General features: G+C 70.9%; 64 protein-coding genes and 1 pseudogene (1 of these 65 running past the window's edge). 39 read left to right on the top strand and 26 right to left on the bottom strand.

Annotated features, from left to right (window positions below; translation table 11 throughout):
- The 5 genes from Sdi02f_RS33505 to Sdi02f_RS33485 form a co-directional block, all read left to right on the top strand.
- Positions 1–453, top strand: partial view of an IPT/TIG domain-containing protein gene (locus Sdi02f_RS33505; RefSeq protein ID WP_108934637.1) — the 3' portion only. 12 nt of this gene lie to the left of the window's left edge; only the last 453 of its 465 coding nucleotides appear in the window; its start codon lies beyond the left edge, outside the window; it ends in the stop codon at positions 451–453.
- A gap of 146 nt (positions 454–599) precedes the next feature.
- Positions 600–1118 carry a hypothetical protein gene (locus tag Sdi02f_RS33500; protein WP_108934636.1) on the top strand — a complete coding sequence of 173 codons (519 nt, stop codon included), beginning with the start codon at positions 600–602 and terminating at the stop codon, positions 1116–1118.
- Between the two features lie 11 nt (positions 1119–1129).
- On the top strand, positions 1130–1987 hold the full coding sequence (locus Sdi02f_RS33495) for a hypothetical protein (protein WP_108934635.1): 858 nt from the start codon (positions 1130–1132) through the stop codon (positions 1985–1987).
- A gap of 18 nt (positions 1988–2005) precedes the next feature.
- On the top strand, positions 2006–2338 hold the full coding sequence (locus Sdi02f_RS33490) for a hypothetical protein (protein WP_108934634.1): 333 nt from the start codon (positions 2006–2008) through the stop codon (positions 2336–2338).
- The gene (locus Sdi02f_RS33485) at positions 2338–2868 is read left to right on the top strand and encodes a hypothetical protein (protein ID WP_108934633.1); all 531 of its coding nucleotides are present in this window, start codon (positions 2338–2340) and stop codon (positions 2866–2868) included. Before Sdi02f_RS33490 ends, Sdi02f_RS33485 begins: the two co-directional genes overlap by 1 nt.
- A 6-nt stretch (positions 2869–2874) precedes the next feature.
- Here Sdi02f_RS33485 and Sdi02f_RS33480 read toward each other — a convergent pair whose 3' ends face one another.
- Positions 2875–3177: a hypothetical protein gene (locus Sdi02f_RS33480; RefSeq protein WP_159107690.1), complete on the bottom strand. Its 303-nt coding sequence runs from the start codon at positions 3175–3177 to the stop codon at positions 2875–2877.
- A gap of 97 nt (positions 3178–3274) precedes the next feature.
- Between Sdi02f_RS33480 and Sdi02f_RS33475 the strand changes: the two genes are divergently transcribed.
- From Sdi02f_RS33475 to Sdi02f_RS33410, 14 genes are all read left to right on the top strand, one after another.
- Positions 3275–3550 (top strand): hypothetical protein, encoded by a 276-nt coding sequence (locus Sdi02f_RS33475; protein WP_159107689.1) that lies wholly within the window; start codon positions 3275–3277, stop codon positions 3548–3550.
- Positions 3550–3975, top strand: coding sequence for a hypothetical protein (locus tag Sdi02f_RS33470; RefSeq protein ID WP_108934630.1), 426 nt, complete (start codon positions 3550–3552; stop codon positions 3973–3975). Before Sdi02f_RS33475 ends, Sdi02f_RS33470 begins: the two co-directional genes overlap by 1 nt.
- A 72-nt stretch (positions 3976–4047) precedes the next feature.
- Positions 4048–4638: a phage tail tube protein gene (locus Sdi02f_RS33465; protein ID WP_108934629.1), complete on the top strand. Its 591-nt coding sequence runs from the start codon at positions 4048–4050 to the stop codon at positions 4636–4638.
- A 101-nt stretch (positions 4639–4739) separates the two neighbouring features.
- On the top strand, positions 4740–5267 hold the full coding sequence (locus Sdi02f_RS33460) for a hypothetical protein (RefSeq protein ID WP_108934628.1): 528 nt from the start codon (positions 4740–4742) through the stop codon (positions 5265–5267).
- Positions 5268–5344: 77 nt separating this feature from the next.
- Positions 5345–5572: a hypothetical protein gene (locus Sdi02f_RS33455; RefSeq protein WP_108934627.1), complete on the top strand. Its 228-nt coding sequence runs from the start codon at positions 5345–5347 to the stop codon at positions 5570–5572.
- Positions 5565–9584 (top strand): hypothetical protein, encoded by a 4020-nt coding sequence (locus Sdi02f_RS33450; RefSeq protein WP_108934626.1) that lies wholly within the window; start codon positions 5565–5567, stop codon positions 9582–9584. The genes Sdi02f_RS33455 and Sdi02f_RS33450 overlap by 8 nt, the downstream gene beginning before the upstream one ends.
- Complete coding sequence (locus Sdi02f_RS33445; protein WP_159107688.1) at positions 9577–10650, top strand: hypothetical protein; 1074 nt, start codon at positions 9577–9579, stop codon at positions 10648–10650. Before Sdi02f_RS33450 ends, Sdi02f_RS33445 begins: the two co-directional genes overlap by 8 nt.
- A gap of 66 nt (positions 10651–10716) precedes the next feature.
- Positions 10717–11682, top strand: coding sequence for a hypothetical protein (locus Sdi02f_RS33440; RefSeq protein ID WP_108934624.1), 966 nt, complete (start codon positions 10717–10719; stop codon positions 11680–11682).
- Positions 11682–12881: a hypothetical protein gene (locus tag Sdi02f_RS33435; protein ID WP_108934623.1), complete on the top strand. Its 1200-nt coding sequence runs from the start codon at positions 11682–11684 to the stop codon at positions 12879–12881. The genes Sdi02f_RS33440 and Sdi02f_RS33435 overlap by 1 nt, the downstream gene beginning before the upstream one ends.
- A gap of 73 nt (positions 12882–12954) precedes the next feature.
- Positions 12955–15507 (top strand): hypothetical protein, encoded by a 2553-nt coding sequence (locus Sdi02f_RS33430; RefSeq protein ID WP_108934622.1) that lies wholly within the window; start codon positions 12955–12957, stop codon positions 15505–15507.
- Between the two features lie 13 nt (positions 15508–15520).
- Positions 15521–15898 carry a hypothetical protein gene (locus Sdi02f_RS33425; protein ID WP_108934621.1) on the top strand — a complete coding sequence of 126 codons (378 nt, stop codon included), beginning with the start codon at positions 15521–15523 and terminating at the stop codon, positions 15896–15898.
- A gap of 98 nt (positions 15899–15996) precedes the next feature.
- Complete coding sequence (locus Sdi02f_RS33420) at positions 15997–16428, top strand: hypothetical protein (RefSeq protein ID WP_108934620.1); 432 nt, start codon at positions 15997–15999, stop codon at positions 16426–16428.
- A 76-nt stretch (positions 16429–16504) separates the two neighbouring features.
- Entirely contained in the window at positions 16505–16825 is a 321-nt protein-coding gene (locus Sdi02f_RS33415) for a hypothetical protein (protein ID WP_108934619.1), read from the top strand.
- A 333-nt stretch (positions 16826–17158) separates the two neighbouring features.
- A complete protein-coding gene (locus tag Sdi02f_RS33410; protein WP_108934618.1) occupies positions 17159–17503 on the top strand; it encodes a hypothetical protein in 345 nt (114 codons plus the stop codon).
- A gap of 87 nt (positions 17504–17590) precedes the next feature.
- On the opposite strand, the gene Sdi02f_RS33405 is transcribed toward Sdi02f_RS33410, so the two are convergent.
- The 7 genes from Sdi02f_RS33405 to Sdi02f_RS33375 all read right to left on the bottom strand — a co-directional run bounded on the left by Sdi02f_RS33405 (position 17591) and on the right by Sdi02f_RS33375 (position 24070).
- The gene (locus tag Sdi02f_RS33405; RefSeq protein WP_108934617.1) at positions 17591–19303 is read right to left on the bottom strand and encodes a hypothetical protein; all 1713 of its coding nucleotides are present in this window, start codon (positions 19301–19303) and stop codon (positions 17591–17593) included.
- Positions 19304–19419: 116 nt separating this feature from the next.
- Positions 19420–19833 carry a hypothetical protein gene (locus tag Sdi02f_RS33400; RefSeq protein ID WP_218030790.1) on the bottom strand — a complete coding sequence of 138 codons (414 nt, stop codon included), beginning with the start codon at positions 19831–19833 and terminating at the stop codon, positions 19420–19422.
- Positions 19834–19909: 76 nt separating this feature from the next.
- A complete protein-coding gene (locus Sdi02f_RS33395) occupies positions 19910–21115 on the bottom strand; it encodes a DUF2637 domain-containing protein (protein ID WP_245962266.1) in 1206 nt (401 codons plus the stop codon).
- A gap of 149 nt (positions 21116–21264) precedes the next feature.
- Entirely contained in the window at positions 21265–22086 is an 822-nt protein-coding gene (locus tag Sdi02f_RS33390; protein WP_108934614.1) for an ATP-binding protein, read from the bottom strand.
- A 14-nt stretch (positions 22087–22100) separates the two neighbouring features.
- Entirely contained in the window at positions 22101–23111 is a 1011-nt protein-coding gene (locus tag Sdi02f_RS33385; RefSeq protein ID WP_108934613.1) for a hypothetical protein, read from the bottom strand.
- Entirely contained in the window at positions 23108–23401 is a 294-nt protein-coding gene (locus Sdi02f_RS33380) for a helix-turn-helix domain-containing protein (protein WP_108934612.1), read from the bottom strand. Before Sdi02f_RS33380 ends, Sdi02f_RS33385 begins: the two co-directional genes overlap by 4 nt.
- 51 nt (positions 23402–23452) lie before the next feature.
- A complete protein-coding gene (locus Sdi02f_RS33375; RefSeq protein WP_108934611.1) occupies positions 23453–24070 on the bottom strand; it encodes a hypothetical protein in 618 nt (205 codons plus the stop codon).
- Positions 24071–24503: 433 nt separating this feature from the next.
- Here Sdi02f_RS33375 and Sdi02f_RS33370 point away from each other — a divergent pair, with 433 nt between their 5' ends.
- From Sdi02f_RS33370 to Sdi02f_RS33350, 5 genes and pseudogenes are all read left to right on the top strand, one after another.
- Positions 24504–25139: a ParB N-terminal domain-containing protein gene (locus tag Sdi02f_RS33370; RefSeq protein WP_108934610.1), complete on the top strand. Its 636-nt coding sequence runs from the start codon at positions 24504–24506 to the stop codon at positions 25137–25139.
- A 20-nt stretch (positions 25140–25159) separates the two neighbouring features.
- The gene (locus tag Sdi02f_RS33365) at positions 25160–25804 is read left to right on the top strand and encodes a hypothetical protein (protein ID WP_108934609.1); all 645 of its coding nucleotides are present in this window, start codon (positions 25160–25162) and stop codon (positions 25802–25804) included.
- 31 nt (positions 25805–25835) lie between these two features.
- The gene (locus Sdi02f_RS33360) at positions 25836–26447 is read left to right on the top strand and encodes a hypothetical protein (RefSeq protein ID WP_108934608.1); all 612 of its coding nucleotides are present in this window, start codon (positions 25836–25838) and stop codon (positions 26445–26447) included.
- Between the two features lie 74 nt (positions 26448–26521).
- On the top strand, positions 26522–27571 hold the full coding sequence (locus Sdi02f_RS33355; protein ID WP_108934607.1) for a peptidoglycan-binding protein: 1050 nt from the start codon (positions 26522–26524) through the stop codon (positions 27569–27571).
- Between the two features lie 53 nt (positions 27572–27624).
- A pseudogene (locus tag Sdi02f_RS33350) lies at positions 27625–28059 on the top strand (single-stranded DNA-binding protein); the annotation flags it as partial.
- Between the two features lie 59 nt (positions 28060–28118).
- On the opposite strand, the gene Sdi02f_RS33345 reads toward Sdi02f_RS33350, so the two are convergent.
- The 3 genes from Sdi02f_RS33345 to Sdi02f_RS33335 are packed head-to-tail and all read right to left on the bottom strand — an operon-like array spanning position 28119 to position 30737.
- The gene (locus Sdi02f_RS33345; protein ID WP_108934606.1) at positions 28119–29705 is read right to left on the bottom strand and encodes a hypothetical protein; all 1587 of its coding nucleotides are present in this window, start codon (positions 29703–29705) and stop codon (positions 28119–28121) included.
- Entirely contained in the window at positions 29702–30088 is a 387-nt protein-coding gene (locus Sdi02f_RS33340) for a hypothetical protein (RefSeq protein WP_108934605.1), read from the bottom strand. Before Sdi02f_RS33340 ends, Sdi02f_RS33345 begins: the two co-directional genes overlap by 4 nt.
- A complete protein-coding gene (locus tag Sdi02f_RS33335; RefSeq protein WP_108934604.1) occupies positions 30072–30737 on the bottom strand; it encodes an RNA polymerase sigma factor in 666 nt (221 codons plus the stop codon). Before Sdi02f_RS33335 ends, Sdi02f_RS33340 begins: the two co-directional genes overlap by 17 nt.
- A 238-nt stretch (positions 30738–30975) precedes the next feature.
- Between Sdi02f_RS33335 and Sdi02f_RS33330 the strand changes: the two genes are divergently transcribed.
- Positions 30976–31245 carry a hypothetical protein gene (locus tag Sdi02f_RS33330; protein ID WP_108934603.1) on the top strand — a complete coding sequence of 90 codons (270 nt, stop codon included), beginning with the start codon at positions 30976–30978 and terminating at the stop codon, positions 31243–31245.
- Between the two features lie 179 nt (positions 31246–31424).
- A complete protein-coding gene (locus Sdi02f_RS33325) occupies positions 31425–31955 on the top strand; it encodes a hypothetical protein (protein ID WP_108934602.1) in 531 nt (176 codons plus the stop codon).
- A gap of 38 nt (positions 31956–31993) precedes the next feature.
- Here Sdi02f_RS33325 and Sdi02f_RS33320 read toward each other — a convergent pair whose 3' ends face one another.
- The gene (locus Sdi02f_RS33320) at positions 31994–33358 is read right to left on the bottom strand and encodes a helix-turn-helix domain-containing protein (RefSeq protein ID WP_108934601.1); all 1365 of its coding nucleotides are present in this window, start codon (positions 33356–33358) and stop codon (positions 31994–31996) included.
- A 292-nt stretch (positions 33359–33650) separates the two neighbouring features.
- Here Sdi02f_RS33320 and Sdi02f_RS33315 point away from each other — a divergent pair, with 292 nt between their 5' ends.
- On the top strand, positions 33651–33872 hold the full coding sequence (locus Sdi02f_RS33315; RefSeq protein ID WP_159107687.1) for a hypothetical protein: 222 nt from the start codon (positions 33651–33653) through the stop codon (positions 33870–33872).
- Positions 33869–34186 carry a type II toxin-antitoxin system PemK/MazF family toxin gene (locus Sdi02f_RS33310; protein WP_108934599.1) on the top strand — a complete coding sequence of 106 codons (318 nt, stop codon included), beginning with the start codon at positions 33869–33871 and terminating at the stop codon, positions 34184–34186. The genes Sdi02f_RS33315 and Sdi02f_RS33310 overlap by 4 nt, the downstream gene beginning before the upstream one ends.
- Before the next feature lie 47 nt (positions 34187–34233).
- On the opposite strand, the gene Sdi02f_RS33305 is transcribed toward Sdi02f_RS33310, so the two are convergent.
- Positions 34234–34713, bottom strand: coding sequence for a hypothetical protein (locus tag Sdi02f_RS33305; protein WP_108934598.1), 480 nt, complete (start codon positions 34711–34713; stop codon positions 34234–34236).
- A gap of 204 nt (positions 34714–34917) precedes the next feature.
- Between Sdi02f_RS33305 and Sdi02f_RS33300 the strand changes: the two genes are divergently transcribed.
- The 6 genes from Sdi02f_RS33300 (at position 34918) to Sdi02f_RS33275 (ending at position 40727) form a co-directional block, all read left to right on the top strand.
- Entirely contained in the window at positions 34918–35568 is a 651-nt protein-coding gene (locus Sdi02f_RS33300; protein ID WP_108934597.1) for a hypothetical protein, read from the top strand.
- On the top strand, positions 35565–36170 hold the full coding sequence (locus tag Sdi02f_RS33295) for a toxin (RefSeq protein ID WP_108934596.1): 606 nt from the start codon (positions 35565–35567) through the stop codon (positions 36168–36170). The genes Sdi02f_RS33300 and Sdi02f_RS33295 overlap by 4 nt, the downstream gene beginning before the upstream one ends.
- Positions 36167–37357: an MAB_1171c family putative transporter gene (locus Sdi02f_RS33290; RefSeq protein ID WP_108934595.1), complete on the top strand. Its 1191-nt coding sequence runs from the start codon at positions 36167–36169 to the stop codon at positions 37355–37357. Before Sdi02f_RS33295 ends, Sdi02f_RS33290 begins: the two co-directional genes overlap by 4 nt.
- Positions 37350–38750, top strand: a complete 1401-nt coding sequence (locus Sdi02f_RS33285; protein ID WP_108934594.1) for an NAD(P)/FAD-dependent oxidoreductase — start codon at positions 37350–37352, stop codon at positions 38748–38750. Before Sdi02f_RS33290 ends, Sdi02f_RS33285 begins: the two co-directional genes overlap by 8 nt.
- Before the next feature lie 139 nt (positions 38751–38889).
- Positions 38890–39801, top strand: coding sequence for a ParA family protein (locus tag Sdi02f_RS33280; protein WP_108934593.1), 912 nt, complete (start codon positions 38890–38892; stop codon positions 39799–39801).
- Complete coding sequence (locus tag Sdi02f_RS33275; RefSeq protein WP_108934592.1) at positions 39798–40727, top strand: hypothetical protein; 930 nt, start codon at positions 39798–39800, stop codon at positions 40725–40727. The genes Sdi02f_RS33280 and Sdi02f_RS33275 overlap by 4 nt, the downstream gene beginning before the upstream one ends.
- A gap of 84 nt (positions 40728–40811) precedes the next feature.
- Here Sdi02f_RS33275 and Sdi02f_RS33270 read toward each other — a convergent pair whose 3' ends face one another.
- The 13 genes from Sdi02f_RS33270 to Sdi02f_RS35750 all read right to left on the bottom strand — a co-directional run bounded on the left by Sdi02f_RS33270 (position 40812) and on the right by Sdi02f_RS35750 (position 51653).
- Positions 40812–41822, bottom strand: coding sequence for a hypothetical protein (locus tag Sdi02f_RS33270; protein ID WP_218030789.1), 1011 nt, complete (start codon positions 41820–41822; stop codon positions 40812–40814).
- A gap of 80 nt (positions 41823–41902) precedes the next feature.
- Complete coding sequence (locus Sdi02f_RS33265; protein WP_108934590.1) at positions 41903–42331, bottom strand: hypothetical protein; 429 nt, start codon at positions 42329–42331, stop codon at positions 41903–41905.
- Between the two features lie 120 nt (positions 42332–42451).
- Positions 42452–42877 (bottom strand): hypothetical protein, encoded by a 426-nt coding sequence (locus Sdi02f_RS33260; RefSeq protein WP_108934589.1) that lies wholly within the window; start codon positions 42875–42877, stop codon positions 42452–42454.
- A gap of 91 nt (positions 42878–42968) precedes the next feature.
- Positions 42969–43802, bottom strand: a complete 834-nt coding sequence (locus Sdi02f_RS33255; RefSeq protein ID WP_218030788.1) for a deazapurine DNA modification protein DpdA family protein — start codon at positions 43800–43802, stop codon at positions 42969–42971.
- Positions 43803–43997: 195 nt separating this feature from the next.
- The gene (locus tag Sdi02f_RS33250) at positions 43998–45272 is read right to left on the bottom strand and encodes a hypothetical protein (protein WP_108934588.1); all 1275 of its coding nucleotides are present in this window, start codon (positions 45270–45272) and stop codon (positions 43998–44000) included.
- 37 nt (positions 45273–45309) lie between these two features.
- Complete coding sequence (locus Sdi02f_RS33245; protein WP_108934587.1) at positions 45310–46410, bottom strand: phosphoadenosine phosphosulfate reductase domain-containing protein; 1101 nt, start codon at positions 46408–46410, stop codon at positions 45310–45312.
- An 89-nt stretch (positions 46411–46499) separates the two neighbouring features.
- The gene (locus tag Sdi02f_RS33240) at positions 46500–47267 is read right to left on the bottom strand and encodes a hypothetical protein (RefSeq protein WP_108934586.1); all 768 of its coding nucleotides are present in this window, start codon (positions 47265–47267) and stop codon (positions 46500–46502) included.
- 97 nt (positions 47268–47364) lie between these two features.
- A complete protein-coding gene (locus Sdi02f_RS33235) occupies positions 47365–47709 on the bottom strand; it encodes a hypothetical protein (protein WP_108934585.1) in 345 nt (114 codons plus the stop codon).
- Between the two features lie 88 nt (positions 47710–47797).
- The gene (locus Sdi02f_RS33230; RefSeq protein WP_108934584.1) at positions 47798–48220 is read right to left on the bottom strand and encodes a hypothetical protein; all 423 of its coding nucleotides are present in this window, start codon (positions 48218–48220) and stop codon (positions 47798–47800) included.
- 171 nt (positions 48221–48391) lie between these two features.
- Complete coding sequence (locus Sdi02f_RS33225) at positions 48392–49180, bottom strand: hypothetical protein (protein WP_108934583.1); 789 nt, start codon at positions 49178–49180, stop codon at positions 48392–48394.
- A gap of 86 nt (positions 49181–49266) precedes the next feature.
- Complete coding sequence (locus Sdi02f_RS33220) at positions 49267–49629, bottom strand: hypothetical protein (RefSeq protein WP_108934582.1); 363 nt, start codon at positions 49627–49629, stop codon at positions 49267–49269.
- 171 nt (positions 49630–49800) lie between these two features.
- Entirely contained in the window at positions 49801–51135 is a 1335-nt protein-coding gene (locus tag Sdi02f_RS33215) for a hypothetical protein (protein ID WP_108934581.1), read from the bottom strand.
- Positions 51136–51278: 143 nt separating this feature from the next.
- Complete coding sequence (locus Sdi02f_RS35750; protein ID WP_159107686.1) at positions 51279–51653, bottom strand: hypothetical protein; 375 nt, start codon at positions 51651–51653, stop codon at positions 51279–51281.
- 260 nt (positions 51654–51913) lie between these two features.
- Between Sdi02f_RS35750 and Sdi02f_RS33205 the strand changes: the two genes are divergently transcribed.
- The 5 genes from Sdi02f_RS33205 to Sdi02f_RS33185 form a co-directional block, all read left to right on the top strand.
- Complete coding sequence (locus Sdi02f_RS33205; RefSeq protein WP_108934579.1) at positions 51914–52390, top strand: hypothetical protein; 477 nt, start codon at positions 51914–51916, stop codon at positions 52388–52390.
- 71 nt (positions 52391–52461) lie between these two features.
- Complete coding sequence (locus tag Sdi02f_RS36615; protein ID WP_245962265.1) at positions 52462–53169, top strand: hypothetical protein; 708 nt, start codon at positions 52462–52464, stop codon at positions 53167–53169.
- Positions 53170–53349: 180 nt separating this feature from the next.
- Complete coding sequence (locus Sdi02f_RS33195) at positions 53350–53724, top strand: hypothetical protein (protein ID WP_108934578.1); 375 nt, start codon at positions 53350–53352, stop codon at positions 53722–53724.
- Positions 53725–53815: 91 nt separating this feature from the next.
- A complete protein-coding gene (locus Sdi02f_RS33190) occupies positions 53816–54625 on the top strand; it encodes a hypothetical protein (protein WP_108934577.1) in 810 nt (269 codons plus the stop codon).
- Positions 54626–54818: 193 nt separating this feature from the next.
- Positions 54819–55052, top strand: a 234-nt coding sequence (locus Sdi02f_RS33185; RefSeq protein ID WP_159107685.1) for a hypothetical protein, incomplete at its 3' end; no start/stop codon positions are given.

Here is a 55052-nt window from a genome sequence, read left to right as displayed (position 1 = left end):
CGAGAGAACGGCGAGCGGATCACGAGGGCCGCGTTCCCCGCGGCCGCCGTCACCGACCCGCCTCAGCGCATCACCGAGAACGTCTACCAGACCGAGCCGTACGGCCGCGGTGACGGCCGCCCGGAGGGGTCCCGCCGCCACCTGCTCTACGAGGCCGGCGACGTCGTCCCGAAGTCCGTGATCGACCGCCTGTTCACCCCGGCGACCATCACTGCCATCACGCCGGCCGCCGGCCCGGCGGCAGGCGGCACCATCGTCGCCATCACGGGCACCCACCTCGACGGCGTCTCCGCGGTGACCTTCGGCGCCACCGCCGGGACCGACCTCAAGGTCATCTCCGCGACCGAGCTGCGCGTCAAGACGCCCGTGGGTGAGGCCGGAGCGGTCGACGTCGTCCTCGCCGACGACACCGGCAACGTCACCACCGCCGACGGCTTCACCTACACCGCCTGACCCGAAACGGCGGAACGGCCCCGGCTCGGGGGATTCGGGGCCGCCCCGCCGTCACCGTCCGTACGTGCCACGGCAGGACGCGACACAAGCGCAGCCCCTTGTGCAGGGTGCGCGCCGACCGGACCACCAGCGCAGAGGGAGCCACCATGGCCACCACCACCCGAACCCGTAAGACCGCCGCGAAGACCGCGGCCGCCGCCGACGTCCCCGTCGTCGAGACCGAGGACAGCACCACCGCGGCGACCGAGGGCGACCCGGGCCCCGAGGACAGCACCGAGGCGGCCGACGCCGACGCGGGCCCGAAGGCGCCCGACGCCGCGCCGCTGGAGCCGCCGACGAACACCGTCCACGCGGCTCCCGACGGTCCAGCCGAGCCCGGCTACGTCTCCCCGACCGAGGTCATCCCCGACAACATCGCCGAGGTCATCCTCGACGACGCGACCAAGAAGCCCCCGGCGGACGTGGCCGCGGTCTTCCAGCCTGTCACCCCGTATGGCTCCTCCCTCGTGTGCACCGTGCGCCTGGTCGAGCGGACCTTCATCGGGCCGCATGCCAGCCCGGTCGAGCGACTGCTGCAGCCCAAGGGCGCCCACGTCTCCGAGAGTGTCGCCGCCCGCATCCGCGAGCGCCTGGAAGCCCAGGCCGCCGCGACCGACGAGAAGTAAGGAGGCCCGGGGTGTCGGTCTACGACTACGAGCCCATGTACGGCGGGGCGCAGTACGACCCCGAACCGGCCGGCGGACAGGTGACCAGTCTCGTCCTCTACGACGGCCCGGAGCGCACCACCGAAGTTGCCGCGGCAGGGCCGGGCACTCGGCTGCGCGCCGGGACGTACCGATTTGCGCTGCCGGACGTGCCGCCCGGCCGCTACTGGGCCACCGTCACCTTCACCCCGAGCAACGGCGCCCAGCCCGTCAAGGATCAGTCCGTGAGGCTGGACCTGCCCCTCGGGCTGGGCCTCGTCACGTCCCCGGAAGCCGTCGCCGATGACCTCGGCGTCCCTCTCCCCCTCACCCCCGCCCAGCGCGACGACCTCAGCACCGCGATCCGCAGGGCGCAATCCGACGTCGAGGGCTACCTTGGGCAGTCCCTCGTGCCGAAGGTCGTCACCCACACCGCGGTCAGGCCCTACGGGACCGACCTGAACAACCCCGAGTCCTGGCCTGTTGCCAGCGACGACTGGGTCGAGGTCTCCGCCTACCGGGACCGCGGGGACGGCACGTACGACGTTGACTTCCTTGTCGGCCTGAACGGCGCCGCCGAACAGCCCGTCGTCCGCTATGTCACTGCCCACGCGGCCGAGTCCGAGCGCAACCGGCCGGGCGGCGTCGGCGCGGAGGGCCGCCGAGTCTCCTCCGTCAGCGCCGAGGGCCAGTCCATCTCGTACGAGTCGGCTCCCGCCGCCGGACAGGCAGGCGCTCTGCCGACCATCGACACCCTGTCCCGGCTGAAACGCCGGCTGTGGCAACCGGTCGGCCCTCCCCCGCGCCCCCCGTGGCCGTACTCCTCGACCCGCTACCGCAGCGGCCGCTGATGAAGGGAGCTGTCAGCCGTGGCCGTCGTACTGCCGAACGCGATGCTGACCGTGTATGTGCTCGAGCACCCTTGGACGCGCGACGCCAACGGCGTGCCCGTGCCGCCGAACCCGAACCAGAAGCCGGCCCCGCGCGGCACCTGGCCCGGGTCGGTGCTCGAGCAGCCCGACGGGCCATGGTCTGTGCGGCTCGACCCCCGCGCGTGGCCAGTCAGGGAGGGAGACACCGTCTCCGACGAGACCGGCCGCTCGTGGACGCTGACGAGCGCCCGCAATCACGCGGTGCCCGGCTGCGCGGCCGCCGACTACGTTCAGGCCACTGCCACCCTCAACCCGCCCGAGGTTCCCTGATGGCCAAGTTCACGCCCGCCCCGGGCCTCGAGGAGCAGCTCGCCGCCCTGCTGGCCCCCGCCGTGCACCGCATCGCCCAGCGGGTCGAGATCGAGGCCAAGCGCCTGGCCCCGCCCACGAAACGGTGGGTGACGGTGGGCGACGACAAGGTCCGCCCCACACACGTGACCGCGCAGGGCCAGGTAGTGCCGGGGAACCTGCGCTTCGAGCTGAACTCGATGCGGTGGGACATGGAACACCGCGGCGTCGGCCCGCACACCTACATGACGGAGCCCCGGGACCGCAGCTCCCGGGCGATCGCCAACCTCAAGAACTGCCGGTGCAGCATGCACACAGACCCGGCCGGCATCTCCCGGCACATCAACACGGGGCAGCCCGTCGTCGCGGGGAAGAAGGTCACGGTCACCGTGTCCGTGACCGCGCCCCTGGTCGTCGAGGCCGAAGTGGGCACCGTCTACCCGGGCAACCTGGTGGCCGACGGGACCTTCTTCATGTCCCGGGCGGCCGCCATCGTCGCCGCCCGCCGCTGACCCTCGTCAGTCGTCCCAGTAGCCGGGGTCGGCGGCACCCCAGCCCCGCCCCGGCCCCGTGACGTCGTCGAAGGACCGACCGTACGTGCACGCCGTGCGCGCATCGAGATAGTCCCGGGACTCGGTCGACGCATCCTCCACACCTGCGTTCCGCAGCCGGGACAGAGCGCACCGTTCCATCGCCGCCTCGTACTCCGGCCCTTCGGAAGGCCGTTCCGTCGGCTCCGGCTTCGCATCGCTGCCGCAGGCGCCCACCAGACCCAGCACTCCGACGGCGGCCGCGGCCACCCAGACACCTCGCATCTTCATGCATCCCCCCACAGGACCCTTGATCTGCAGACGAAGGCTATCGCCCCCGCTGCTCGTGCGCGCGACACAAGGCCTCGGCGTGCGCACCATGCCCGCCATGGCTACGAACACGACCCCCAAGAAGACCGCTGACACCGCGGCGGCGTCTGCCGAGGCCGTCACCGAGACCGCCGAGGCCCGCCCCGAGCGCACCACCCGCCGCACGCCGACCGTTGTTGGGCCGCCGCTCGGCGAAGGACAGAAGCCGGTCACCGTCACGCTGTCGCACCACCTGAGCATCGACAGGACCGACTACCTGCCCGGCGCCCAGATCACGGTGTCCCCGGACTACGCCCGCCGCCTGCGCGGTCAGGGCTTCACCGCCCGCACCTGATGGCCGACCTGGACCTGGCGGACGCCGACCCGGTGTCCGTCCTCCTTCCCTGGCTGCAGCACAGCGCCCAGGCCGCCGACGCCCTCGGCGGCCCTGGACGCGTGTCCGGCATCGCCGAGGCGCCTTGGCCCCACCTCGTCATCGGGCACGGCCCCGGCGGGGACCTGCGCGACCTCCGGTGGGCCACCGAGCCCGAGGTGACTCTCGAGGTACTCGGCGACCCGGGCGGCTGGCCCGGGAAGGCAGAACTGCGGCGCATCCTCGTCCGCTGCGCCCAGGCCGCACAGGGCATCGTCGAGGCCCCGCACACGCCCGGCCGGCCGGTCATCAACGGGGTGAAACCGTCCGGTCTCCTGATCTGGCAGCCGTACGTCGACGGTCAGCCCCGATGGGTCATGAACCTCGCGGTGACGCTCCACCCGTGACGACGCGACGTTAACCACTCCGGCTCTCCAAGGTGTCCGCGCCCTAGCACCGGACACCTTGGAGACCCCGACATGGCAGGCGAGAGCGCCAACAACAACGAGATCGTCATTCCGTCGATCACCCGGATCTACCTGGCTCCCGTGGGCACGACTGCCCCCGCCGACGCCACTTCCCCGATGCCCGAAGGACTGCGGAACGTCGGGCTGACCACCGAGGACAGCCTCAAGTTCAACTCGGAACCGAACTTCGAGCAGGTCCGCAGCGCGCAGTCCTCCTACCCGACCCGCACCTTCCAGACGCAGGACGCGGCGACCATCGAGGTCGACCTGCAGCAGTGGTCCGGACCGAACTTTCAGGCGGTCTACGGCGGCGGCTCCATCACCGAAATCACCGTGGCCGGCACCCCCGAGGTGAAGCACTACAAGTTCACCCCGCCGCGTATCGGCTCCCGCACCGAGGTGATGGCCGTCATCGAGGTCATCGACGGCGGCAAGCACTACCGGTACGTCATTCCCCGCTGCATGCAGATGGAGGGCGTGTCCAAGGACCTCGCGAAGACCAAGGAGGCCGTGCTGCCTCTGCGGCTCGCGGTCCAGGGCGGCGACGACCTGGACGCCTGGTACCTGATCACCGACGACCCCGCGTTCTCCCTCGCGGCGTGACCCCTCGCGGCAGCGCGCGACACAAGCCCGCACGGCTTGTCACTGTCCGCGCGCTGCCGCACCACAGCGACCCAGCTACGCACACACGAGAGGTCACACCCATGTCGTTCGTCATCGACCTGGACGCCGAGCGCCGCGAGGTTCAGTACCCCAACGGCATTCCCGTCCGGTTCAGCGGTGAACAGTTCATCTTCCCGGCGGAGCTCCCGGCGGAAGTCCTCGACCCGATCCTGTCGGACGAGCTGGACCTGGTCGGTCTCCTCGGCGACGTCATCGAGTCCGCCGAGGGCGACGCCGGCGTCAAGGAAGTCGTCAACGCCCTGTTCCGGCGGCCGTCCCTGCCGCGGAAGTTCCTCGCAGCGGTCCGGCAGTCCTACGAGATCCTCCTGGGCGACCAGTACAAGGACTTCCTCGCGGCTCGCCCGTCCATCGGCGACTACGTCCGCCTGACGACCGGCCTGGCCAAGGTCTACGGGGTGGAACTGGGAAAGCTGTTCAGGTCTGCCGACTCCTCCGAGAACGCTTCGGAGACGTCGAGTCAGACCTCTCCCGCTTCCACCACGGACTCGACGCCCGAGGCGTCTGGCTCCGCCCCGGACAGCCCGGATTCATCGGACTCCGCCGGCTGATCTCCTACATCGACGGTCTGCCCGAGGACGCCCGCGTCCGCTCCGCCCCCACCGGCGGCTGGACCCGGGTCCTGGAAATGCTGGCGCTGATCGTCGAGGAGATCGGGCTCCTGGCCGCGGACAAGCGCCGCGAGGAGCCGTTCACCGTCATCCGCCCGTCGCGCTCCGCCGCCGCTGTGCGCCGCCGCCCCAGCTACACGCCACGGCCGCAGCAGCCCGCCCCGGAGCCGCCGGCGCCCCGCATGACCGGCCACAGGCAAATGCTCATGGCGGCCGTGCAGAGAGGAATGGTCCGTAGTGGGTGAGGGCCTGCAGGCCGGTCGCCTCGACGTGCCGGTCGTCGCGAACCTGGCGGGCTTCGCGGAGAAGCTGCGCACGCAAGTCGAGGCGGCCGCCGAGGGCCTGGCCGCCAAGGTCTCCGTCGAGATCGAGAAGAAGGGCCTTCGGCGGCGCCTCAAGGAAGTCGTCAAGGAGGCGTCCAAGGGCGTCACCGCGAAGATCCGCGTCGAGATCGACGAAGACCGCTTCCACACCGCCCTGGACGGCATCCGCCGCCGCATCGACGACCTCGACGTCACCCTTCCCGTCCGCCCGGACGGCGACAACGACGACGGCTCGTCCGGCGGATTCCTCGCACGCCTCCGCGGGCTCATCTCCGGTGCGCAGGGCGAAGCCGACCGGAACCCGGTCAACGTCCCGGTCCGGATGAGCCTGCCCGGCCGCCGCGGCCGCCGGGGCACCCTGCGGATGCTCGGCATCGGCTCGATCATCGCCCTCCTCGAGCCGGCCGTCGCCCTCATCGGCCAGTACGGCGCAGGGCTCACCGCCCTGGTGTCCGCGGCAGCGCCAGCGGTCGGCGTGCTGGGCGCGATACCCGGCCTGATCACCGCGGCGGGCACCGCAGCGATCGGCACCAAAGTCGCGTTCTCCGGATTCGGGGACGCGCTCAAGGAGCAGCTCAAGGTCCAGGAGCAGCTCGCCGCCGGCCAGAAGCTCACCAAGGCCCAGCAGGAGCAGCTCGCCGGGTCCATGGACAAGCTGTCGTCGTCGGCGCGCAAGACCGTGACCACCGTGTCGTCTCTGGCCGGGGCCTGGCGCGGCATGAAGAAGTCCGTCCAGGAACGGTTCTTCTCCCGCATCGCCGACGACGTCAAGCCCCTGTCGAACGCGGTCCTGCCGCTACTCAAGGACGCGCTGGGCGACAACGCCGACCAGATGGGCAAGCTCGCCGAGCGCGGCGCCACGTTCATGAAGTCGGGCATCTTCCGCCGGGACTTCAAGAGCATCGCGGCGACGAACTCGACGGTCGTCGGCCACCTGACCGACAGCCTCGCCAACCTCGGCCGCGGCACGCTGGACTTCCTCGTCGCCTCGGGCCCGTTCACCGAGCGCGTGTCCGCCGCCGGGGAGCGGATGACACGGTGGTTCCGCGCGTCGGTCCAGGCCGGGCGCGAAACCGGGAGCCTCGCCCGGTTCCTCGACCACGCGGCGGACAAGGCCGGGCAGCTCGGCCGGACCACCGGCAGCCTCATCAAGGGGCTCGGCGGTGTCGGCCGCGCCGCGATGGACACCGGCAACGCCCTGCTCAACGGCCTCGAAGGCAGCATGAAGCGCTTCGAGCGCTGGGCCAACTCCGGTGTCGGGCAGCGGGCCATGGAACAGTTCTTCTCCGACGCCGCGCCCGCGATTCACGAGGTGAACCTCCTGTTCGGGGACCTCATGCGGGGGCTCGGCCGGTCGATGAAGGACGGCGGCGTCACCGACCTGGTGCGGCAGATCCGCACCGAACTGATGCCCGCCCTCGGCACGTTCTTCAGTGCGCTCGGCGAGTCCGTCGGCCCGGCGGTCATCTCGGTTATCTCGAACCTCGCCGAAGCGATCGGGAACGTGTCGGCAGCCGGCTCCGGGCTGGGGATTCTCCTGGTGGCCTTCGGCGGCCTCCTGGACATCTTCAACACGCTGATGAACGTGGTCCCCGGCGCGAACACCGCCCTCGCCGTGTTCCTCGGCTCGGTGCTCATGCTGAAGGTCGTCAGCGCCGTCGCGCGCGGTGTGCAGGGCCTGGCCACCTCGGTCCGCAACGTCGGAACAGTCTCGACCACCGCGGCGGACGGAGCCCGGACCCAGACCACGGTGTGGCAGCGCATGGGAACGGCCTACCGCACGGCGGCAGGAGACGGCCGGCGCCTGTCCGGCGCGATGGGCGCCGTCCGCGTCGCGGCCGGGGGCGTACGCACCGCCGTCGGCGGCATCACCTCCGCCCTCGGCGGCCCGCTCGGTGTCGCGCTCGCCGGCGTCACCATCGGTCTCGGGCTCTACGCGGCCAGCCAGGAGAAAGCCGCCCGCGCCGCCCAGGCCCACAAGGAGCGCGTGCAGTCCCTCACCGACGCGCTGACCGCCTCCGGCGGCGCCATCGACGCAAACGTGCGCGCACAGGCCGCGCAGCTCCTGCAGGACACGGAGCTGGCCAACGGCAAGGGCAAGCTCGTCGACGTGATGCGCAAGGCCGGCATCAACCTGGGCGACCTCACGGACGCCTACCTGGGGCAGGGCGTGACCCTGGAGAAGCTGCAGAAGGACCTGCAGGAGACCGCCGACGCCCACCAGGTGTGGGTGACCACCGCGCAGGGCGCTGCACAGTCCTGGGACGACGAAGGACTCGCTGCGAACCGTGCGGCCAAGGCCTTGGGCACCGTGAAGGGCGAGCTGGAGGAGAGCCAGAAGAAGCACAAGGAACTCGCCGACGCCGTCAACAGCAGCGGCACCACGGGCTCCACCGCGTACGACCGGCTGTCGGTCGCCGTCCAGGCGTTCGGAGACAAGACCAAGGCCGCAGACGAACGCGTCGATGCCCTCAAGCGGGCTCTGGACGCCCTCAACGGCAACACACAGTCGTTGCACGACGCTCAGGCCCAGCTCAACGCGGTCATGCTGCAGATCGACGACACCATGGGCTCGAACATCGCGAAGGCCGACGGCTGGGGCAAGGCCCTCATCGGCGCCGACGGGCTGGTCAACACCACGACCAAGAACGGGCAGACCCTCAACACGCAGCTCGGGGAGCTGCGCGACAACATGCTCAACGTGGCGACCCGGGCGCAGGAGGCCGCCGAGCAGGGCCTCATGCCCATGTCGGAGGCGATGGACGTCAGCCGCGGCGCCATGGAGTCGACCCGGGCGAAGGCGATCGAACTCGCGACGGGTCTCGGCATCCCCAAGGGCGAGGCGGAAAAGCTCGCGAACCAGCTCGGACTGGTCCCGTCGACCGTGACGACCCTGATGTCGACGGTCGGCGTGCCGGAGGCGACCGCCGAATTCATGGCGCTGCAGGGGCAGCTCGACGGCCTCAAGCCGGGGGCGTCCATCCAGATCAAGGCGCCCACCATCGAGGCCCGCGCATCGCTGGAGGCCCTCGGGTTCACGATCCAGCGCATCCCGGGCAGCAAGAACGTGGTGGTCACGGCTCCCACGGGCGGCGCCCGGGTCAACATCAGCTCCCTGGCCGCCGACATCGCGGCCGCGCCGGACAAGAAGAAGGTGACCGTCGAGGCGATCATCAAGCAGGCGGCCGGGGACCTGAAGAGTGTGCAGACCCAGGTAGCCGGCATGAAGGGCAAGTCGATCGAGGTCAAGGCCCCGACGAAGACGGCCCAGCAGGCACTCAAGGACCTCGGCTACAAGATCGAGAACGTCGACAAGGGCGGCAAGAAGGTCAAGATCACCGCCCCGACCGGGGAGCCGCTGGCCAACGTCCAGCGCATCCAGAGCGCCATCAACGGGCTCACCGGCAAGACCGTGCACGTCACCGTCCAGTACAGCGAGGCCGGGAAGCCGTCGGTGGTGCGCACCCACGCCGACGGCGGCATTGTCACGTACGCCAACGGCGGCATCCGCGCGGCCGCGAACCGGATCAAGGCGTTCGCGGCCGGCGCCGAGCGGCACATCGCCCAGATCGGCAGGCCGGGTGAGATCCGTGTGTGGAACGAGCCGGAAACGCAGGGAGAGGCGTATATCCCCCTAAGCCCGGCAAAGCGCAAGCGTTCCGAGGCGATCCTCGAACGCGTTGCCCAGATGTTCGGCGGGCAAGTCGTGTACTTCGCCGAGGGCGCCCTGCGGCAGTACGCCTCCGGTGGTGTGCGCAGTACCGCCGCGCGGGGTGCGACCCGCCGCGTTGCCACCGCTCCCGCTACCGCTCCGGCCCTCGTCGGCGGCGACCTGAACCTCAACCTGACCAGTGAACCGATGACGCCCGGAGAGGCCCTGAACGACGCCATGTTCGAGCTGCGTCGCATGCGAATGGGGAGTACCTATGCCTGAGATGGTGGATGGCGACTGGAACCTCGGCTACTCGGCCACCAAGCTGCACCCCGGTGCCGACCTGCTGTTCGGCCGTCAGCCGTCCGGGATCTACTGCCTGTCCGAGCCCGAGGTGTCGTTCAGCGACGCCGACAAGGGCGACGGGGACCTGCCGGGCGAGGACGGCATCCGTATGGGGCGCGACTACCAGCGCAGCGCGACCGTGACGTTCGAGCTGGGCGTGGACGGCGTTGACCGGGCGGTCGACGGGCACGGTGATGACCGGCCGTGGGCGGGCGGTTCCCTGATCGGTGTCTGGCCCTACGCGACCCGGCCGCCGGGCCTGCCCGGGGGCGGGAGCAGCGCCCCCACGGTCCGGGAGCCGTACCGGTGGTCAGCCGACGGCGTCGACATGCTCCGGCAGGCGTGGCGGGCCGACTCCGTGCGCGACCGGGCCGGGGGCGTGGCGTGGCTGCGGCACACAACGGTGGGCGGCCGCACCCGCATGCTCTACGGCCGTCCCCGGAAGTTCGCCGTCGGCCACTCCCGTCTCACTCGCCAGGGGTACACGCCCGTCGTCTGCGACTTCGTGAGCATCGACGACCGGTTCTACGACGCCACGGAGTCCGCCCAGGACCTGTGGGGCCTGCGCTGGGTGGGCGTGCCGGGGCGGCCCGGGCGGCCCGCCGACGCCGGCCCCGGGGTGACCGACTCGAAGACGACGGCCGTCATCAAGCAGAAGGGCAGGGTGGCCACCCACCCGTACGTCCGCGTGTACGGGCCGTGCAAGAACCCGAAGGTGACCCTGGTCGGTGTCTGGGAGGTCCAACTGTCGCTGGAACTCAAGAGCACCAGCGAGTACGTGCAGATCGACCCGCGGCCGTTCGCGCGGTCCGTCATGCACTACAAGAGCGGGTCGTCCAGCTCCGTGGCGGACAAGCTGACCCGGAGCAGCCCCCGGCTGGCGGAGATGGTCATCCCGCCGGGCCAGTGGACGGCCAAGCTGGCGTACACGAATGCCGCGGTGACCACCACGACCGGGCCGCGGGTGGAGATCCGGTGGCGCGACGCCTACACCTGGTGGTGACGGGGCGACGGTAGGCGCCCCGGCCGTTCACGCTGCTCCCTCCCGTAACGGAGAAGGAGTACAGCGATGGCGTGGGACGGCATTCCCTGGTTCGTAGAAGGCACCGCGGCGTCCGAGGAGACGCTGCGGCTGATAGTGGACGCCGCGATGTGCGGCGGGGAAGGCGTGGTCGGGCCCTCGGACCTGCTGGTGACCGCCCTGGACGCCCCGGCGGCCGCCGTGCAGGTGGGGCCTGGCGCGATGATCGCGAAGCGGCGGGCGGCGCTCGGCGGCGGCAGCCAGTCCTACGCGGCGCGGATGCCGACGGCGGAGCAGGCGGACGTCGTGCCGGTCACCGTGGACGGGCCCCGCTCCGACCTCGTCATCGCCCGGGTCGAGGACCCCTACGGCGGGGAGCCCTGGCCGGCGCCGGAGGACCCGTCGGTCGGGCCCTACGTGTTCACCCGGGTCGTCCCCGACGTGCCGGTCGGCACCACCAGCATCCGCGACATCGAGCCGGACTCCACGGCGGTGACGCTGGCCCGGATCGACATGCCGGCCGGAACGACGACGATCACCGCGGCCATGGTCACCGACCTGCGGCAGCTCGCGCGGCCGCGGTCGGAGTCCTTCCGCCGCTACATCCCCGGCTGGCAGGCGCCCGACGATCTCGGCGCCATCACCGACGTGTGGGAGACCTTTCCGATGGGCGCCACCTGGACGGAGAAGATCCCCGACTGGGCCACACACGTCACGGTCCACGCCCTCATCACCGGTCTGCTGCACCCGGACGCGGTGGAGGCCCGGGGCACGCTGCGCGCCTCGGTCGGTGAGCAGCACGGCGCGGCCATGCCCTACGCCTGCGAGGCGGCCGGCCGGACCGTGCTGCAGACCGGGCACACCTTCCTCCTGGCCCCGGAGGACCGCGGGCAGATGGTCGACATCAGCCTCGAGGGCCTGGGCGATGCCCCCTACAAGGGGGTGCTGCGCGCGGACAGGGGCACGGCCTTGTCCCTCGAGGTGACGTACTCGCAGAAGCCGGTGAGCGCCTGATGGGCTGGCGGTACATCGCGATGCGCACGGTCAGCGGCGACTTCCTGGACTGGGACGTGCCGTTCGTGCCGGACGGCCCGCCGAAGCGTGAGCTGAGCGGCCCCGGCCAGATGCAGGGGAAGATCGATCCGGAGTATCTGCGGCTCATGGCGAAGCCGGACGGCCTGCCGGTCATGGCGGAGTGGGGCACGAGCCTCTTCGCCGAGTACGACGGCCGTATCCGCTGGGGCGGCATGGTCACCAACCTGGGCTTCGAGGGCCAGGCGATGAAGGTCACCTGTGCCGGATACACCGCCTACCCCAGTGAGATCCCCTACCTCGGGTCAGGTATCCGGTCCGGCGCCAAGATCCCGCAGAAGTGGAAGTACGACGGCAAGGACAAGAACAACGACGGCTACATCGACGGGACGAAGCCGAAGCAGAAGATGCCCAAGCGGCCACCGGACAAGATCAGCACCCGCTGGGACGCCTTCGACGTCGTCCGGCACATCTGGGCGCACCTGCAGTCCTTCGACATGGCCAAGCTCGGCGTCACCCTTGACGGCCACGACTCCGGTTACAAGCTCGGCGCCGCCAACGGGGAGGACCCGTGGGAGCTGCTGTGGTGGAACAACCCGGACTGCGGCCAGACCATCAACTCCGTCATGCAGTTGGCGAAGGCCGACTACCTGGAGCGGCACTACTGGGACGGCACGAAGGAGAAGATCCGCCACCACATCGATTTCGGCACCCGCCGTCTCGGCAAGACCCGTTCCGACCTGCGGTTCGCCCAGGGCGAGAACGTCATCGAGCTCGCCACACCGAACTACCAGGGCGACATGTTCGCCTCCGACGTGTACGTGCTGGGCAAGGGCACGGGGGCCAAGACCCCGCGCGCCCGGGTCGTGAACTACGACAAGCGGGTCCGCCGGGCGCGGATGATCACCCGCAAGGACACCGCGAACATGTCCACCCTCACCGAGGCGGGCAAGGCGGAGCACGCCCGGCACACCCAGCAGCTCACCATCCCCGCGATCGCGATCCGTCACCACTACAACGCCCCGCTCGGCTCCTGGAACCTGGGCGACCGCATCCTGCTGCAGGTCGAGGTGCCGTGGGTCGGTGAACTCGCGATCTGGCACCGCGTCGTCTCCGAGGAGATCGACCCGGCCGCCGGCACCGCCGTGCTGCGCCTGACCCGCAGCAACTACTACGGGTAGGCCGCGACGTTAACGCGCTGCGCCCTCCACTCTGCGCGCTGCCCACACAGCCAGCAGAGAACAGGGGGGTGCGGTGTCGTCCTTCCGCCTGGACGAGCAGGAGACGAACCGGCGCTTCGCGTCCTACTTCAAGGAACTCGAAGACCGCATTGCCTCGCTGGAGCGCGCCAACCCGCTCACCCACGCCTCCCTCGAGGGCGGCTCCATCGACGTCTACGACGTCGACGGCTCCCTCCAGACGGTCATCGGCGAGCAGGCGGACGGCACGACCGGTGTCGTCCACGTCAACGGGCCCCCGCCGCCGACGCCCACGGTGCCGCTCCTGGCGCCCGTCATCAACGGTGTCGCCGCCACCTGGGACGGCCTGTTCGCCGACGCCGACGCGGCCCCGCTCGACTTCTCCCGCGTCGAGGTCCACGCCGCCGCCACGGCCGACTTCGAGCCGTCGCCGCTGACGCTGGTCTCCACGCTCGAGTCCCCGCGCGGCGGTGTCTTCGCGATCCCGACCGACAGCCCCGTCTACGTGCGGTTCCTCGCCCGGAACCTGTCCGGCACCGGCAGCGACCCATCGGAGACGGCAGGCCCGGAGAGCCCGGGAAAGGTCGTCGCCGACGACGTCGTCGACGGCATCATCACGGAGGTCAAGCTCGCCGAGAAGGCCATCACGGAGGCCAAGCTCGCCCTGGGCGCCGTCGGCTCCGACGCGCTCGCGAACAACGCGGTCACCGCCGCCAAGATCCTGGCCGGCGCCGTCACCACGGACAAACTGGTCGCGCTCGGCGTGACCGCCGAGAAGATCGCCGCCCTGGCCATCACGACGGACAAGCTCGCCGCCCTGGCGGTCACCGCCGACAAACTCGCCGCGAACTCCGTCACGGCCACGAAGATCCTCGCCGGGTCGATCGATGCCACCCACATCAAGGCCGGATCGATCAACGCCGACAAGCTGATGATCGGCACCAGCGGCGACAACCTGGTCCCCGACCCCTCCTTCGAGGGCCCGGTGTCCGCGGCCCGCGTCCAAGGCGTCACCGCCTGGAGCGTCGTCGACGGAGGCAACGGCACCCCCAAGGCCTTGCAGGTCACCGCCACCAACCCCACGCCCCTGACCCGCGCCCTCGACCTCGTCGTGCTGCCGGCGATGCCCGGCCAGAAGGTCTACCTCGCGGTCGACTACCTCGCCTCACCCGACTGGGTCGGGGACCGCGTCATGATCGCCGTGAACTGGCTCGCCGCCGACGGAACATGGCTGGCACAGTCCTCCGTGGCCACTACCCAAGGAGCGACCGTCCTCGGCTCCTGGCAACGCCTCTCGGGCCTGCCCACGACCGCAGCGCCCGCGAACGCCACGAAGGCCGCCGTGCGCCTCTACAGCAGCAACGCGTCCTCCGGCACCGTCCTCTTCGACAACGCCCAGGCCATGTTCGTGACCACGTCGGGCTTCGCCGGCGCCCGCGCGGAAATCTCACCGCTCGGGCTGCAGCTCTACAACGACGACGGCGAGGAAGCCGTCGCCCTCATGACGGGCCGTCCGAACTACCTGTCGCTGCGCACCGACGGCGTGCCCGTGGCGACGATCGACCAGGAGGGCGGCGCCGGCTTCCAGCGCCTGGCCGTCGCCGAGAGCCTGAGCATCGCCGGAACGGACCTGAGCGAGTACCTGGCCTCGCTGCCGCGCGGCATCCAGGCCGTCGACTACCAGGGCAGCACCCGGACCGCGTCCGGCACCGAGATGGGTTTCGTGGAGCTGGCCAGCGACATCGACCCGACGCGCATGTACCGCTTCCGGTTCGTGGCCCGCGCCAACCCCTCCGTCGCCGGCGGAGAGCTGCAGATCCGGCTCCGCGACGGCGGCGCAGGCTCCCCCACCATCAACTCCAAGCAGCTCATGCTGGCCGTCCACCAGATGCCGCTGGAAACGAGCTTCACCGCCGACCTGGAGCACATCCAGAACGGGGCCTCCCTGGGCGCCGGGAACCACCGGTTTTTGATCAGCTTCAAGAACCTGTACGGGCCGGGCGGCCAGACCTGCACCCTGTCCGGCGAGGAGGGCGCCCTCGGCTACTTCTACATCGAGGACGTCGGCCCGCACGTCGTCGAGACGGGCGGATACAACGACGGCGGCGGCACCACCGCACCCACGCCCCAGAAGTACACCAAGTACTACAACGCGGCCTGGTCCGGCACGTACTCCCGGCGCAGCTCGTACAACAGCTACTACGGCAACACCTGCATGCAGGGCTACTACAGCTCGACGAACGGCACGATGGCCTCGCTGATCGGCTTCCCGTCCTCCCTCGGCTCGGACCTGTCCGGCGCCGTGATCATCAAGGCCGAGGTGTACCTCTACTTCGATCACTGGTACGCCAACGCGGGCGGGAAGGCCGTCATCAAGGCCCACAGCCACACCAGCCGGCCCGCGTCGTTCTCGTCGGACTCCGACTCGAAGACCGTGAACTGGGCCCGGAACGAGGGCAAGTGGGTGGACATCACCAGTGTCTTCGACAGCTCGAAGTGGCGGGGTATCGCCCTGGACCCGAACTCGACGTCGTCGACCTTCTACGGCCGAGCCCGCGGCTACGGCCAGACCAACCCGCCGCGCCTGAAAGTCACCTACACCAAATGAGAGGGGTCCCGTCATGCCTGAGTTGCCGCTCCCGCTGACCGTGCTGTGCGACCTGGCCTGTGAGCCGTCTTTACTCCCACGGGTCCGGATGGCCATCGCGGCCATCGCCCAAGAGGTTTTCGCCGAAGACCCGACGACGGCCGGCTACCCGCTCCGCTTCAACCTGGCGAAGACGGTGCTGTCGCCGACGGAGGCACAGGCCGCGTCGATGACGCCGGGCCTGGTCATGTCCCCGCCCATACTCGCCGCGGCCGCGGCCGCGGGACTGACCGACCCCGTGGCCCTGGCGGCGGCGATCACCGACGACCAGCTCCTCGACGCGATCCGTAAGGGGTGGAACGCCGTGTCCGGGGTCAGTCCTTCGAGCGCTGTCCCGCAGGCCGCGACGTAAGCCGTCGCCGTGCTACAGCGTTCGGAGTGCGGGGAGCCGCGGGCCTCCGGGCCCCGGCTCCCGCGCACCCTAACCACCTGACGATCTAGGAGGGCGCCTTGGAATGGCTCATCTCCCTGGCGCCTGTTCTCGGCCCCTTGTTCGGCATGACGGGTGTGCTGGGCGGGGCCTGGCTGGTCCACCGCCGCGAGAGCCGCAAGAACCGGCGGGACGAGCAGACCGCGCAGGCGACCACGTACGTTGCCTCGGTCCAGACGGTCACGGACGGCTTTACGCAGCTCCTCGAGCAGCAGCGCATGACGAACGCGCAGACCCTCGAGCGGGTCGCCACTTTGGAGACCAAGCAGACCGCGCTTGAACGCAAGGTCGAGGTCCTGGAGGAGGAGCAGCGGCAGTGGCGGCGATGGAAGGCGGCCGCGGTCGACTACATTCACCAGCTCCGCGGCATGCTCGCAAAGCTCTACAGCGGGCCCCCGCCGGCCCCGCCCCGCGATATCGCCGAGGACCTGGTCGACGAGGCCGGGCCGTGAGCCAGCACGCGACGCAAAGGCCCCGCCCCTCACACAGTCCCGCCCGACACGAAACCTCGTTGAAGGGCAGGACCCCATGAGCACACTCGACTCCCTGATGACCGGCGCCCAGGTGGGCACCGTACTGCCGCTCCTCACCGCGGTGGTGCAGAAGCCCGACTGGTCCGCGAGGGCCAAGAAGATCGTGGCCGTCGTCGCCTCCCTCGTCGCCGGCGTCTTCGCCGTGGCGGCCGACGGCGGCTGGGACCAGTTCCAGCACGGGCATCTCACGGCCGCCACCTTCCTCGGCGTCCTGGCGGCCTCCCAGACGAGCTACGACCTCGTCTGGAAGCCCAGCAAGCTCGCCCCGATGATCGAGTCCCTGACGGCCAAGAAGACGGCTCAGCAGGCCGAATAACCCCCACGACGCCCGACCGGCCCCCGGCCGGCGGGTACCATCACCATTCGAGGTGGCCGTACCGCTGCCGCGACAAAGCGTTGAGAGCGCCGTCAGGCGTCATTGGGTATACGGGCACTGCGGTGTCGCTTCCCCAGGGACGCGCCTGACACCAGGCATCGAGACCACCGGGTGCGTGCAGAGCACTCGGGGCCGGGGAGCGGTTGCTCCTGCGACGATCCGGCACACGCAGTCGCAAGGCTCGGTACGGCCACCTCTTGCTGCCCCAACAGCACGACGCGCACCTTCGGCCCGAGAGCAGCGGGCCCGACCCGAACCGGAGGAACAGACCGCATGGCCGAAGCGCAGGGGATCGAGGCGGCGATCAAGCGCCTGTCGGGCATGAGCCCCGACGAGTTCATGAACGCGGTTGTCCGTCACGTCACGGGGGCCCCGGACAAGCGGGACGCCCCGCAGGAGATCCAGGCCGCGGCGCTGGCATCGCCCCGGCTGGCCGCGCGCACGCTCGACGCGCTGGAGCTGGCCACCAAGAGGGCCCGCAGCTTCATGCCGCGCCTGGAGGGCGAGAGCAAGAGCCAGCAGGCGGCCCGCCTCGCCCCCTTCAGGGCCGCGTTGCAGGCGGCCCAGGGCCCGTACCAGGACTGCAGGAGGGCGTTGGGCGCGCGGCGCGCCCCGTGAGGTGAGGTGAGGTGACGCAGGACGGGAGGGGGCTGGAGCCGTGGGGCGCGCCCAGAACCCTCCGGGCACGCGGCACGTCACGTCACCTCACTGCCCGGCGGGCGCGCTGTCGAAGTAGGGGGCGAACTTCTTCTTGAGGTCGAGATCCGGCACCGGCGCGCGCCGGTAGGTGTCGGCGAGGGCGGGCTGGTCGTTCTCCTCCAGGAGCGCGATGGCCTCGGCTCGCTGCGCCTTGACGTAGTCCCGGAGCCTGGAGAGGCCCGGTTCCCCGTCCTCGTAGATCGGCTGGAGGTGGTCACGCAGCGTGGTGAACTTGAGGCGGGCCTGAACCTCGGCTTCCTCGAGCAGACCCTGGCGCGCGATCTCCAGAGGGTCCTGGTCCTTCCGCCGCTTCCGGGGGGCGGGCTTCTCCGGCGGCTGCGGCGGGAGGTCCTGCGGCTCCTCGGCCGCGCTGGTGTCCTCCGGGGACTCGGCGGGCGGGGGCTCCTCGGCCTGGGGGTCCGGCGGCGGGGGCGGGGTGTCCTCGGCGGGCGGTGCCTGCTCCGGCTCCGGCTGTCCCTGCTCCGGCTGGGCGGGGCTCGACTCGGCCGGCGGGGCCTCGTGGTGCTCGCGGGCCTGCTCCGGCTCGACCGTGGCCGGCGGGGTGCTGGCCTCGGGGGTCTCTCCCCCGGCGGCTTCCTCCTTGCGCTTCTTCGCCTGCTCCTCGATGAAGTTCAGGGACCTGGTGATCAGGTCGTCCGCGTTCAGCCGACCCCACATCTTCGTCTCGGTGGGGATCGCCCGGAGGGTGCGCACGCCCCACTCCTCGCGGATGGCTCGCAGGCACTCCAGCGGGTTGTTCTCGTCGGTCAGCGCCCGGTGGATCAGCTTGACGGCCTGCTTGCCGTTCAGGCCCCGCGGGGCGTTCTCCTGACGGACCGGGCCCTGCTGCTGGCGGGCGGGGGTCTGCTGCTGGGCGCGCTGGTCCTCCTCCTGCAGGTACGCCTCGGGCCGGGTCTCGGTGACCTGCCGGGCGGCCGCTGCCTCCTCGAAGCCGAGACGGCGGAGCAGGGCGTCGACGGAGAAGTCCGGGAAGGGCATGGACTGGCCGGGCTTGACGTCCCAGTGCAGCGTGCGGACTCCGGTCAGGTGCGCTTCGCCGAACGCGTGCAGCTCCACGATGGCGTCGACGGCGGAGGGGAGGTTCCGTTCGGCCTTGATCTTCCGCGTCTTGTCCCGGGTCGGCTTGTCGTTCTCGAAGGCCGTGACGACCTCCTGACGGGCGAGCAGAAGGGTGGGGCCGGAGTGGCGGCGCAGCATCCACAGGATTTCGCCCCAGCGGTCCTTGGCGCGGTTCCAGAGGTCGGGGTCCACGACGACTGGGTCGTCCAGGCTCGGGCCGCGGCGCCGGGTCTCGTGGGCCTTCCGCTCCGCGCGGCGGCGGGCGTAGAGGGCCTGCTCATCGCTGAGCATGTCCCACAGCACCGTCACGTTGTCGACGACGATCATGTTCGGCTTGCCGTTCACGGGCGGCTGGGCGACGGCCCACCGGATGGCGTCGAGGATGTCCTGGTAGGTGCCGTTGTGCTCGACGATCTCGTACCGGGCGCCGGGAACGCGGCCGTAGTAGTCGGCCGTGCCCTCGGACCCGCCGATCTCGATCCAGTACGTCATCCCGATCAGGTCGGAGCCGGAACCTGCGGCCGCCTCGTAGCTCTTGCCGGACTTCTCCGGGCCGACGAGGAGCATCATCGGCGGGTTGGGCAGACCGGTCGGACGGCGGGACTTCCGCTCACGCAGGGGCGTGGTGATTCCAGGCATCGGTGATCCTTCGTTCGGGACGCGCGGGTTGCTCTCCCGCGCAGAATGAGACAGCGACAGCCCTAAGCTCTCGCCGGTCTCATTGCTGCACTATGTTACCCGTCCGAAGGCCGTACTCAATGCCTGTTCAGCAGATCAGCGACAGGTTTCTCGAGGTCAGGGTCGTGATCCTCGCGGTGCCGGGCGTACCACTCGTCCAGGTCCTCGGTGTCGGCGGCGGACTCGCCGGCCTCCTCCTCGCCGAGGGCGCTCCATTCGGCGACGTCGGCGGCGAACTCCTCCGCGACCGTGCCCGGGTCAGCTCGGTTCAGGGCCTGGGCGATCTCCGCCCAGTCCGTACCCGCCAGGGCCTCGGCGAGGACGATGGTGTCGACGTACGCGTTGGCCATCTGCCGCATGCGGCGGGCCCGCTTGATGCGTTCGGCGGGGCTGGTGGTCTCGGCTGCGGTGCCGACCGCCTGACGGGCGAGGTCGGAAAGGTCGCGGGCGGCACGGGCGGCGGTGATCCGGGCCAGGATCTCCGGTCTCATGGTGGGTCCGATCATGGAGGCGGCGGGCACCCTGGGGAGGGGCCCGCCGCGTTGGTACGGGTGGGGGCAGGATGCCCTACGGGTGGGTTGTGGTCATCACGTCCTCGACCGTGAAGTTCTCGGGCAGGATCTGGCCCGACTCGTTGGCCGCGTACGTCTTGAGCAGACGCCGGCGGACCTTGCGGCCGTTCTGCGCGGTCTGGCCCATCGCCCGGCCGATCGCCGAGCCGGTCAGGTCCCCGGTGTTGAAGCGGTCCGCGTCACGGGCCTGGATGGCGTCCTTGATCATGTCGTAGACCTCCGCCTCGGTGAGCACGGTCGACGTCGGCGCGGGCGTGGGCGTCGGGGCAGACGGCTGCGCGGCCGGAGCGGGGACAGGGGCCGGGACCGCGGCGGGCGCGGGCGCCGGGCTGGGGGCCGGAACGGTCGCGGTCACCCGGCGGGGCGCCGCCTGCGCGGCCGGGCTCGGTGCGAGCTGCTTCGGGGCCGGTGACGCGGGGGCGGGCAGAGCGGCGAACGGACCGGCGTCGAGGCCGGCCGCGGCCAGACCCGCGGGGGCAGTCTCGGCGAGCGGGATGCCGTTGCGGACCAGGCGCAGGGGAAGAAGCGACTCGACGGGAGCCTTCCGGCGCCACGCCCGGCCGTACTTCCCGCGGAGCTTGGCCTGGTACACCAGCCGCTCCTGCTCCAGCTTGAGCACGGTGTCGTAGGACTCCAGCTCCCACAGCTTCATGCGGCGCCACAGCAGGAACGTGGGCCACGGGGCGAGCAGCCAACGGGACCAGCGGACCTTGTCCAGGCGGCGGCGCCGGCCGGTCGCCGCGCCGATGCGGACGGCGTAGATGTGCGCGGCGATCTCGGAGACGCCGACCCACAGCAGGGAGATCGCGCCGTGCGCGACCTTGGACCACAGCGAGTTGCCTGCGGCCACGTTCAGGGCGCAGGTGATCAGGCTCAGCGCCCAGGGCACGAACCGCACCCACGCCAGGGCCATGTCCATACGGATCAGGTAGAGGTTCGCCGCGGTGAAGACGGGGATCGCCGAGTCGATGGCCACGGGGAGGACCCACGGGTCATCGAACCCCCACGTCTCCGCCTTGAGGGAGACGCCGTCGAAGGAGGCGTAGAAGCCCAGTGCACCAACAGCGACGCCGAGCAGTGAAGTGACGACGGCGCCGAAGCGCTCCCAGCGGGTGAACGGTGGCACTCCGGACTCGGTGAGCGGCTTGGACGCCTTGGTCCGGTTGCCCCTGCGGGCACGGAAAAACGGCAGCTTCGGCAAGACACCATCCCTTCGTTCGGGTCGCCCCGGTCGGCGTATGCTCATGGCCTTCCGGGTCGACCAAACGATATAGCGTCTTCCGCTCGCGTGCCCTGACCTGGTTCACTGCACGTCAGCTTCGGCCCGTAATGGGCGGATTCAGGGGGACGTCACCAGTCGAGAGGCCGCGCGGGCTTCCGCCGGTCCGGGCCCTGGATCTTGACCAGGTGGGCGGACGCCTCGAGCCGGGACAACAGCCGCTCTCCGAGGATGTCGACGATGCCCATGCCGGGGTGCTCCGGCGTACGACGGCTGCGCAGGTTCGTCGTGAACGCCGTGGCGCGGCCGGCCGCCAGCCGGGAGTCGATGAGGTCGATGGTCTCCTTGCGGGCGAACTCCGTGGCGGTCATGTCCATCTCGCCGCACAGCTCGTCGAGGACGAGCAGATCGCAGGTGACGAACCGCTCCCGCACCTGGTGCGCGGTCAGGTTGTGCGGCGCAGAGTCCGGGCGGCGCCACGTCAGGTACGTGCTGTGCTTCACGAACCGCACGACCAGGCCCTGCTCCGCGGCCTCGTTGCCCAGGGCGCACACCGCGGCGGTCTTCCCGCTCCCGATGTTGCCGGGCACGATCAGGTTCAGGATCTCCGGCCGGGCCCCGCGCTTCTTCGCCTCGACCAGGGACCCCATCCAGTTCCGCAGGGTGTTGGGTTTCTGGCTGGGGTCCAGGTGCTCGAACCGGAAGTGCAGGTACTCGTCGTGCGCTGCGTCCCTCATGCTGCCCATCCACAGGTTTCGTCGGGCGCGGGCCTGCGGCACCGCCACGTCTGTCCACAGTCCGTCTTCCGGCTCCGGCTGCGCGGGCACGCCGAGCTTGGACATGTCCGCGCCGCCCCGCTCCAGTACGGCCAGCAGGTGCTCGCTGAGCGCGCCGAGGGGGTTCAGGCCGCGGGCCGGGGCGGCAACCGCCGGGGCGTCCGTGGTGAGAGACATCAGGGTCACGCTCCTTACGGTCGTTCGATGACGCCGAAGGTGGCGTCGTCCGCGTCGTCGTCGGCGGTTGGTGTGGTCGGGGCCGACGGGTCGTCGCTCGGGCTGGTGCTCCAGGTCGCGGCGTCGCTGTACGGGATGCGGCCCGTGCGCTGCTGCGGGGTGATGTGGTTGGTGACCACGCCCAAGGCGTCCTGCCACTGCTGCGCGGCGGGGAAGTGTCGCCGGGCGTGCTGGAGGGCCTTCGCGCACTCCTGCTGGCTGTAGCCCGCGACCAGCGCACGCCGGACCATCTTGCGGACGGCGATGAACCCGCCCTTCTGCCCGACGTACTTGCCCAGGTGGGTCTCGGCGTGCGCCCACCACCAGGTGGCGACCTTGTTCGCCGCGTCGTCGAGTTCCTTCTCCTGCGCGGCCTTCTCCGCGGCCGCGGCCGCCTTCTCCTCGTCGGTCTTCTTCGGCGCCGTGGTCGTCTTGGCGGGCGCAGGCCGCTTCTCGGCCGGGGTGGGCTCCGGCGCGGGGGCGGCCGGCGTTTCCGGCTCCTCCTCGGCGGCCTGCCCCTGCTCCTGGTCCTCGTCGCCGGCCTCGTCGGTGTCGAACCCGTCGGTGCCCAAAGTGCCGTCCGGGTACTTCACACGGAAGGTGCCGTCTTCCTGCTGCACCACGGGGATGTCGAGCTTCTTGCCGAACGTGACGTAGTCGTCGGCCCACTGCTCGACGGGGTGGTCGGAGATGGCCGTGCCCATGGCGGTCTTGCCGTCGCGGAGGCGGCGCCGCTCGAGGCGGTAGTACCCGAAGGAGGCAAGCCGGTGGAGGGACTTGCGGATGGCGTCGCGTCCTTCGCGGCCCTCGCCCTGGCAGAGCTGTTCGGAGCGGACTGCCCAGTCCTCGCTCTGGTCCAGGAGATAGGTCAGCAGGCCGAGGTCTGCGTATTTGAGGCGGGTGTCGCGTACGGTCGCCGACTCGATGATGACGAACGGGGTGCGCCGCTTGATGCGGACTCCGTCCGCGGAGGTCCGGCGGCTCATGCGGCAGTCACCCACATGCCCTCGTCGTCGGTCAGCCGGATGTACGTGTGCCACGTCTTGCGGCCGGTGTCGCCGGTCTCGTACCGCCGGTCGCGCTCGACCATGCCGGCGTCGCAGAGTTCGGCGAGCGGCAGGCGGATCTGGTGCGGGGTCAGTCCACACATGGCGGCGACGGGCGGGATGGACACCCAGCCGTCGGTGCACAGGACCAGAAGGCAGTAGAGCCGAAACGCGCGGTCGGAAATGCCACTGGCAAGTGCCGGTTGCAGCACGGTCGTGGGAGTGCTCATCGGAAGTCCTTGGAAGCGGGGCCCGGCCGCCGTGGGCCGGGCCCGGTGCGGTCAGTGCTGAGCGTCGTCCTTGGCGGGGGCGGGCCGAGGTCCGGCCATCAGCTCCGGCGTCTCCTGGAGGAGGTGATCGAGGGTTCCCGCCTGGTAGTGGCGCGTCAGCCGCTTCTTGCCGACGTCCTTCTGCTCCCACGTGAACGTCACGGCGCCCGTGGGACCGCCGCCCTTCTCGTACTTGAGGCCCGGCACCACGTTGCCGTTCCGGGTGTCGACGATCAGGCCCGTGTCCTCGTCGTACTCGGCGTACTTGAGCAGGGCCTCTTCCCACTTGGGGTTGCGGCGGATGATGACCTCGAGGCCGCCGTGGTCCTCGGCGTACTCGGTGAGGGCCGCTTCGTTGTCGGGGTCCACGACGACCTTGGGCTGCGCCGTGTTGACCTTGTAGCGGCCGATCAGGTCGTCCCCGATGCGGACGACGTGCTCGGACTGCCCCGTCTCGTACGCCTTGAGCAGGGGGACCTTCATCCCGTCGATGCGCGGCTTGATCTGCTTCTTCACCAGCACCTCGTCGAGGAGACGGGCGAGGGCACCGACCAAGCCAATGTCGGAGAGGGACGGTCCGGCCGACTGCTCGTCCTGAGCTTCCTCAGCGGCGGCGGCGTCGTTCGCCATGCGGTGTTCCTTCCTTTCCCCGGACGCCACGGCCCAGGGTTTGGGACTCATCCCGGGCGGGGCGTCTCGGGGGCGTCGTACTCCAATACGACAACCGCCGGAATTTGTTACACCTAGGCCCGGGTAGCTGGGTCGCTCTCCCAACCGCGTCGAATAGTACAGCAATGAGACCGCCGTGTGTAGAAGGCGACGTTAGGCGCGTGTCTCCCTACGTTCCCTCGCGGTTCTGCCTCTTCCGGCGACGTCACCGGGGGCCGGTAGAACCCCGGCGCTGCCCCATCCGGAACGAGGGCAGCACCGGCCCGACGACGGGCGGGGACCGGCCATGACGGCATGTCCCGCTTGCGAGGCGGGGCGCCGCGGTTGAAGTCCGCGGGCTCGCAGTCCCCGCCCGTCGCCGGACACCGACGCATGGGAGAGGACCACACCCGCCGTGACCGAGACGATCGCCAGGCCGCCGCGCTACATCGCCTACGTGCCACTCACCGACCTCACGCCGGCACCGCGGAACCCGAAGCGGCATGAGCTGGAACTCCTCATCGACGCGATCCGCATGCATGGCCTGGTCGAGGTCCCCGTCGCCGACGAGCGCACCCAATGCGTCCTCCACGGCCACGGCCGCCGCGAGGCCCTGCTCGAGATGCAGAACCGGGGGATGCGCCTGCCCGGCGGCGTGGTCCTGGACGAGGATGGCGGATGGCTCGTCCCCGTCCTGCGCGGCTGGGCCTCCCGCTCCGACGCCGAAGCCGAGGCCCTGGCCATCAAGCTCAACCGGCTCCCGGGCGAAGGCGGCTGGGACCCCCGCGAGTTCGCCGCGGTCCTCGAGGACCTGGCGACCGGCGACGCAGAGCTGTTCGACTCCCTCGCCATCCCGCATGAGGAGATCGACAAGATCCTCGGCCAGGTCGACCCCGAGACCCTGCCCGGGGGCATCCGCGAGGACGAGCCGGCCACCCTCCACCTGCCCGACGACGGCGACCGCGGGGACGGCCTCAGCCCCGACGATGACGGCCGCGCCGCGCACACCACCTGCCCCGCCTGCGGCCACCTGTTCAACACCGGCCGCTGAACCGCCGCTGAGGTCACCCCATGTCCACCCGCCGCAAGGACCGCCGGCCGCCCAAGCCACCCGGCCGCCCGCGCCTCCTCTCCGAAGAGGTCGAGGCGCGCCTCGTCGCGGCCTCACGCACCGGCGTCGCCGTCGAGCTGGCCGCGGAGATGGCCGGGATCTCCCGGACCACCTTCCTGCGCTGGATGGCCCGCGGCCGCGCCGAGGTTGAGGCCCGCGAGGACGGCGAACCGCCCGAAGAGGAAGAGGCCCAGTACGCGGCCCTGTACGAGAAGGTGCGCACCGCCCGCGCTACCGCGGCCGCCCGCGCCATGGCGAACATTCGCAGGGTCGCGGACGGTGGGATCGTCACGAAGGTGACCACCCGGAAGTTCCGCGACAGCGTGACCGGGGACATCGTCGAGGAGACGGTCGAGGACCGCACCTCCCCGGACTGGCGCGCGGACGCGTGGTACCTCGAGCGGCAGCACCGCGAGCACTACGGCAAGGACGCCGTGGTGGCCGTCGAGATCACCGGTCTCGGCGGACCGGCCGAGGGCGGCGAGGACGAGCAGAACGTCGACCTGTCGGCGCTCGCCGAACGCCTGAACAAGAGCCTGTTCTCCGTCGAGTACCCGCCCGAGCTGGAGGACGGCAGCGTCGTCGACGCCGAGGTCGTTGAGTGACTGTCAGACCGCTGGGCTAGGGTCCGCCCGCATGGGAATCGCTGACACATCCATCGCCGCTGCGGCCGCCGCCCTCAGCGGGGTTGCCGCCTTCGCCTCCTGGCGGTCCTCGCGGGAGGCTAACGCGACCGCTGCCTCCGTCGCCCAGATCGAACGGGACCGGTGGCACAACGCGCTGACCCCACAGCTACGGATGCGTCAGCAGCCCGAAGGCCTCGACGTGCACTACGAGGGCCCCGCGTCGCTGGGGCGCCTGCAGATCCAGTTGCAGGTACGTGACGACCGCGACCGCTCGAATGACCCCGTGCTGGCGGGCAGCGTCACCCGGGAGATGCGGGCCGAAGTGATCTGGGGCCCGAGACGCTTCCGGCCCGGCATCGACGGAGCGGACGGGCAGGGCCGCACGGTGGCCCCGTTCTTCCTGGAGCCCAGCGACCTGACCCGCCTGGCTACCGACCCATCCGTACGGCCGTCCTGGTACGAGGGAGTCGACGGAGAGCAGCGTTGGCGGCAGCAGTACCGAGACGGGCGCATGCGGCTGTGGGCCACCTGCACCGCCGAGGGCCACAAGCCGTGGCGCCTCAGCTTCGTGGTGCCGGGCGGGGGCCACTGGGGGCGGACAGGCCCCATCGCGCAGGTGTGACGGCCACGGCGCGACGCTAACCACCCGCGTGCTCCACGGTGCCCCTCCCTGATCACCAGCGGAGGGCACCACCCATGACAGACATCAACATCATTTCCCGCGCCACCTGGGGCGCGAAGCCGTGGAACGGCAACCCGGACCACGTCGCCCTGAGCCAGCGACGAGAGTTCTTCGTCCACTACGACGGCGGTCACGCCATCACCCGTACCGGCTACGCGATCATGCGCGCGATCGAGGCGGAGCACCTGGGTAACGGCTGGGCCGGCGTGGGCTACAACTTCGTCGTCGACCAGGCCGGGAACGTGTACGAGGGCCGCGGCTGGGACCGGCAGGGCGCCCACTGCCCCAACCACAACATCTCCGGTATCGGCGTCCAGATCGCCATCGGCGGCGACCAGAAGCCCAGCGCCGCGGCGCTCGCAGCGTGCCGCGCCCTGTACGAGGAGGCGTGCCGGAAGACCGGCCGGACCCTGTCCAAGAAGGGCCACAAGGACGGCTTCGCCACCGCGTGCCCCGGCAAGCATCTGTACGCCTGGGTGCAGGCGGGCATGCCGGCCGGGGACTACAAGCCCGCCCCGAACCCGGGCGGCTCGCTGCCCAGCTCCGGCGCCGAGGTGGCCCGCTACAAGGTCACCATCGGCGGCCTGGAGTACGGCTACGGGGCGTACGGCGACCACGTGACCCGGGTCGGCCAGTTCCTCGTGAAGAAGGGGTTCGGCAAGCACTACACCAGCGGTCCCGGGCCCCGCTGGACGGATGCCGACACCCTCAACTACGCCGAGTACCAGCGGTCCCTCGGCTACACCGGCAAGGCCGCGGACGGCATCCCGGGCGAGGACTCCCTCAAGAAGCTGCTCGGCACCCTCCCGGGCAAGGCCAAGCCGAAGCCCCCGTTCCCGGGCCGGGACAAGTTCGGCCCCGGCAAGTCCAACGGCCACATCACCACCCTCGGACAGCAGCTCGTCCGCAAGGGCTACGGCAAGCACTACACGCAGGGGCCGGGTCCCAAGTGGTCGGATGCGGACCGGAAGAACGTGCGCGACTTCCAGCTCGCGCACAAGGAGCTGTCCGGGGACGCGGACGGCCTGCCCGGCCCGCTGACGTGGAAGCTCCTGTTCTCCTGATCGCACGGCCGGCCCCTTGCGCGGGGGCCGGCCCTCACCCTGAAAGGCCCTCCGTGGCAGGCGAGACCGTCATCACCGTCATCGGCAACCTGGTCGACGACCCCGAACTCCGCTTCACCCCCTCCGGCGCCGCGGTCGCGAAGTTCCGCGTCGCCTCGACCCCCCGCACCTTCGACCGGCAGACCAACGAGTGGAAGGACGGCGAGAGCCTGTTCCTGACCTGCGCCGTGTGGCGGCAGGCCGCCGAGAACGCCGCCGAGTCCCTGCAGCGCGGCATGCGCATCATCGTTCAGGGCCGCCTCAAGCAGCGCTCCTACGAGGACCGCGAGGGGGTCAAGCGCACCGTGTACGAGCTGGACGTCGACGAGGTCGGCGCGAGCCTGCGCAACGCCACGGCGAAGGTCACCAAGACCGGCGGGGCGCAGCGCCCGTCCGCGGTTCAGCAGGGCCGCCCCGTCGCTGACGACGCGTGGGCCACGGAGCCACCGTTCTGACCGTCACCCCGCACGGAACGGGCCCCGGACTTGTGTCCGGGGCCCGCACGCGTTCAGACGCCGACGGTCCAGGCGGAGTCGAGGACGAGGAGGTCGTCGCCGCTGTCGTCCTGACCCGGGATGGGGCCCACGGACGCGGCCGTCTCCTCCGCCGGGGGGTCCGCCGGGGCGGGCGTCTCCTCGGCCGGCGGCGCGGGCAGCTCCTCGCCCGGCGGGGTAGACGGTTCCTCGGCCGGAGGCGCGGGAGTCTCCTCGGCAGGCTCGCCGGGCCCTGTGATCGGTGGTTCCGCCGGGGCGGTCGGTTCGGCAGGTGGCGTGCTCGGCTGGGCCGGAGGCGTCTCGGTCGCCGGCGTGGTGGGCGGCTTCGTCGCCGGCGGTTTGGTTTCTGCGGGTGGCGCCGTCTGCTCCTGCTTGTCAGTAGACGCCTCCGCCGGGGGCGTGGTGTTCGTGGGCGGGGGCTGGGGCGTAGGGGAAGCGGGCTCCGTGCCAGGGTCCCCGGTGGGAACGCTGGTGACCGGCTTGGACGGCTCCGTGCTTGGCTCCAGATCCGTCTTCCCGCCCGTGCTCGGCCTCGGCTCGATGCCCGCGGCGATGGCCACTATGTCGTCGCCCTCGGGCATGCCGGTACCAGCCGGAGTCGGCGCTACCTGGTCCAGTCCCAGCACAAGACGGGCCGCCAGGATGGCCGGGGTGTCCGAGGGCACCGGCGTCGGTGACTGCGCCATGAGCTGATGCACCGCGCCCTGGTCCAGTCCCAGGGTGCCGAGGGTGAGCGCGGCCAGCCGAGGCGGCAGCGGATCTGCCCCGCCCATCGGCGTGGCCCCGCTCCGGGCTGATTCGGCGATGAGGGCGCCGTAGTCCTTGATCCGGACCGGATCAGTGCCCCAGAGCGCGTACCGGCCGTGCATCTCCAGGTTCGGGTAGAGGTCCTGGGTGCCTTCCTGCCGCGCCCACGTCTTGGCGTAGTCGGCGTCGTAGAAGATCCGCAGGCCGATGCGCTCGCTGCCGTAGGAGAAGGTGAACACGGTCGAGTCGGGGCCGGTTGCGGCCTTGGTCGACATCACCTTGCCGTCGGCGTCGGTGCACTCCGCCTCGAGGGGGCTTATGGGGTCGCAGTCGATGCTGCTGGCACCGGCGAAGTGCGTGAATCTCGGCTCGGTGAAGGGCGCCTTGTCCGCGTCCGCGGCGTCCGGAGATGCGTCAGGCGTGGAGGCAGCGGCCTGTTTGTCGGGGGACGTGTCGGCGACGTTGGTGTACCGGCCCACGGCCCAGCTTGCGACCAGGGCGGGCAGGAGGGCAGCGACGAGGACGGCACGACGGCGCCGCTTGTGGCGCTCCGGCTCGAGGTGGCCCTCGTTCACCGGCGGGGCAGCCGGCCGCTCGATGCTCGGTACGGGCGGGAGGTCCAGCCCCATCAGCTTGTCGAAGTCCGGGAATTCGGGGCACTGCTCCCGAACCATCGACTCAGCGGCCTCCAGCGTGATGTGCGGGAGGACGTTGCGCACGTGCTGCACGGCGCTGCCGAACGTCTGCGGCCGCAGGAACAGTGTGTAGGTGCCCTGGTGCTCGATGAACGAGCTGTCGAGGGGGAAGTCGCCGACCTCGATCTCGATGCGGTCAATGGGCGGGGTGCTGCTCAACTCTGCCGGTCCTTCGACTTCCGCGCGAGTATGTCGGCGTACATCTGCGTGGCCTCGTCGAGGCGGTCGGGCGTGATGTGCTCCAGGTCGGACACGACCATGCGGCCGCCACCTGGCAACGCGACTTCCTCGCGGTGAAGCTCGGTCTCCTCCAGGCCGTCGTCGGTGCCGGCGTTCTCGCGCGTCTTGAGCGGATTCAAGGTCCGCTCAAAAGCGAGCATCATCGCGTCCTCGGTGGCCTGAATCCGGGCGGGGTCTCGGGTGTACCCGGGGGCCAGTGCGCCCGCGGCCGCCAGGAGGCGGCGGGTCTCGGCGTCGTGCGGGATGGGGCCGCCGTCCAGGGCGCGCTCCAGGCGCTCAGATCCATTAGCGCGTCGCAACATGCTGCGCCCTTTCCCGTGTCTCCACCCGAACACCGACAACATTCCCTCTGCCCGCTGCGATCGTCAGCAGCTCCTCGACCGTCTCGGCCGAAGTGTCTCCTGGCAGGACTTGGGCCAGCCTGCGCAGTGAGCGGAAGGTCAGGGTACGCACGGCAGCAGTCGTCTTCCCCATGATCTGCGCAGTATCCGTTGGAGAGCAGCCGTCGAAGAACCTCAGCCGGAGGCAGCGCCGCTGTTCCGGCTTGAGCTTGTCCATGTGGTCCGCGATCTGCTGCGCAAGAAGGCGGCGTTCCGCGTACTGGTGCGGCGTGAGACCCGGCCGTGGCCGGTCAAGGGCGAGGTGGTCGGCCTGCAGGACCTCGGTGGGCCGCCGCTGGATGGTGCGGAGGTGGTCGACGACCGTGTTTCGGGTGATGGTCATCAGCCAGGCGATGAGGTTCGTCCCAGGACGGTAGCGCCCCAGATTTTGCGCCACTTTGATCCAGACCTCTTGGGCCAGGTCCTCGGCGGTGTGCGGGTTGGGCACGGACTGTCGGACCCACCCGTGAACGGTCGAGTTCATGCGGCGGTAGAAGGTGCGCATGGCGTCGTGGTCGCCTGCGGCCGCGAGCGTGACGAGCTGGTCAAGCGTCTGCGTGCTGTCGGTCACGGCGTGGTGTCCCCCCTGTGCCGGTGAGCGCGCCCCGACGTGCGTACGGACGTGCCAGCAAAAAGGAGGATCGTCTTCCGCTGTGGCGCGAAAGCAGCATAACCGGCCACCTATGGCCAGTCACTGACTGGTTGAGAGTTGTTCCACTCTTATCGCTGTACTGTAAAGTCGCCGTCCTGCAGACCTTCCCGGGAGAGCAACCCTGGCGGGTCCTGACGTCCCGATCGAAGGAGCAGCCGTGCCCATCACGCTCACCCCGGACTCCGCTCCTGTCACCGGCGTCGACCGGCTCGACGCGGTCCTCATGGAGATCCCGTTCGGCGACTGGATTCCGATGACGGAGGCCGCCCAGCGGCTGCGCGCCGCGGGCATCCCCGGCGACCTGCTGACCGCGACGGTACGCAAGGGCCGGCGCCGTGGTGTGCTGCGTACGGAGCGGGCGGCCGAGGGCGCCCGGGTCATGCGGGTCTGGAGCGAGCCCCGCCGGCCCTCAGCCCCCACTCCCTGATCTTCTTGATAACGGGCCAGGGCGCCCCTCCCTCCTTGCCAGCCGCGCCGCGAGGCGCGAGAGCTGCGCACGCGAAAAGCATCTAGGAAGAGGGGGCGCCCTGGCCCGTTATCAGGAACTCCTGGTGAACGGAGTAGCGTGCGTTTCCACGCCGTCCCGTTGTGGGTAGGAGCCACGTCGTGTCCGACTCGTTCGCCGCGAAGAACGCGCCCCTCATCGACGTCATCCGGGCGGCCCGCGACGAGGGCGACGAGAGATCTGCGGGCCTCGCCCTGCAGGAGCTGCTGGCCGCCTACGACCGGCTCGGCAACCGCGAGGCCGGCACCGTCGACGAGCAGAACGCCTACATCGTGGCCCGGCGCCTGGGCTCCCTGCCCGAGGCCCTGGTCGACCTCGGCGTGCAGGAGGAAGACCTCCCGATGCCCTCGCGCGGCCGCCCCGCCCCTCCCCCCTCCACGACAACCCCGGCCACGGTCCACGGGGACGTCGCCGAACGCTTCGCCCACATCGGCGGACGCGACGAGGACGACTCCCCGCCGGGCCGGTTCGTCGTCCACTACCGGCCCGAGGACAACAAGCGGTACAAGGGCCGCTTGTGCCCGTGGGCGATCGTCGACCGCGACGACGGCAAGCCCGTCGCCTGGTACTACGACCAGGACTTCGCCGACCTCACCGCCGACTCCGCCAACAACCTGCGCGCGACCGGTTGACCGCCCGCCCCGGGCAGTTCCGGGGCGGGCGGTCCCGTTCACGCTGTCGGCCCGACGCACTCGAAGCACGCCGTTCCGGCGATGAACCGGGCCCCGTGCTCCTCGCACAGCTCGAACTCCACCTCGTCAGGGCGCACCTCGCACGCTTCGCACGACGTGTTCGGCTGCACGTACTTCGTGCACACCGGGCACTGGGGCCAGCCCGCACACTTCACGCACAGGTCCGTCCCGGTCGGCGTGACGATCGGGTCCCGGCACTCCGAGCAGTCCGCGAACCGGGTGCGGCGCAGCACCATGTCGTGCACGTCCTCGCCGGCCGCCATGGGGTCCGGCTGCCACACGCTCGCCCGCTTGGCCTCCTCGTACCGGTCCCAGTAGCCGTCTGCCGACTCCGGGCTCCGCGGGGCGGGCATGGCCATGTGGCGTGGCAGGGGCGTCATCAGCAGGTCCGACAGCCGCTTGGCCAGCACCGCCGACACGGACCGGGTCTCGGCGGGCAGCGGCCGCAGCAACGCGGAGAGGATCAGGTCTCGGGGCCAGTCGGCCAGGAGCAAGCCGTCGACGGTCCGGCCCTGGTCGGCGAGGACCTTGCCGGTCAGCAGCAGCTCCGGCCGCTGCTTGCCGACTGCGAGGAGCAGGTCGACGCCGGGTGTCCTCTCGACGGTCCGCGCCCGCTCCTTTTGGGTACGGACATCGAGAGCTGAGCCGTCCGTCCCTCCGTCCTCGGTAGCGGAAGCTGACCCGCTGGAACCTACGGAGGGAAGGGGCTGGTCAGTGGTGCGGGTAGTAGGGGTGGGTTGGGTGACTTCAAGTCGCCCCCCCTCGGACTTGAAGTCACCCCTCTCGGGACTTGTAGTCACCCCCTGACTTGTAGTCGCCCCCTGATCAGGGTTTTCCACACGGGTGACTTCAAGTCGCCCCCCTTCCGAGGGGGCGTTTTCCACAGGGGTGACTTCTAGTCGCCCCCCCGGTTCGCCCTCCGGAGCCGCGTCCTTGGCGGCCTTCTTCGGCTTCGGCCTGCCCTTGTCCGCACGGGTCTTCTTCGGCGGGGCCGGGGCGATCGGGGGGCGGTCGGTGCGGGTGAGGGGCGACCGGCCGAGGCGCATGCGGAAGGCGTTGGTGCGCTCGATGTCCCGGAACCAGTCGTACGGGACCAGGAGGTCGTACACCGTGGGCCGACGGTGCTCGGGGATGTACTGGGCGGCGCGCTGGTCGCCCTCGGCGATGAGCTTCCGCTCCTCCATCGCGGCCAGGGCGCGCTGCACGGTGCGCGTGCTGATCTTGGCGTAGGCCGCCATCGTCTTGACGGAGGGGAAAGCGTTGCAGCCGTCTTCGTCGGCAGCTTCGGCGAGGCACACCAGCGTGCCCCATTCGTTGATGTCCGCCGTGGGCGCGTCCTTCATTGCCCACAGGATCGGGTCGAGACTCACAATCGCTCTCTCTGGCGGTAAAGGTTCAGAGAGGCTGGAAACTGCGCAAAGGGCGATATCACGACTGGGCGCGGAAGCTGATGCCCCGCGCCGTGCAGCCTGTATGCTCGGTGCTAAGCAGTCCCCCGCCTCCTGGGCTAGGTCGGGTGGGGAAGACGGGGCGTTAACCGGGCCAGGTTGACGCCCCTTCTGCATGTCTGCCGCTACTTTCGGTGGCGGCGGTCACACCTTACACCTGCGTCATCCGAACGGTAGGATGGTTGTCATGACGACACCCCGAACGCCCGCGAGGAAGAAGGTCAGCATCACGCTGCCCCACGACCTTGAGGCCAGGGCGCAGCTCGCGGCCGGTGACAACTTCTCCGCCTACATGGAGCAGGCCCTTGAGGAGAAGCTGATCAACGACGCGATGTTGGAGTACGCGCGGCTGCGTGCCATGGACCCGGTAGACGACCTGTATGAGGCGGCAGAGGCGGACGCCGCGTGATCGAAATCCAGCGGGGATCGGTGTGGCGCATCCCCACCGTGGGCCGTGAGCGCACTGTCCTGGTCATCGAGAACAATGCCGTGATCCGGTTGCACCCGGGCGGCATCGTGTGCGCTCTGGTTCAGGAAGCCGAGGACGCGAGAGACACGCTCGTCACCGTCCCGATCAAGCGCCCGGTGGCCGGCGTCGTCATGGCCCCCGACATCTCGGGCTTCCGTCCGGAGCGCTTCGAACAGGGCAAGCTTGAGGGGTATCTCTCCAGCGAGGACATGGAGCGCGTCGACCGCGCCGTCCGGGCCGTCCTGGACCTGTAGAGCTTCTGCCACGCTCGCCCCCCGCCGGGCTCCGGCCGGGGGCGTTGTCATGCCGCGACCGCGGCCCAGGTGACCCGGCCGCCCATGTCGCCGGCGTACTGCCCAACCTCATCGGCGACACGGTGCACCAGGTACAGCCCCGGCTCCTCCTCCGGCGCGGGCAGCGTGCGGCTCATGTCCCCCACTGACACCGTGACGTGCGCGCCGTCGTACGCGACCCGGCCCACCAGGTCGACACTCGCCCTATGGCGGGCGGTGACGTCTACCAGCTCCGTAAGAACCGCCTGAGCCGCTGCACACACATCGTCGGCGTTCGGCGCGCCACTCAGGAAACGGGGCAGCGTCATCGCCACCATCGCGCCGGCCCGCTCCATCGCCGCAATGGGTGCAACGTCGGGGCCTATCGAGAAGGTGAGTGAACTCTCCGCGCTACCGAGGAAGGCGGGGGCAGGGGCCTCCATGCCCTGGACGGCGGTCGTGCGCGGAGGCCAGTTTTGCGGTGCGGCGTCGGAGATCGTCACGGTCATCCCATCCCGTCGACTACTTCGTACGAATACTAGTTCGAATGTTTGTAGATCGCGAAGGTCTTCGTCTTGACATTGCGCCTGATTAGTCACTCTCTGTGATGGTTGCGCGGTTCGCCGGATGAGTCGATTCCGCACTGGCTGGATCTTGCAACGATGCACAACCGGATGTCAACGATCGTTCCGTCTGAGCGGAACGATCGTTTGATGTACGAGGCCTCGGCCGCGTACTGTGCGGCCAACAACCGAACACAACTGCAGGAGTTATCGGTGGAGCAGTCACTGGCCGAGACTCTGCGGCGCCTGAAAGCGCATAGCGGAGAAAAAGATCTCAACAGCCGCCAACTCGCGACCGAAACAGCGATGCCCGAGGACGTGGTGGAAGCCCTGCTCAGGGGCGAGGACCCCGCAGCGTCCACCGTCGAGGACCGCGTCTGCGGCCGTATCGCAGCACTGCGCGGCGCCCACTTGGCCAGCACGGGAAAGAGGCCGAGCGACCTCGTTTCCGAGGTGCACACTGCCCTCGGTATCTCGAAGGAGTGGGCACGCCGGCTCCTCAACGGCCAGAAGATGCCCAACGTTCCGCTGCTTCATGGCCTCGCTGACTTCTTCAAGGTCGAGGGCGGAGAAGCCTTCTTCACTGCCCCGCCGGCGGACGCTCTCAACCGAGTGCTCCAGAACAGACTTGCGAAGTACGAGACTCCAGCCACTGACCCGGTTCAGGCACTCATGCAGAAGTACGGCGTCGTCGCCACCGACTTGCGCCACCACGGCACGCTGACCGCCGAGCAGCTCGAGACGCTGCTCGCGGGCGTCATCAAGTCGGTCATGCCGACTGAGGGAGAGACGCCCTCATGAGCAGCCGCAGCATGAAGCGCCTCCTGTCCGCCCTCGGCAAGGAAGCGGGCAAAACCCTCCGGCGGCCAGCGGACCCCAAGGCCGTCATGCACGAGTTCTGCAGGGCCATGACCGCCCGCACCGGCCGCCCCATCCAACTCGCTTTCCGCGTCTTCCCCGTGGACATCGCCGTATCCGGCGTGCGACTCGACCTGGGAGACAGGTCCGTCATCGCCGTCGAGGAGCGCATAGCCCCCGAGGCGCAGCTCGTCATTCTCGGACACGAGCTGTGGCACGAGGAGAACGGCGACTGCGGACACCACGTCGCCGGCGTGCCCACCGCCGCCCGCGGGCTCACCCAAGAGCCTTCCGCATCCGTGCAGCGGGCCGTGGAACAGATCCTCACCGAGGAAGAGATCCCCCGGGACGCCCTGCTGGCCGTGGCAGCACGCGCCGAATCGATCGAGACCCACGAAGTGGACGCGGAGACGTTCGGCCTGCTGTTTGGCCGGGAGGTGCGCACCTGGATGACTGGCCGACACGCTCAGCACCCGCCCACCGCCGCAACCGTCGAGGGCCGCCTGAACCTGTCCCTCCTCCCCCGCGGCGGACGCATCCTGTGAGTCCCAACTTCCACATCCCGTACATCCTGCCGACCTCGCTCCTGGCCATCGCGCTGGTCTTCAAGTTCCCCACTCTCGTGAGGGCCTGGCGCGACCCGGATGTGCGCGCAACGACGATTCTCCTCGCCTGCGCCACGGCCGTACTCGTCGTCATCACACCGATCAACATCCACCGACTCAACGTGTGGACCGGCGTACCGAACATCGCGGCGCCCTGGGCGTACTCGTTCCTCACCGCGTTCTGCGCCACCGGCCTCACCATGATCATGCGGTGGAGGGAACCGCCCTCCGAGCGGCGGCGCCGCCGCATGATCGCCATCTACTGGATCTACGCCGGAATCATCGTCGCGCTCTGGGGGACGTTCCTCCTCGCCGACGTTCCCGAACCGCGTATCTACGACCTCGACACCTACTACGCCAGCACTCTGTGGATGCGAGAGCACACCCTGCTCTACCTGATCGCACACATGGTGTCGTCCCTGATCGCGGCCTACATGCTCTGGAAGTGGTTCCCCGAGGTCACGCACCGGTGGCTCAAAGCCGGGGTCATCTTCCTCCAGGTCGGCTACGCATCCGGCCTGGTCTTCGACATCACCAAGCTGATCGCCGTCGCCGCCCGCTGGACCGGCAGTGATCTCGACTGGCTCAGCACCAAGGCCGCACCGCCCTTCGCGCTCCTCGAAGCCGTCCTCGTCGCCCTGGGCTTCATCGTCCCCCAGGCCGGACCCTTCCTTCAGAAGTGGGGCAGGGACCAAGCCGAGTACGTGCGACTGCGCGCCCTGTGGCGCACCGTCAAGGTTGTCGGCCCTGCGGCCGCCACCGCCCGCATCGGGCTCCTGGGCCCCGTAGACCTGCGCCTGATGCAGCGGGAACAGCGCATCCACGATGCCCTGCGGCTCCTCGCCCCCTACTTCAACCCTGCAGCCCACCAGGCCGCCTACACGGCGGCCCAAGCCGACCATGACGGTCCGACCGCCCGCGGCATCGCCGGAGCCATCGCCATCCAGGACGCCACCGCGGCGTACGAGAAGAAGGCGATCCACGACACGAGTGACCAGCCTCCGCAGATCGGCCCCGACGTCACCGAACACCTCAACGCCATCGCACGAGCCCTGTACCGACCGCGCACCCTCGACCGCATCCGCGGCCAGGTGACCAGCACAGAGAGCGCGACCACACATGCCTGACATAGCCACCCCTCGACGGCCCACCGCCGTCGTCATCGGCGCCAGTGCCGCCGGCCTGTTCGCAGCCGCCGCCCTCGCCGACTACGCCGACGTCACCATCGTGGAACGCGACGTGCTCCCCGGCGGGCCCGAACCGCGCCGCGGCGTACCTCAGGCCCGGCACGCTCACCTCGTATGGAGCGGTGGCGTACTCGCCTTCGAGGACCTGCTACCCGGCGTCATCGACGACGTCGTCGCCAAGGGCGGCCGCCTGGTCGACATCATGCGCGACATGGTGTCCCGCGCCCCCAACGAAGTCTGGTTCAGGCGGTTCACCAACGGCTATCACCGCAACCTCGTCTGCTCGCGCGACCTGCTCGACTCCGTCCTGCGGGCCCACGTCCTCGCCCTGCACAGCGTCACCGTCCGCCAGGACACCACCGTCCTCGGCCTCGAAGGCACCGCAAGCCGCGTCACCGGCGTCCGAGTCCGTACCGACGATGACGAATCCACCCTGTCCGCCGACCTCATCGTCGACGCCTCCGGCCGCGGCTCCCACGCTCCCCGCTGGCTCACCGCCCTCGGCCTCCCCGTGGTCACCGAACGCGAGGTCAACGCCGGCGTCGCCTACGCCACCCGCATCTACCGGGCGCCCGGCACCACGGCGAACACCCGCTTCCCCCTCATCAACGTCCAGGCGAACCCGGAGAAGGCCCCCGGCCAGGGCGGCATCATCCTGCCTGTGGAGGACAACCGCTGGATCGTCACGCTCTCCGGCACACGCGGCGGTGAACCGACCGCCGACCCCGAGGCCTTCCGGGCCTTCGCACTCGGCCTCGGCGACCCCATCATCGGGGAGCTGCTTGAGCATGCCGACCCGCTCAGTGACATCGCCACCACCCGCAGCACGGCCAACCGCCGCCGCTACTACGAGAAGCTGCCCGCCTGGCCCGACGGGTTCCTCGTCCTCGGCGACGCCATTGCCGGCTACAACCCGGTGTACGGGCACGGACTCACCGTCGCAGCCCAGTGCGCCCTCGCCGTGCGTGAAGGAATCCGTCGGCACAGGATCACCGAGCCCGGCACCGCGCGCGCCCTCCAGCGCGCTGCGGCCAAGCCGGTCGCCGCCGCCTGGGACCTGGCCGTCGGCCAAGACGCCTTCTACCCCGGCGCATCGGACACGCCGCCCACAGCAGCGGAACGTTTCCTCGCCCGCTTCGTCGACCGGGCCGTCGAGACTGGTGCCAGCAACCCGCGCGCCCTCGCCGCCCTCCTGGACGTCATGAGCCTGGAGAAGCCCGCCACCCGCCTGTTCTCCCCCGACATGCTCCGCCCGATGCTGATCGGCCCCCGAAAGCCCCCGCTCGACGGGCCTCCCATCACGGATGCTGAGCGTCGCGCCGCGAGCACCTGAGCAAGATCAAACTTGCCCAATTGTGCAAGAGCCCCGGGCCCCGTACGAGTGACGTGCGGGGCCCTACCACGCGCCCCGCCCAGTACCGATAAGGGCTCGCTGCCAGAAACGCGGCGGCGGTCTGACTATCGTCCCTCCCATGACAGAAACCACCGCGGCGCCCACGATCGGCGCCCAAGCCGCCGGCGGCACCCCACCGCCCAAGAAGGAGACGGAGCAGGAGCGGCAGGACCGTATCCGCGCGGTCCTCGAGCAGCACCGTCGCGAACAGTGCCGCGTTCTCGCGATGTGCAACCAGAAGGGTGGCGTCGGCAAGACGACGACGACCATCCAACTGGCCGGTACCCTCGCCGAGTACGGCCGCCGCGTCCTGGTCCTGGACGGCGACCCGCAGCGCAACGCGACCACCGGCTTCAGGGTCCGCCCGCCCGGCCCCAACGATCTGACGCAGGCGAAGGTCGTCCTCGACGCCCTGGACCCGCTGCCGCTGATCCGCGAGACGAACGTGCCCGGCATCTACGTTCTCCCGGCCAGTATCGACATGTCCGGCCTGTCGACCGCCCTGCGCGACACCGGTACCGGCCTACGCCTCTACCGGATCATGGTCGACAAGCTGCGGCCGTTCTTCGACGACATCCTGTTCGACCAGCGTCCCGCCCTGGACATGGACACCGACTCGCAACTGGTCGCGTGCGACGGCGCCATCATCATGACGGACGTCGACGAGTGGTCCATGGAAGGGCTCAAGATGCAGCTCGCCCAGCAGAGCCGGGCCATGAGGCGCGCCGAACGCGACGACTTTGACGTCATCGGCCTGATCATCGGCCGCGTGCAAAAGCCCATGGGCAAGTTCGACGCCGAGGTCTACAAGCTGCTGCAGAGTCACCCCCGGGTGCGCTGCCTCGGCGAGATCCCCGTCCGCGCGGCGGACCTCAAGGAAGCCCGGAACAAGGGACTGCCCGTGACCCACTACAAGAAGACGGCCCGCACCGACACCGCGGAGTTCTTCCGCGGCATCGCCGTGAACGCAGGGCTGGTGAAGGCGGCATGAGCGAGTCGGAGTACGACCTCTCGTGGGGCGACGAGGACGAGCCGGACACGGCCGCAGACACCCTCACCGTCGTCGACACCATCCGGGACGAGAAGCAGCAGCAGAACCAGGCCAAGCTCATCGCTGAACGCGTCGAGGCCGCAGTCGAAGAGGTCCGGCCCGGCCTGGACAAAATCCCCGACCCGGTCGAGCCCGCCGGGGAGGGCGCGCTCACCCCCGAGGAGGAGGAACGACTCCGGCAGTGCAAGGACGGCATCGACCTCCACGATCTCGCATGGGTCATGGCGGCTAAGGCACTCGACACGATGGCCGTCGGCCGGCTGTTCCGCACCACGCCCCACAAGCTCGAGCCGGAGCGCTGCTACGACACGATCGAGGAATGGGCCGAGGTCGAGAAGGGCATCAGCGTCTCTAAGTGCAACCAGTGGCGCGCTGCCTGGCCGATCGGTGAAGTCCTCATGGCGCGTGGCTACGAGACGAACCCGGGCCAGATCCGGGAACTCGTGCCCGTGAAGAACGCCTACAGCCTCAACGCCGCGGTGGCCGTGTACGTCCTGGTCGCCAACGTGGAAGGGCCCGACAAGGTGACGGCCGCCCGCCTGCGCGAGACGGTCAAGCTCATGCCCGGCGACCTCAAGCTCGAGGACGACGAGGACCCGGAAGCCCTCGCCACGACGATCAAGGGCGTGCTCCTCGGGGAGCTGCCGCCGTCCGGCGTCCCCGCGATCCCGCCGGCCGTGAAGCGCGCCGTCGACACCCGCGCCATCGCCCTGGCCAACGAACTGGACCGCGGCCGCATCCCGCGCGCTCAGGTACAGCTCCACCTCCTGCAGGCGTTCGCCGACGAGAAGGACCCCACGGTCTTCAACGCGGTCCTCGAGCGCATGAAGGCCGAGGAGAAGGCACAGAAGAAGCGGCGCAAGTAGCCGCGGAACGCACGGAGCCCCGGCCAAAGGTGGTGGCCGGGGCCTCGTACGTTCTGACCTCCCCCGCAGGATAGGGCAGGCCGCTCACAGACCGACAGGGCGACAGCTCTGGAGCCGCGCCGAGTGCCTACCGGACGGTGTCGTCCCGCAGCGCCTCGAACCGCGCCTCCGCTGCCAACAGGAGATCCGTGGACTGCGGGTAGCGGTCGTAGACGCCCTGGATCTCCCGTGGGTCGCCTCGGCGGCCTCCTTCGCCGCGCGCTCCTTCGCCTCCCGGGCCAGACGCCGCTTCTCCGCGGCCGCCTCGCGCCGCTTGGCCCGCTTCGCCTCGGCGGCCTTCGCCTCCGCGCGCCGCGCGTCCTCGTCGGCCCGCCGCTGCGCCTGCTCCTGCTCCCAGACGAAGTAGGACTTGTGGTCCTCGCACCGGCCCGTGTGCTGGATCTCCCGGCGTCCCTCGCCCTCACGGACGACGACCACGCGGGCCGCGCCGGGGGCGACGGACACCCCGCACCGGGCGCAGTACGTACCGGGCTCCGCCGGCTGGGACGGGCACTCCCCGCGGTGCTCGACCTGAGCAGCCTCCCCACGGCCGACGAGGACGCCCTGGCCCTTGGGCAGGACGGCCGCGCACCACCGGCACGGGCCCGGCTTGAAGTTCGGGCGGCCGGGGCCCGGGTCGACGACGGCCAGCGGGAGATCTCCCGCCGCGGGGTGCGCGGCCAGGTGCTTGCGGAGCTGCCCGAGCCCGGCCGCGCCGAACGCTCCCTTCGCCCTCTTGAAGTGCCGCGCCCACAACGGCTTCAGCGCGCCGTTGCCCTGGACCAGGTGCAGCGACACCGCGGCGTCCATGAGCGGGTAGCGCTTGCCGGTGCGGTACGCCTCGCCCCACCCGGTGACGTGCTGGTCGACGATCAGGACCAGGGCGCCGGCCGCGGTCTCGACGACCGCCCCGTGTCCCACCTCCGGCCCGATCACCGCGGCGTCGCCCTCGGCCCGGTCGTCCAGGCCCGTCAGGACCCGCCTCCACGAACGGTGCACGTCCGCGCCCTCCGGCACGGGCGGAACCGACACCCGCACCGTCGTCTCGTTCTCCACCACAGCGACCCTCCCCGGTCTGCTCGGTACATGCTGCCGGGCGGCACTGACACCGCCCGGCCGGTTTCGTGGACTGCCGCTCAGAAGAGACCGAACTGCCCGGCGGCCTCGTGCTCCGCCGTCGCCTCCTGCTGCCGCAACAGGCTCTTGAGCGGGGCCTGACGCGCATCGCGTTCCGCCGCGCGGGCCTGCAGCTCCGCGGACGTCGCCCACCGCACCATCACCTCGTGGTTGGCGACGCCGGGCGCCTCGGCGAGGACGGTGCACTTGATGTGCTGCTCCTCCAGGCGGCTGCTGACCTCGTTCAGGGTGCGGAGCCAGTTCGGCCCGTATGCGCCGGCCACGACGACGTACGTGCCATGCGCGTCGTACTGCTGGCGCAGGGCGAACCCGTCGACGTCGTGTCCGTCGGGGCCGGCGTGCTGCGCGTGTTCGGTGAGCCGGAGGTCGGTAAGCCCGCCGTCGACGAGGTGACGGCGGATCGTGTGGGATCGGGTGACGCGGGACATGGAGGGAAGTTCCTTCCTTCGGGACAGGGGGCCGGTGCTCTCCGGCCCCAGGTAGAGACAGGCGGGCCGTCCACGGCGCCGTCCCGGGGCTGGGGCGGGCCGTGGACGGCTCAGCGGGGCCTACTCGGACTCGCGGGCCTTGAGGTGGGCCGGAGCGTTCCGTACGGCCTCCTGGGCGAGGTACCGCACCGCGCGGATGCCGAGGAGATCGGCGTAGTTCCGGATCACCTCGTCCCGGAAGATGGCCAGCTCCGGCCACTTGGCCTTGGACTTGGCGAGGTCCTCGTCGGTGAGGGCGTCGACGCTCCAGGACGCCGGGGCGACGCTACCCATGCCGCGGTAGTTCGACATCACGTCGTCGAGCTGGGCGAAGTCGTCCACGATCTTCAGGGCGACGTCGTCACGCTGCTCCATCAGGTCGACGTCCCACGCGATGCCCTTGCCCCTCCGCTCCTCGGACGCGTGCCGGGCCAGGCTCGCCCTCCACGCGGCGACGTTCTCGCGGAGCCGGGCGAGCGGGCCGTTCAGGTCGGGCTTGACGTACATGGTGGTGTCCCTTCGTTCGGGTCGGCGGCGGGATGCTCACCCGCCGGTTGGCCCGGGGCGCCCGTGGTGGACGCCCCGGAAGTCTGGTGGATCAGGCGGTCAGCGTGAGGAGCTGCCGGTGATCGGGGAGGGAGTTCAGGAGACGGTTCCGCCACGCCAGGGCGTACCGCGGGCAGTTCCCGCAGTGCTGGTGCGTGCACCCGGGCATCGGGGCCCGCTTGGTGGCGTTCAGGCTCCACGCGAGGGAGTCGGAGGAGTAGAGCAGGTGCGCGGCCTCGCGGAGACCGGTGACCTTGAAGCCGAACCCGTGGAGGCGGATGCCCAGCGACCACAGGGTCTCGATGATGCGTACGGCCTCGTCCGTGGTCTGGCGACGGCACACGGAGCCGATACCGACGACCGGCTCAAGAGTGAGGTCGACGCCCGCCTGCTCGTACAGGTCGACGCAGCGAAGGTAATCGTCGAGGGTGAAGCCCTGGAGGACGGGCATCCACGGCAGATCCGCGTCCAGCGTCAGCAGGTTCAGGAAGGACGCCACGGTCTTGTACTGGTGGCGCTCCACCGTGAGCCCGGTCTTCGCCAGGATTTCGTCCTCACACATCCAGTCCTGGATGGCGCAGACGTCCATCATGCCGATCTCGTCGTGGTACCGGCGGGCCGCGCGGGCGTACTCGTACGGGGTGACGGTCCACTGGCCGTACTTCGACAGCTCCGTGAAGCCGCCGCTGTCGAGCATCCACGGGGTGACGGCGCGCGGCAGGGTCTTGCGGCCGGACAGGCGGTGATTCGCCACGCACAGGGGCACGCAGTCCTCGCCGAACTCCGGCCGGGCGAGCCACGACGGCTGATGCGTGCCCAGGTACGTCACGCGGTCCACGTCGTCGTACGAGCGGCGGCCGGGGTTCTGCGGCGCGGCCGGTCGCATGACTGCACTGTTCGCGGCGGGCGCCGGGAGGTCGAAGAGGGCGGTAGAAGACACGTGTTTCCTTCGTTCGGGACTCGTTGGCGGTGCTCTCCGCCAACACCCCAGATAGTACAGCAATGAGACCCGCGGGGAAGGGGGAACCCACAGAAAAGCGGGGACCATCCGATCGGACGGCCCCCGCCTTCCTCGCGGGTCTCAGCTCTCGTCGGTGACCAGACGCGCCGTCGTCGTCCCGTCGTCCTCGACGACCCGCACGGACGCCGTCACGACCGCGGTCACGGCCTTCCCGTCGCTCAGGACCGTGGAGTCCGGGCCGCCCGCCCACGGCGTCCGGTCTACCTTGAGCCGGATCGTCTTCGGCTCCCCGCCGCCGGCCAGCATCGCTTCCACCACGTCACCGGCCTTGATCTCCGGCAGACCGCGGCGCCCCTGTACCTGCTTGACCAGGTTGGCCATCTGGAACGGGGCGAACCCGGCCGCGGCGAGGTTGCGCACGAACGTGGAGCCCAGGGCCGCCAGGTCGGGCCACCGCTCGATCAGCGCCGTAACCTCCTCGGCGGACAGGTCCCGGCCGCGCCTCCACTCCCGCGGCGCCCACCGGTCGGCCGTCGCCCGCCGGTCGAACTCGGTGAACCGCTCGGCCAGCTCGTACCCCGCGGTCGCGCGCTCCTCGAGGGCCTTCACCTGCTCCCAGGTGTTCGCCCGGGGCGTCATCGGCTCCAGCGCCGCGGCGGCGAGCCCGCGCAGCGCCACGAGCTCGTCGTCCAGGGGCAGTTCGGGAGTGCCGTCGGTCATCGTCTTCCTTCGGTCGTCGGATCGGTCGGTCACGGTGGGCGTGGGGGCCTGGGGCGCGGGGTGGAGCTGCGCGGCCGGCACGGGCCGGTCCTTGCTGTCGGCGTAGCTGAGGCGGGCGTCCTGCGGCATCACGTAGACGGTGCCATCGGCGAGCGGCCAGCCGAGGACCCGCACGGGCCGGGCGGGCTCCCCCTCCCGCTTCCACAACGCCGGGGACCCCACGGGGAACCGCTCGGCGAACTCGGGAGCTGTCAGCGGCATGCCGACCAGTCTCCGGCCCCGCTCGGTGATGCGCAGCGAGTTTCCGCGCTCCCACCGGTCCGCAGTGGGCACGGGGCGCCCTTCGCTGTCCTGGAGGACGGCAAGGCCGTCGCGGACCAGGGCGAGCATGTCATGGTGCCCGGTCGAGCCGGACAGATGGCCGGTCTCGGGGTTGGCCCGCGCCAGGAGGAGGTACCGGCCCAGCGGTGCCAGCGCGGCGCGCCCCTCGGCGGTGAGGAACCGGCCCCCGCGCTCCGCGTCGGTGCGCGCCCACGACTCCGGGATGCTGTTGAGCACGCGCTGGTTGGCGACGGCGGGCAGCCGGCCGTCCTCGTCGACGGCGGCGAGCATGACGCGGCGCTGCCCCGGCGTGGCCTGGTCGGTGGTGTAGACGGTGGTGGTGAACACGGACACGGGTCTTCTCCAGAAGTCGGCGGGATACAGCGGGGAGTCAGGAAGCGAGCGTCAGATGCTCGCGGAGGAGGTCACGGCGGCCCAGGTACGCGGCGGTCGCCTTCTTGCCGATGAACCCGGCGATTGCCGTCCCGGCCGGCGGGCGCTGCACGGGGCCGTACTGCTGCTCCAGCTCGGCGGCGCGCACGATGATCTCGGCCATGGACAAGCCGTGCTTGAAGTCGGCGCCGACCTTGACCTCCATGGCCGCGTACTCGTGGGCCTTCTGCGGGCGCAGCCGCGCGGCGAGCACGACGTCGGCCTCACACCCGAGGACACAGAAGCTGCAGCTCAGGCGCCGCATGCCCCAGTCGTATGCAGGGTGGTACGGCAGGCCGGAACGGGCGATCTCGCGCCACACCTCGGCGTCGCTCCATCCGTGGATCGGGCGCCAGGTGGTGACGTGCCGCTTGCCGTTGCTCGCGGAGCGGTCGATCTCCACCTCGGCGAGCTTCGCCCGGGGCGCGGACTCGGCGGCCCGCTGCCCCATGCAGTTGAGGATGCGGACGGGGCGGCCCAGGTGCGACAGCTCCGCGGCGAGCCGGGTGAACAGCGTCCAGACCGGCCCGCGCTTTACGTCACTCGTGCACCAGCGTGCTGAACTCGAAGGCCAGGCCGGCGCGACCTTCGCCGTGGCCGGGTCCAGGCCCGCCTCGATCGCCTCGCGCTCCGCCTTCGACTTGAGCTTGCCGAACCGGATGAGCACGCGCCCGAGGAGATCGGCGCCCTTCGCCTTCACCACCTCGAACCGGCGGACACCGGCGAGACGGGCCTGCTCCTCGGCGAGGGCCTTCGTGCCGCCCCACTCGATGTCTCCCAGATCCGCGTGGACGACGACGACCTTGTGCATCATCCCGAGGGCCTTCGCCCGGCCGACGACGTACGAGACCATCGCCTGACTGTCCTTGCCACCGCTGGAGTTCAGAACGACCCAGTCCGCGTCGGCTATCAGCTCGTCGGGGACGGTCGTCGACGGCTTGAGCGGTACCGAGGCGTGCACCTTGCGCGGGCGGCGCGCCTTCTTCACCGGGGCGGGCTTGGAAGGGCCCTGGGGGCTGGTCTGGATGGCCGGGAGGTCGAAGAGGGCCGCGGTCTGCATGGTGGGCGTCCTGGAGGCGTGAGGCGGGCGGAGGGGGGCGGCGTACGGCCGGGGCACGGTGGGGGCGCGCCCCGGCCGGAGGGGAGCTGCTACGCGGTGCGGGGCACGTCGTGCAGCTCCCCGACGGGCACGGCCAGCTCGGAGGAGCGGAGACGCCGGACGGCGAAACCCTTGTCCCGGCGGACCACGGCGCGGACGCGGGCCTTGCGCTCCGCCGCCTTCCTGGCCCCGGGGTCGTCCTCGGCCTGCACGCGGGTGATCTCCCGGCCCTGGGCGTCGGTGATCGTCCACCAGTCCGTCAGTTCGCCCTCGGGCGCCGGGGCAAGCTCGGGCAGCGGCTGCAGCTTGTCCAGGGCAACGCGGATGGTCTTGCGGTGGCGGGCGCTCAGGGCCTCCACGGTGTTGCCCGCGGGCAGCGACGTGATGATGACGATGTCCCGGTACTCCTCGGCCGGGTCGGGTACGTACACGGCGGCCGTGTCCACGGGGAACCGGACGGGCGGGTGCGCGAGGATCAGCCGGGCAAGCCGCTCGACGCCGGCCTGGTCGCGGTCCCGGTGCTCGGTGACGCTCCACCCGGCGGTGGCGAACAGGTCGGCGTAGGCCCTGATGGTCAGCTCACGGTCGTTGCGCTCGTGCTCGTCCGTGGCCGGGCCGTCCTCGCCGCAGTAGGCCAGGACGACTTCGTTAGTGGCCCGGCGCGGGTCGAGGTAGGCGCCGCCGCTGATGCACGCTCCGTCGGCGGCGAACACGGCGAGCGGCTGACCGTCGTGGGTGAGAAGGCGCAGTGCTGCCTTCACCTGGGGGACGTCCCCGCTGGCGGGGAGGCATCCGGCGGTGGTGGCGGTCTTGGTCATGACGTGGGTTCTCCTCGGTCAAGGGTGCGGTGGGAGTGGGGAGGGCGCCGGGGCGCTCGCGTAGGGTCGCCCCGGCAGGGGGTTGGGCAGGGAGTCGTCAGGCGGTAGGCGGCATCGGGTGGTGCTTGCGGGCGGCGTGCAGGTCCATAGCGACCTGCCGCAGTACTGCCTCTCGGTGGTTGCCGGTGCCACCGGATTCGGCGATCAGCTCGGCGACCATCTCCGTCGCGGTGACCATGTCGTGGTAGACCTCGGGCCGGTCGGTGCTGGTCATCAGGTCGACCAGGGCCCGCAGCAGGTAGCTGGGGGTGTTGTTGGGGCCGGGCCGGAGGTGGGCCCGTCGGCCGCTCTTGCGGTAGTCAGCCGCGGCGAAGAGGGCACGGTCGATGGCCTGGGCCGGTTCGTGGCCGGTGCGCAACGGGGTGAGGGGCAGAGACAGCATCGAGGCTCCAGAGTGAAGGCGTGGCCGGGTGAGGGTGCCGGGGCGCGGCGCGTACGGTCGCGCCCCGGCGGGAGGGGACCGGACCCGGTCAGACCACGTCGGTGACGTCGTAGAAGCTGTGCAGTCCGCGCGTGAACCGCTCACGGGAGAGCGTCAGCGTCGGGTGGGCGAACTCGCCGCGCACGGCCTTCTCGTAGGACAGCTCCGCCAGGGCGCGGGACCCGTGGTCACTGGCCCAGTAGCGGCGCACCGACCAGTAGTCGACGCCGTACCGGGTCTTCTGCGTGACGGGGTCGATGTACTCGACGCACCGGATGATCAGCAGCGCCGTACCGTCTGCGGCGTTGATGACCGACTCCCGCAGCGTCTTCCCGCCGAGGATGTTGAAGCGGTAGGCGTCGGACTGCTCGTGCGGGGTGTCCGTGGACTCCTCGGAGTGGAGGACGGTGCGCATCCCCGCCAACTGCGCCGTGACCTGCGGCGCGGTCTCCATCACCAGGACAGCGTTCATCGTGCTTCCTTCCTTCGGGACGCTGGCGGTGCTCTCCGCCAACACGGAAGACAGTACAGCAATGAGACTCGCGGGGGTAGTAGCCCCAGGGAAATGGCCACGACTGCGCCCCGCGAGTCTCGACGCTGTACGCGCTGAGACCTCGCGGGGAGCTGCCGGACTGCGAACCGGTCAGGCTGCGGTGCCGTACCGGCCGGGGTCCTCGTGCCGCACACCCGCCAGGACGGGGACGACGGGGACCAGGACGACCGCGGCGCGCCCGCTCGAAGGCGGGGCCGGCCGCGACGGCACGGTGACGGACTCGACCGCGAACAGCTCCCCCTGCTCCGGCTCTGCGGGCAGCATCCGGGCCAGGTGCGCGGCGACCTCGTCCTCCGGGGCCTCCGTCAGGTCGACTCCGCCCGTCTGCGCCCAGACTTCGGCCGCCACGGTCCCATGCTGCTCCCACAGCGGCCGGGAGTCGTCCCGCCGGGGAACGTCCGCCCCGGCTGCGCCCAGACCGCGCACGAGGGCGCTCAGGGCGTCCGCACGGAACTCCCGGGACCGCACGTGCATGGTGGACGCGTCCTCGTACTCCAAGTGCGGCTCAGCGGCCACAGAGCGCTTCCACGCCCCGAACGCCCGGAGCGCGCGGGTGGCGAGACCTTCCACGGCGTCCAACACCCGGCTGAGGGCCACGAGGTACCGGGCCAGGGCCCGCGGGGCGCCGTCGACGCGCAGCCGCCGCTCGTTCAGCCACCCGTGCCGCTCCCTGTTCCCCCACTTCTCCTCGTACACCGACCAACGGGGGTTCACCGCGTACGGGGTCGACGCCTCCACGCCGTGGACGCCGGCCAGGGCCCACGCCACGTGGTGGTGCTGCACGGCCCGACGCTTCGACGCCGCGGGGAAGCGCAGCTCTACCGTGAACCGGCCGGGGCCCGACTCGTACGGGCGGGGGATCTCTACGTACGCGCTCACGCGCTGTTCCTTCCATCGGGACGGCGGTAGCTCTCCGCCGTGAGGGGTTGGCTGGCCGCGGGATGGCGACCGGCACACTCAGGGGCTCAGCGGCGGCGCAGCACCCGGGCCAGCAGGGACCGAAGGGACTGGACACGGCCGCGCCGCTCGTACGCCCGGACCATCGCGGCGATGTCCGCCGGGTCCGGGGAGTGGTGCCACACGAACTTGATGACCAGGGACTCACGCAGGTCCGTGTCCGGCCGGTCCAGCACGAGGATCGCCCCGCCCAGGTCGGACTTCCACGTCAGCCAGACGTGATCCGTCTCGGAGCTGCGCTCGAACTCCCCGGTGCGCATGGTCGGGGGCAGACCCAACAGGCGGGCCACCTCGTCCGCGAACGACTCGAACGTGTACCGGGGCGACTCGGCGGCGTGCAGGTGGGAGCGGAGCCAGGACGGCAGCGACATGGGGCTGGAACCTTCCTCAGAGCGGCGAACAGGCCACAAGCGGGCCCGTCGCCGAGACAGCGGCAACAGGGCAGACAGGCGGGGTTTTGGCACTTTCGGGACCGCCCAACACGCGCGCGTGCGCGTACGGGGCCCGGCGGCGCCCACGGGTGCGGGCGGCGCCGGGCCGGGTCAGGGGCGGCGGTCGAGGACGAAGTCGACGGGGACGGCGACGCGGAACCGGGGGCTGAGGATGCGCCGGGCGTTCTCGGCGGCGTCCTGGCGGCCGTCGCGCTTGCGGAACTCCACGACGATCGGCGGGTGGGCGGGGATGTGGCCCGCGGCCGTCTCCATCCCGGCGGTGATGACCGCGCTGGCGGTCCACCCGGTGCCGGAGTCGCTACGGCAGTGCACACGGATGACGGGCGTGCCGGTCGCCGCAGCGGACAGCTCCTCCGGGGCGCCCTCGGCGGCGTTGTAGGCCAGGACGGCGGCGCGGATCTCCTCGGCGGTGGCCGGCATGTCCGTGCCGTGCATCCGGTGCGCGTGCGGGGCGACGGCCAGGATCGCCGCGCGGGCCTGCTCGATGGAGGCGCGCGCCGCGTCGTGGGCGGCGTTGCGGGCGGTGAGGCCGTGGGCGTTGCGGAGGGCCTCACACGCGCCTCCCACAGCGGCGTGCGCCTCGTCGACGGCCGGGCGGTGCTCGGCGGGGGCGACCTTCCCCAGGGTGATCAGGTGCCGGGTGAGGTCGGCGAGGTCGCGGGCTCTCTGGCCGAACGCGCATGCCTCGTGCGCGGCGAGGGCGGTGAAGAGGGGCGCGGCGTCGCGGCCGGCCACCGGGGCGGGCGCCGGGGCGAGGTCTTCGGGGGTGGCGGGGCGCAGCTCCACGGTGCCGCGCTCGCGATCCTTGTAGACGATGCGGGCCCAGGAGCGGGCGTGCGACATCTCGCGGACGTGGCGCTTGCCGCCCATCATCGCGTGGTTCATCTCGTCGAGGGCGTCACGGGTCGGGATGACCTGGGGGGTGCCGCCGTCGACGATGCGGACGTGCTTGCGGTCGTCGGCGGCCGCGGGGACGGCGGGGGCCGACTCGGGGCGCGGCTCGCGCCACAGGCGGACGGAGACGGGCTTGCAGCCGTTCAGGCGGGCGGGGGTGGGCCGGTTGGACAGACGGACGGAGATGGCGTTCGTCAGGGCCTTGTCCCAGCCGCGGGGGTCGCGGTCGCCGCCCTCGGTGATCTCGTCGCGCAGGGCGTGAATCTCGTCGGCGCTCATGTGGTGGAGCTGTTCGCGGATGGCCCAGTACCGCTCGTCCTCGGTGAAGATGACCCGCACGCGTTCCAGCTCCGCGCGCTTGCGGATGACGCGGCGCACCTGCTCCTTGTTGGCCTGCCCCTGCTCCGTACCGGCGTCGCGGCTCATGACGGCGTCCACCAGGTCGTGAGTGATGACGCGGCCGTTGTGGAGGTGGGCGGCGATGAAGATCTGGAGCGCCATGGCTTCGGCGCGCTGCGTGGCAGTGATCACGGTGGGTTCCTTCGTTCGGGACGTCCCGGTGCTCTCCGGGACTGCGGGGGTGGGGCGGTGCGCCCTGCGCCCGTTCCGGCGGGTGGCCGGCCGCGGGGGCGGGGCGCACCGCCCGCCGGGGGGATGGCGGGCGGTGCGGGGTGTCAGGCGTCGAACTGGCCGAAGGTGATGGCTTCGGCGGCTTCGATCACCTGGGCGCCGTAGAACTCCCGGCGGGCGAGTGCGGCGGCGTGCGCGGCGCTGTGGGCGTAGACCTCGGTGAGGGTGTGCCCGGGGGCGGCGTCGAGTTCGGCGCGGATGTCGTCGCGCTGCATGGCGCGCTCAACGTCGTGGGTGGCGGCGCGCTCGACGTGGAGGACGTCGCGGGCGGGGCCGCGGTCCTGGGCGGTCCACTGGCCCTCGTCGTCGGAGATGACGAACCAGAGGGCGGTGAGCTTGCGGAGTTCGGCGCGGTAGGCGGGGGCGCGGTCCATGTCTTCCGGGCGGGGTGCGGGGGTCTTGTCGAGGGACACGGGCATGGTGGCTTCCTTCGTTCGGGACGTGCCCCGGTTGCTCTCCGGGGCGGCGGGGTGAACCGCTAAGAGAACAGTACAGCAATGCGACTCATGGGCAACCCGGAACCCGTAAGAATCTGTAAACGTGCAGGTGAAGCGGCATCATGGAATCCCTGGGAGTCTCATGGCTGTACTTTCCTGGGGTTGGGCTGTACGTTCTGTGCCACGCCAACCGGCGCCCCGGGGAGAGCAACCCCGGGAAGTCCCGAACGAAGGACCCCACCATGCGCATGCCGCGCTTCCTGGCCCGTCGCCCCCGCCCCGCCGCGATCCTCGCCGCCGGACTGGCGACCACCCTCCTCGGCACCGCCGCCGTGCTCAGCCCCGTCACGGCGGACGCACCGGCCGGCCGTTCCATCTCGGCCCCGCACGCCACGGCCACCGCCTTCGCCAGCACCGCCCCGGCCATGTCCGACGACGAGGTCGCCGCCGCCTACAACGAGGGCTGGACGGAGGGGCAGGACGACTTCATGGGGACCGGCTGCGCGGAGCCGGTCCCCACCGCCCCCGAAGACACTGACCCGCTCGTCACCGCCTACAACGACGGCTGGATCGACGGACAGTACGACCTCATCGACAGCGGCGCGTGCGAGCCCGACAAGCTGCACGCGGGCGCCGTCACCGCCCTCCCGCAGACGCCCGGCACGGAGCAGTGGGCGAACGCGCTGCGAGCGCTGGACCACAAGCAGCGCAACGCCTGACCATGCCCCGCCCGCCCGGGGCGCACCACCGTGCCCCGGGCCCCGCCGAGCCCAGACAGGAGCCTCTAGCCGTGATCACCCCCGAGCAGCTCGACGCCGAGCACAACGCCCTCCTCCGTGCCCGCGAGCTCGCCGCCCTGGTCCGCAAGGCCGCCCGCCCCGCCGAGCGGGAGACGTTCGGCCGCATCGCCGACGCGTTCGACACGGCCGCCGTCGGCCTGCTGAACGCCCGGGGTGACGAGCTGGAGCGCCGCAACCCCGTGCGCGCCGCCATGTGCACCGTGCGGGAGCTGTGCGAGGGGACGCGCCTGCCCGCCCTGCTGGCCGACTACGTGACCCTGCCGTTCATCGGCGGGGACGGCGTCAGGCCGATCCAGCCGGACACCGACGACCCGCAGCTCCGCGAGTGGGACGCGGACCTGCGCCGCCGCTTCGACGCCACGCACACCGACCTGCGCGCCGCCGACGGGCACCGGGACGGCATACGGGCCGCGCTCGCCCGCGTCGTCGACCTCCAGCTCGAGGCCGTACGCCTGACCGCCGCGATCAAGGGGGAGGGGCCCGGCCGCCGGGACTGGACGGCCATGACGCACGCCGACTTCGACGAGGGCGCGCCGCTCGCCCTGGTCGAGGCGGACGCGGTAGGCCGGCCGGTGCTCGCCGTCCCCGACGCGTGCGGCACGGAGGCACTGTTCGGGGAGCCCCCGGCCCCCGCGCGCCGGACCCGGGCCCGTGTGCCGGCCGCCACGCCCAGCGAGGACACGGGCACTCTCTTCTAGGCCCGCTCACGGTCCAGCCGTGAGACTCCGGGCGCGCACTGTCCGCAGTGGTGCGCGCCGGTTCACCTGGGGAAAGTCGATCAGTTTCCCGGGAGTGTGGCGCCCGACGGTCTCATTGCTGTACTATTCAGGGGTTGGCGGAGAGCACCGCCAACGAGTCCCGAACGAAGGAACGACACCATGGCTTCTGTCGCCGCCCGCCGCGTACTCCGTGACCGCGCCCGCGCCAACCGCGCCGCCTCCCGCGAGCGCCGCGCCGCCCTCATCGCCGCGCACCGCATCCGCAAGGCCGCCCGCTCCCTCACCACGCACGTCATCGCAGCGGGCTTCACCGCCGACGTCGTCACCGGCGCCGTCAACGCCCTGCGGAACCAGGCCCGGAAGACCGGCATCCTCGGCGTCGCCGCCCGCATCCGCCGCTCCTTCACCGGCCGTCACCGCCTCGTGCACATCGTGAAGCGCTACACCCGCGCCCAGGTCGCCCAGCTCGCCGAGAACTGGAAGCCCCGCAAGGCCGAGTACAAGACCGTCCGCGCCGCGCTCATCGCCGTCTGACCGGCCCCCCCACACCGCCGGGGCGCGGCACCCCCCGCCGCGCCCCGGCCCCCCTCGACCACACCCAGCACACCCGGAGACGGAGACACCCATGTCCGCCACGCCCAACGCCCGCGCCGCCGCCCACCGCGCCCGCACCATCGCCGCCATCGCCCGCACCCGCGCCACGTCCACCGGGATCGTGCTGGACGCCGAGAACCGCGCCTTCGCCCAGTGGATCTCCACCCTCCTGACCGACGCCGCTGACGCCCTGGAGGCCGAGGAGCCCGCCGTCATGGACGGCATCGTCATCCGGAACACGATCGACTCGCACGCCCGGTACTGCCTGGACCTCGCCGACGAGATCGCCGCCGCTCACCCCGCCGTCGGCTTCCCGCCCCGGCTCAGCCAGTACGTCACCGTGCCCGTGTTCGGCAACGGCATCGACCTTCCCCCGTCGCTGCTCCCCGGCGGCCCCGTGCTGATCGCCAAGGAAGGCGACCTGTTCGCCCGGCTGCTCGCCCTCCACGCCCTCCTGGAGACGGCCAGCACCACCGAAGAGGTCACCACGGCCGCGCTGGAATCCGCGTTCGCCTTCCACTGGAAGCACGCCCGGCTCGCCGAGTCCGAAGCCGTCGCCGCCAACCGCCCGGCCAACCGGCCCGCCGTCCCGGCCGCCGTCGAGATCGCCACCCCCGCCACGCCCATGGCGCTGCGCCGCGCCCACGAAGCGCACGGCCCGACCGTGACCTACCCGCTGTCCCACCGGCGCCTGCCGTGCCACGTCAGCGACCAGGGCGTCACGCACACCGCCGTCCGCATGGTCTCCCACCTCGGCGCCACCATCACCACCTGCGACGACACCACCCACCGCGACGCCGCCGCCGTCGCCGCGCGGGAGCTGCACGACTCCCTCGGCTGACCAGCCCCGGCCGGGTGGACGCGACGCAAGCCGCGCCCGCCCGGCCCACTGGCCCACGGCCACACCGCCCGCCGCGCCCCGGGGCCCGGACGCACGAGCCGCCCCGGGGCGCGACGCAAGCACCCCCCGCATGACCAGATCACCCGGCCGGAGAGCACCGCGCCGGAACGTCCCGACCGAAGGAACCCGCACCATGGCCCTGTCCGCCGTCACCCCCGCCGAGACCGCCGCGCCCCTCGCCGCGCTGCTCCCCGCCCGCCGTGGCGCCGCCTGGACCGTCGGCTACGCCCCGTACGACCTCCGGCCCAACGCCGCCACGTCCCGGCTCACGAACGGCCGCCACGCCCTGTTCGTCGTCGAGCAGGCGGGCCGCATCGAGGTCTACGCCGACCGGCCCGGCCTGTTCCCCACCACCCCCGACGTGGTG

Source organism: Streptomyces ardesiacus (genome assembly GCF_003112575.1).
GTDB lineage: Bacteria > Actinomycetota > Actinomycetes > Streptomycetales > Streptomycetaceae > Streptomyces > Streptomyces ardesiacus.
The sequence above is the reverse complement of the archived record's forward strand: the minus strand, read 5'-3'. Positions and strand labels throughout refer to the sequence as shown.

Bases quoted from the DNA above. Each gene is read 5' to 3' on its own strand.
- Sdi02f_RS33500 (WP_108934636.1), top strand. From the start codon at position 600: ATGGCCACCACCACCCGAACCCGTAAGACCGCCGCGAAGACCGCGGCC.
- Sdi02f_RS33485 (WP_108934633.1), top strand. From the start codon at position 2,338: ATGGCCAAGTTCACGCCCGCCCCGGGCCTCGAGGAGCAGCTCGCCGCC.
- Sdi02f_RS33480 (WP_159107690.1), bottom strand. From the start codon at position 3,177: ATGAAGATGCGAGGTGTCTGGGTGGCCGCGGCCGCCGTCGGAGTGCTG.
- Sdi02f_RS33475 (WP_159107689.1), top strand. From the start codon at position 3,275: ATGGCTACGAACACGACCCCCAAGAAGACCGCTGACACCGCGGCGGCG.
- Sdi02f_RS33470 (WP_108934630.1), top strand. From the start codon at position 3,550: ATGGCCGACCTGGACCTGGCGGACGCCGACCCGGTGTCCGTCCTCCTT.
- Sdi02f_RS33465 (WP_108934629.1), top strand. From the start codon at position 4,048: ATGGCAGGCGAGAGCGCCAACAACAACGAGATCGTCATTCCGTCGATC.
- Sdi02f_RS33460 (WP_108934628.1), top strand. From the start codon at position 4,740: ATGTCGTTCGTCATCGACCTGGACGCCGAGCGCCGCGAGGTTCAGTAC.
- Sdi02f_RS33455 (WP_108934627.1), top strand. From the start codon at position 5,345: ATGCTGGCGCTGATCGTCGAGGAGATCGGGCTCCTGGCCGCGGACAAG.
- Sdi02f_RS33445 (WP_159107688.1), top strand. From the start codon at position 9,577: ATGCCTGAGATGGTGGATGGCGACTGGAACCTCGGCTACTCGGCCACC.
- Sdi02f_RS33440 (WP_108934624.1), top strand. From the start codon at position 10,717: ATGGCGTGGGACGGCATTCCCTGGTTCGTAGAAGGCACCGCGGCGTCC.
- Sdi02f_RS33435 (WP_108934623.1), top strand. From the start codon at position 11,682: ATGGGCTGGCGGTACATCGCGATGCGCACGGTCAGCGGCGACTTCCTG.
- Sdi02f_RS33425 (WP_108934621.1), top strand. From the start codon at position 15,521: ATGCCTGAGTTGCCGCTCCCGCTGACCGTGCTGTGCGACCTGGCCTGT.
- Sdi02f_RS33415 (WP_108934619.1), top strand. From the start codon at position 16,505: ATGAGCACACTCGACTCCCTGATGACCGGCGCCCAGGTGGGCACCGTA.
- Sdi02f_RS33410 (WP_108934618.1), top strand. From the start codon at position 17,159: ATGGCCGAAGCGCAGGGGATCGAGGCGGCGATCAAGCGCCTGTCGGGC.
- Sdi02f_RS33405 (WP_108934617.1), bottom strand. From the start codon at position 19,303: ATGCCTGGAATCACCACGCCCCTGCGTGAGCGGAAGTCCCGCCGTCCG.
- Sdi02f_RS33400 (WP_218030790.1), bottom strand. From the start codon at position 19,833: ATGAGACCGGAGATCCTGGCCCGGATCACCGCCGCCCGTGCCGCCCGC.
- Sdi02f_RS33390 (WP_108934614.1), bottom strand. From the start codon at position 22,086: ATGTCTCTCACCACGGACGCCCCGGCGGTTGCCGCCCCGGCCCGCGGC.
- Sdi02f_RS33385 (WP_108934613.1), bottom strand. From the start codon at position 23,111: ATGAGCCGCCGGACCTCCGCGGACGGAGTCCGCATCAAGCGGCGCACC.
- Sdi02f_RS33380 (WP_108934612.1), bottom strand. From the start codon at position 23,401: ATGAGCACTCCCACGACCGTGCTGCAACCGGCACTTGCCAGTGGCATT.
- Sdi02f_RS33375 (WP_108934611.1), bottom strand. From the start codon at position 24,070: ATGGCGAACGACGCCGCCGCCGCTGAGGAAGCTCAGGACGAGCAGTCG.
- Sdi02f_RS33365 (WP_108934609.1), top strand. From the start codon at position 25,160: ATGTCCACCCGCCGCAAGGACCGCCGGCCGCCCAAGCCACCCGGCCGC.
- Sdi02f_RS33360 (WP_108934608.1), top strand. From the start codon at position 25,836: ATGGGAATCGCTGACACATCCATCGCCGCTGCGGCCGCCGCCCTCAGC.
- Sdi02f_RS33355 (WP_108934607.1), top strand. From the start codon at position 26,522: ATGACAGACATCAACATCATTTCCCGCGCCACCTGGGGCGCGAAGCCG.
- Sdi02f_RS33340 (WP_108934605.1), bottom strand. From the start codon at position 30,088: ATGTTGCGACGCGCTAATGGATCTGAGCGCCTGGAGCGCGCCCTGGAC.
- Sdi02f_RS33320 (WP_108934601.1), bottom strand. From the start codon at position 33,358: ATGAAGGACGCGCCCACGGCGGACATCAACGAATGGGGCACGCTGGTG.
- Sdi02f_RS33315 (WP_159107687.1), top strand. From the start codon at position 33,651: ATGACGACACCCCGAACGCCCGCGAGGAAGAAGGTCAGCATCACGCTG.
- Sdi02f_RS33305 (WP_108934598.1), bottom strand. From the start codon at position 34,713: ATGACCGTGACGATCTCCGACGCCGCACCGCAAAACTGGCCTCCGCGC.
- Sdi02f_RS33300 (WP_108934597.1), top strand. From the start codon at position 34,918: ATGTACGAGGCCTCGGCCGCGTACTGTGCGGCCAACAACCGAACACAA.
- Sdi02f_RS33295 (WP_108934596.1), top strand. From the start codon at position 35,565: ATGAGCAGCCGCAGCATGAAGCGCCTCCTGTCCGCCCTCGGCAAGGAA.
- Sdi02f_RS33285 (WP_108934594.1), top strand. From the start codon at position 37,350: ATGCCTGACATAGCCACCCCTCGACGGCCCACCGCCGTCGTCATCGGC.
- Sdi02f_RS33280 (WP_108934593.1), top strand. From the start codon at position 38,890: ATGACAGAAACCACCGCGGCGCCCACGATCGGCGCCCAAGCCGCCGGC.
- Sdi02f_RS33275 (WP_108934592.1), top strand. From the start codon at position 39,798: ATGAGCGAGTCGGAGTACGACCTCTCGTGGGGCGACGAGGACGAGCCG.
- Sdi02f_RS33265 (WP_108934590.1), bottom strand. From the start codon at position 42,331: ATGTCCCGCGTCACCCGATCCCACACGATCCGCCGTCACCTCGTCGAC.
- Sdi02f_RS33260 (WP_108934589.1), bottom strand. From the start codon at position 42,877: ATGTACGTCAAGCCCGACCTGAACGGCCCGCTCGCCCGGCTCCGCGAG.
- Sdi02f_RS33255 (WP_218030788.1), bottom strand. From the start codon at position 43,802: ATGCGACCGGCCGCGCCGCAGAACCCCGGCCGCCGCTCGTACGACGAC.
- Sdi02f_RS33245 (WP_108934587.1), bottom strand. From the start codon at position 46,410: ATGCAGACCGCGGCCCTCTTCGACCTCCCGGCCATCCAGACCAGCCCC.
- Sdi02f_RS33240 (WP_108934586.1), bottom strand. From the start codon at position 47,267: ATGACCAAGACCGCCACCACCGCCGGATGCCTCCCCGCCAGCGGGGAC.
- Sdi02f_RS33235 (WP_108934585.1), bottom strand. From the start codon at position 47,709: ATGCTGTCTCTGCCCCTCACCCCGTTGCGCACCGGCCACGAACCGGCC.
- Sdi02f_RS33230 (WP_108934584.1), bottom strand. From the start codon at position 48,220: ATGAACGCTGTCCTGGTGATGGAGACCGCGCCGCAGGTCACGGCGCAG.
- Sdi02f_RS33220 (WP_108934582.1), bottom strand. From the start codon at position 49,629: ATGTCGCTGCCGTCCTGGCTCCGCTCCCACCTGCACGCCGCCGAGTCG.
- Sdi02f_RS35750 (WP_159107686.1), bottom strand. From the start codon at position 51,653: ATGCCCGTGTCCCTCGACAAGACCCCCGCACCCCGCCCGGAAGACATG.
- Sdi02f_RS33205 (WP_108934579.1), top strand. From the start codon at position 51,914: ATGCGCATGCCGCGCTTCCTGGCCCGTCGCCCCCGCCCCGCCGCGATC.
- Sdi02f_RS33195 (WP_108934578.1), top strand. From the start codon at position 53,350: ATGGCTTCTGTCGCCGCCCGCCGCGTACTCCGTGACCGCGCCCGCGCC.
- Sdi02f_RS33190 (WP_108934577.1), top strand. From the start codon at position 53,816: ATGTCCGCCACGCCCAACGCCCGCGCCGCCGCCCACCGCGCCCGCACC.